This window comes from Microbacterium hanjuni (assembly GCF_043556395.1).
Classification (GTDB): Bacteria; Actinomycetota; Actinomycetes; order Actinomycetales; family Microbacteriaceae; genus Microbacterium.
In genome coordinates, this window is sequence record NZ_JBIGIK010000001.1 from 612,485 (window position 1) to 668,912 (window position 56,428).

Annotated in this window: 56 protein-coding genes and 2 tRNA genes (2 of these 58 cut by a window edge); 21 read left to right on the forward strand and 37 right to left on the reverse strand. The window is 69.6% G+C overall.

The genetic code is table 11. The features are described from left to right. On the forward strand, nt 1-119 hold the end of the coding sequence (locus ACFXP5_RS03135; RefSeq protein ID WP_394526863.1) for a Dps family protein. 367 nt of this gene lie to the left of the window's left edge; only the last 119 of its 486 coding nucleotides appear in the window; the start codon falls outside the window, past its left edge; its stop codon occupies nt 117-119. Between the two features lie 48 nt (nt 120-167). Here the strand turns inward: ACFXP5_RS03135 and ACFXP5_RS03140 are convergent, their stop codons facing one another. From ACFXP5_RS03140 to ACFXP5_RS03160, 5 genes are read right to left on the reverse strand one after another with little or no spacing between them, the layout of a single operon-like run. Further along, entirely contained in the window at nt 168-1,601 is a 1,434-nt protein-coding gene (locus tag ACFXP5_RS03140) for an amidohydrolase (protein ID WP_394544169.1), read from the reverse strand. A gap of 56 nt (nt 1,602-1,657) precedes the next feature. Continuing rightward, nucleotides 1,658-2,293: an FMN-binding negative transcriptional regulator gene (locus ACFXP5_RS03145; protein ID WP_394543476.1), complete on the reverse strand. Its 636-nt coding sequence runs from the start codon at nt 2,291-2,293 to the stop codon at nt 1,658-1,660. A gap of 18 nt (nt 2,294-2,311) precedes the next feature. Continuing rightward, nucleotides 2,312-3,322, reverse strand: coding sequence for an Fpg/Nei family DNA glycosylase (locus ACFXP5_RS03150; RefSeq protein WP_394543477.1), 1,011 nt, complete (start codon nt 3,320-3,322; stop codon nt 2,312-2,314). Beyond that, a complete protein-coding gene (locus ACFXP5_RS03155) occupies nt 3,322-3,864 on the reverse strand; it encodes a ribose-5-phosphate isomerase (RefSeq protein ID WP_394526868.1) in 543 nt (180 codons plus the stop codon). Before ACFXP5_RS03155 ends, ACFXP5_RS03150 begins: the two co-directional genes overlap by 1 nt. 38 nt (nt 3,865-3,902) lie before the next feature. After that, nucleotides 3,903-5,105, reverse strand: coding sequence for a ferrochelatase (locus ACFXP5_RS03160; RefSeq protein ID WP_394526870.1), 1,203 nt, complete (start codon nt 5,103-5,105; stop codon nt 3,903-3,905). 162 nt (nt 5,106-5,267) lie between these two features. Here ACFXP5_RS03160 and pepN point away from each other — a divergent pair, with 162 nt between their 5' ends. The 4 genes from pepN to ACFXP5_RS03180 all read left to right on the forward strand — a co-directional run bounded on the left by pepN (nt 5,268) and on the right by ACFXP5_RS03180 (nt 11,151). Next, on the forward strand, nt 5,268-7,841 hold the full coding sequence (pepN, locus tag ACFXP5_RS03165) for an aminopeptidase N (protein ID WP_394543478.1): 2,574 nt from the start codon (nt 5,268-5,270) through the stop codon (nt 7,839-7,841). Nucleotides 7,842-7,903: 62 nt separating this feature from the next. Further along, entirely contained in the window at nt 7,904-9,046 is a 1,143-nt protein-coding gene (locus ACFXP5_RS03170; protein ID WP_394543479.1) for a mechanosensitive ion channel family protein, read from the forward strand. Continuing rightward, nucleotides 9,043-9,450, forward strand: a complete 408-nt coding sequence (locus ACFXP5_RS03175; protein ID WP_481825235.1) for a globin — start codon at nt 9,043-9,045, stop codon at nt 9,448-9,450. Before ACFXP5_RS03170 ends, ACFXP5_RS03175 begins: the two co-directional genes overlap by 4 nt. 36 nt (nt 9,451-9,486) lie before the next feature. Continuing rightward, the gene (locus ACFXP5_RS03180; RefSeq protein WP_394543480.1) at nt 9,487-11,151 is read left to right on the forward strand and encodes an FAD-binding dehydrogenase; all 1,665 of its coding nucleotides are present in this window, start codon (nt 9,487-9,489) and stop codon (nt 11,149-11,151) included. Here the strand turns inward: ACFXP5_RS03180 and ACFXP5_RS03185 are convergent. After that, complete coding sequence (locus ACFXP5_RS03185) at nt 11,148-11,822, reverse strand: DUF8185 domain-containing protein (RefSeq protein WP_394543481.1); 675 nt, start codon at nt 11,820-11,822, stop codon at nt 11,148-11,150. The two genes, ACFXP5_RS03180 and ACFXP5_RS03185, sit on opposite strands and share 4 nt — an antisense overlap. Nucleotides 11,823-11,869: 47 nt before the next feature. On the opposite strand from ACFXP5_RS03185, the gene ACFXP5_RS03190 reads away from it, so the two are divergent. After that, nucleotides 11,870-12,754 carry an acyl-CoA thioesterase gene (locus ACFXP5_RS03190; protein ID WP_394543482.1) on the forward strand — a complete coding sequence of 295 codons (885 nt, stop codon included), beginning with the start codon at nt 11,870-11,872 and terminating at the stop codon, nt 12,752-12,754. On the opposite strand, the gene ACFXP5_RS03195 is transcribed toward ACFXP5_RS03190, so the two are convergent. From ACFXP5_RS03195 to ACFXP5_RS03215, 5 genes are all read right to left on the reverse strand, one after another. Then, nucleotides 12,733-13,254: an acyl-CoA thioesterase gene (locus ACFXP5_RS03195; protein WP_394543483.1), complete on the reverse strand. Its 522-nt coding sequence runs from the start codon at nt 13,252-13,254 to the stop codon at nt 12,733-12,735. The two genes, ACFXP5_RS03190 and ACFXP5_RS03195, sit on opposite strands and share 22 nt — an antisense overlap. Then, the gene (gene ettA, locus ACFXP5_RS03200) at nt 13,247-14,926 is read right to left on the reverse strand and encodes an energy-dependent translational throttle protein EttA (RefSeq protein ID WP_394526883.1); all 1,680 of its coding nucleotides are present in this window, start codon (nt 14,924-14,926) and stop codon (nt 13,247-13,249) included. The genes ACFXP5_RS03195 and ettA overlap by 8 nt, the downstream gene beginning before the upstream one ends. A gap of 48 nt (nt 14,927-14,974) precedes the next feature. Beyond that, nucleotides 14,975-15,466 (reverse strand): DUF6993 domain-containing protein, encoded by a 492-nt coding sequence (locus ACFXP5_RS03205; protein WP_394526885.1) that lies wholly within the window; start codon nt 15,464-15,466, stop codon nt 14,975-14,977. 85 nt (nt 15,467-15,551) lie between these two features. Beyond that, nucleotides 15,552-16,064, reverse strand: coding sequence for a single-stranded DNA-binding protein (locus tag ACFXP5_RS03210; RefSeq protein ID WP_394526886.1), 513 nt, complete (start codon nt 16,062-16,064; stop codon nt 15,552-15,554). Between the two features lie 149 nt (nt 16,065-16,213). Further along, nucleotides 16,214-16,750: a peptide-methionine (S)-S-oxide reductase gene (locus ACFXP5_RS03215; protein WP_394543484.1), complete on the reverse strand. Its 537-nt coding sequence runs from the start codon at nt 16,748-16,750 to the stop codon at nt 16,214-16,216. A gap of 100 nt (nt 16,751-16,850) precedes the next feature. Between ACFXP5_RS03215 and ACFXP5_RS03220 the strand changes: the two genes are divergently transcribed. After that, nucleotides 16,851-17,111: a hypothetical protein gene (locus tag ACFXP5_RS03220; RefSeq protein WP_394526890.1), complete on the forward strand. Its 261-nt coding sequence runs from the start codon at nt 16,851-16,853 to the stop codon at nt 17,109-17,111. Nucleotides 17,112-17,126: 15 nt separating this feature from the next. On the opposite strand, the gene yczR is transcribed toward ACFXP5_RS03220, so the two are convergent. Continuing rightward, nucleotides 17,127-18,545: a MocR-like transcription factor YczR gene (gene yczR / locus ACFXP5_RS03225; RefSeq protein ID WP_394526892.1), complete on the reverse strand. Its 1,419-nt coding sequence runs from the start codon at nt 18,543-18,545 to the stop codon at nt 17,127-17,129. 61 nt (nt 18,546-18,606) lie between these two features. Here yczR and yczE point away from each other — a divergent pair, with 61 nt between their 5' ends. Continuing rightward, complete coding sequence (gene yczE, locus ACFXP5_RS03230) at nt 18,607-19,248, forward strand: membrane protein YczE (RefSeq protein ID WP_394543485.1); 642 nt, start codon at nt 18,607-18,609, stop codon at nt 19,246-19,248. Here yczE and ACFXP5_RS03235 read toward each other — a convergent pair. After that, complete coding sequence (locus tag ACFXP5_RS03235; RefSeq protein ID WP_394543486.1) at nt 19,208-19,417, reverse strand: methyltransferase; 210 nt, start codon at nt 19,415-19,417, stop codon at nt 19,208-19,210. The two genes, yczE and ACFXP5_RS03235, sit on opposite strands and share 41 nt — an antisense overlap. 94 nt (nt 19,418-19,511) lie before the next feature. Between ACFXP5_RS03235 and ACFXP5_RS03240 the strand changes: the two genes are divergently transcribed. From ACFXP5_RS03240 to ACFXP5_RS03265, 6 genes are all read left to right on the forward strand, one after another. Then, nucleotides 19,512-19,584: transfer RNA gene (locus ACFXP5_RS03240), tRNA-Arg, on the forward strand. A 40-nt stretch (nt 19,585-19,624) separates the two neighbouring features. Further along, nucleotides 19,625-20,251 carry an oligoribonuclease gene (gene orn / locus ACFXP5_RS03245; protein WP_394526896.1) on the forward strand — a complete coding sequence of 209 codons (627 nt, stop codon included), beginning with the start codon at nt 19,625-19,627 and terminating at the stop codon, nt 20,249-20,251. A 38-nt stretch (nt 20,252-20,289) separates the two neighbouring features. Next, a tRNA-His gene (locus ACFXP5_RS03250) sits at nt 20,290-20,365 on the forward strand. Between the two features lie 22 nt (nt 20,366-20,387). Next, nucleotides 20,388-20,759 carry a metallopeptidase family protein gene (locus ACFXP5_RS03255; RefSeq protein ID WP_394543487.1) on the forward strand — a complete coding sequence of 124 codons (372 nt, stop codon included), beginning with the start codon at nt 20,388-20,390 and terminating at the stop codon, nt 20,757-20,759. Further along, nucleotides 20,750-21,055 (forward strand): ATP-dependent Clp protease adapter ClpS, encoded by a 306-nt coding sequence (gene clpS / locus ACFXP5_RS03260; RefSeq protein WP_394526899.1) that lies wholly within the window; start codon nt 20,750-20,752, stop codon nt 21,053-21,055. The genes ACFXP5_RS03255 and clpS overlap by 10 nt, the downstream gene beginning before the upstream one ends. Next, complete coding sequence (locus ACFXP5_RS03265; RefSeq protein WP_394543488.1) at nt 21,052-21,558, forward strand: DUF2017 family protein; 507 nt, start codon at nt 21,052-21,054, stop codon at nt 21,556-21,558. The genes clpS and ACFXP5_RS03265 overlap by 4 nt, the downstream gene beginning before the upstream one ends. A 1-nt stretch (nt 21,559) precedes the next feature. On the opposite strand, the gene ACFXP5_RS03270 is transcribed toward ACFXP5_RS03265, so the two are convergent. From ACFXP5_RS03270 to gatC, 6 genes are read right to left on the reverse strand one after another with little or no spacing between them, the layout of a single operon-like run. Further along, on the reverse strand, nt 21,560-22,153 hold the full coding sequence (locus tag ACFXP5_RS03270) for a nucleoside/nucleotide kinase family protein (RefSeq protein WP_394543489.1): 594 nt from the start codon (nt 22,151-22,153) through the stop codon (nt 21,560-21,562). After that, nucleotides 22,128-22,448, reverse strand: coding sequence for a hypothetical protein (locus ACFXP5_RS03275; protein ID WP_394543490.1), 321 nt, complete (start codon nt 22,446-22,448; stop codon nt 22,128-22,130). The genes ACFXP5_RS03270 and ACFXP5_RS03275 overlap by 26 nt, the downstream gene beginning before the upstream one ends. A gap of 43 nt (nt 22,449-22,491) precedes the next feature. After that, nucleotides 22,492-23,751: a DNA polymerase IV gene (gene dinB, locus ACFXP5_RS03280; protein WP_394526906.1), complete on the reverse strand. Its 1,260-nt coding sequence runs from the start codon at nt 23,749-23,751 to the stop codon at nt 22,492-22,494. Between the two features lie 57 nt (nt 23,752-23,808). Further along, complete coding sequence (gene gatB / locus ACFXP5_RS03285; RefSeq protein WP_394543491.1) at nt 23,809-25,338, reverse strand: Asp-tRNA(Asn)/Glu-tRNA(Gln) amidotransferase subunit GatB; 1,530 nt, start codon at nt 25,336-25,338, stop codon at nt 23,809-23,811. Further along, a complete protein-coding gene (gatA, locus tag ACFXP5_RS03290) occupies nt 25,338-26,873 on the reverse strand; it encodes an Asp-tRNA(Asn)/Glu-tRNA(Gln) amidotransferase subunit GatA (protein WP_394543492.1) in 1,536 nt (511 codons plus the stop codon). Before gatA ends, gatB begins: the two co-directional genes overlap by 1 nt. Continuing rightward, on the reverse strand, nt 26,870-27,169 hold the full coding sequence (gatC, locus tag ACFXP5_RS03295) for an Asp-tRNA(Asn)/Glu-tRNA(Gln) amidotransferase subunit GatC (protein WP_394526911.1): 300 nt from the start codon (nt 27,167-27,169) through the stop codon (nt 26,870-26,872). The genes gatA and gatC overlap by 4 nt, the downstream gene beginning before the upstream one ends. A gap of 87 nt (nt 27,170-27,256) precedes the next feature. Here gatC and ACFXP5_RS03300 point away from each other — a divergent pair, with 87 nt between their 5' ends. Both ACFXP5_RS03300 and ACFXP5_RS03305 read left to right on the forward strand, forming a co-directional pair. Next, complete coding sequence (locus ACFXP5_RS03300; protein WP_394544171.1) at nt 27,257-28,954, forward strand: long-chain-fatty-acid--CoA ligase; 1,698 nt, start codon at nt 27,257-27,259, stop codon at nt 28,952-28,954. A 166-nt stretch (nt 28,955-29,120) separates the two neighbouring features. Further along, entirely contained in the window at nt 29,121-30,548 is a 1,428-nt protein-coding gene (locus ACFXP5_RS03305) for an HNH endonuclease signature motif containing protein (protein WP_394543493.1), read from the forward strand. 25 nt (nt 30,549-30,573) lie between these two features. On the opposite strand, the gene ligA is transcribed toward ACFXP5_RS03305, so the two are convergent. The 3 genes from ligA to ACFXP5_RS03320 are packed head-to-tail and all read right to left on the reverse strand — an operon-like array spanning nt 30,574 to nt 35,299. Further along, nucleotides 30,574-32,946 (reverse strand): NAD-dependent DNA ligase LigA, encoded by a 2,373-nt coding sequence (gene ligA, locus ACFXP5_RS03310; RefSeq protein ID WP_394544172.1) that lies wholly within the window; start codon nt 32,944-32,946, stop codon nt 30,574-30,576. A 43-nt stretch (nt 32,947-32,989) separates the two neighbouring features. After that, nucleotides 32,990-34,087: a tRNA 2-thiouridine(34) synthase MnmA gene (mnmA, locus tag ACFXP5_RS03315; RefSeq protein ID WP_394543494.1), complete on the reverse strand. Its 1,098-nt coding sequence runs from the start codon at nt 34,085-34,087 to the stop codon at nt 32,990-32,992. 48 nt (nt 34,088-34,135) lie between these two features. After that, entirely contained in the window at nt 34,136-35,299 is a 1,164-nt protein-coding gene (locus ACFXP5_RS03320; RefSeq protein ID WP_394543495.1) for a cysteine desulfurase family protein, read from the reverse strand. 54 nt (nt 35,300-35,353) lie between these two features. Here ACFXP5_RS03320 and glgX point away from each other — a divergent pair, with 54 nt between their 5' ends. The 3 genes from glgX to glgB all read left to right on the forward strand — a co-directional run bounded on the left by glgX (nt 35,354) and on the right by glgB (nt 41,753). After that, the gene (gene glgX, locus ACFXP5_RS03325) at nt 35,354-37,441 is read left to right on the forward strand and encodes a glycogen debranching protein GlgX (RefSeq protein ID WP_394543496.1); all 2,088 of its coding nucleotides are present in this window, start codon (nt 35,354-35,356) and stop codon (nt 37,439-37,441) included. Between the two features lie 149 nt (nt 37,442-37,590). Next, entirely contained in the window at nt 37,591-39,594 is a 2,004-nt protein-coding gene (locus tag ACFXP5_RS03330) for an alpha-1,4-glucan--maltose-1-phosphate maltosyltransferase (RefSeq protein WP_394544173.1), read from the forward strand. After that, nucleotides 39,591-41,753, forward strand: coding sequence for a 1,4-alpha-glucan branching protein GlgB (gene glgB / locus ACFXP5_RS03335; RefSeq protein ID WP_394543497.1), 2,163 nt, complete (start codon nt 39,591-39,593; stop codon nt 41,751-41,753). Before ACFXP5_RS03330 ends, glgB begins: the two co-directional genes overlap by 4 nt. Nucleotides 41,754-41,892: 139 nt before the next feature. Here glgB and ACFXP5_RS03340 read toward each other — a convergent pair whose 3' ends face one another. Together ACFXP5_RS03340 and ACFXP5_RS03345 are read right to left on the reverse strand one after the other, a co-directional pair. Beyond that, nucleotides 41,893-42,828, reverse strand: a complete 936-nt coding sequence (locus ACFXP5_RS03340) for a tetratricopeptide repeat protein (protein WP_394543499.1) — start codon at nt 42,826-42,828, stop codon at nt 41,893-41,895. Further along, complete coding sequence (locus ACFXP5_RS03345) at nt 42,825-44,636, reverse strand: DUF8094 domain-containing protein (RefSeq protein WP_394543500.1); 1,812 nt, start codon at nt 44,634-44,636, stop codon at nt 42,825-42,827. The genes ACFXP5_RS03340 and ACFXP5_RS03345 overlap by 4 nt, the downstream gene beginning before the upstream one ends. A gap of 192 nt (nt 44,637-44,828) precedes the next feature. On the opposite strand from ACFXP5_RS03345, the gene ACFXP5_RS03350 reads away from it, so the two are divergent. Continuing rightward, nucleotides 44,829-45,905, forward strand: a complete 1,077-nt coding sequence (locus tag ACFXP5_RS03350) for an AI-2E family transporter (protein WP_394543501.1) — start codon at nt 44,829-44,831, stop codon at nt 45,903-45,905. Between the two features lie 9 nt (nt 45,906-45,914). On the opposite strand, the gene ACFXP5_RS03355 is transcribed toward ACFXP5_RS03350, so the two are convergent. The 9 genes from ACFXP5_RS03355 to rpsB form a co-directional block, all read right to left on the reverse strand. Further along, entirely contained in the window at nt 45,915-46,634 is a 720-nt protein-coding gene (locus ACFXP5_RS03355; RefSeq protein ID WP_394543502.1) for an alpha/beta hydrolase, read from the reverse strand. Between the two features lies 1 nt (nt 46,635). Next, on the reverse strand, nt 46,636-46,920 hold the full coding sequence (locus ACFXP5_RS03360; protein WP_394543503.1) for a hypothetical protein: 285 nt from the start codon (nt 46,918-46,920) through the stop codon (nt 46,636-46,638). 3 nt (nt 46,921-46,923) lie between these two features. Then, entirely contained in the window at nt 46,924-47,652 is a 729-nt protein-coding gene (locus ACFXP5_RS03365; protein WP_394526929.1) for an aggregation-promoting factor C-terminal-like domain-containing protein, read from the reverse strand. A gap of 55 nt (nt 47,653-47,707) precedes the next feature. Further along, nucleotides 47,708-48,301 carry a DivIVA domain-containing protein gene (locus tag ACFXP5_RS03370; protein ID WP_394543504.1) on the reverse strand — a complete coding sequence of 198 codons (594 nt, stop codon included), beginning with the start codon at nt 48,299-48,301 and terminating at the stop codon, nt 47,708-47,710. Beyond that, nucleotides 48,298-49,335, reverse strand: a complete 1,038-nt coding sequence (locus ACFXP5_RS03375; protein WP_394526931.1) for a phosphatidate cytidylyltransferase — start codon at nt 49,333-49,335, stop codon at nt 48,298-48,300. The genes ACFXP5_RS03370 and ACFXP5_RS03375 overlap by 4 nt, the downstream gene beginning before the upstream one ends. 9 nt (nt 49,336-49,344) lie before the next feature. Continuing rightward, nucleotides 49,345-49,899 carry a ribosome recycling factor gene (frr, locus tag ACFXP5_RS03380; protein WP_394526933.1) on the reverse strand — a complete coding sequence of 185 codons (555 nt, stop codon included), beginning with the start codon at nt 49,897-49,899 and terminating at the stop codon, nt 49,345-49,347. Nucleotides 49,900-49,970: 71 nt separating this feature from the next. Next, on the reverse strand, nt 49,971-50,690 hold the full coding sequence (pyrH, locus tag ACFXP5_RS03385) for a UMP kinase (protein ID WP_394526935.1): 720 nt from the start codon (nt 50,688-50,690) through the stop codon (nt 49,971-49,973). A gap of 94 nt (nt 50,691-50,784) precedes the next feature. Then, a complete protein-coding gene (tsf, locus tag ACFXP5_RS03390; RefSeq protein ID WP_394526937.1) occupies nt 50,785-51,612 on the reverse strand; it encodes a translation elongation factor Ts in 828 nt (275 codons plus the stop codon). Between the two features lie 112 nt (nt 51,613-51,724). Next, nucleotides 51,725-52,750: a 30S ribosomal protein S2 gene (rpsB, locus tag ACFXP5_RS03395; RefSeq protein WP_394543505.1), complete on the reverse strand. Its 1,026-nt coding sequence runs from the start codon at nt 52,748-52,750 to the stop codon at nt 51,725-51,727. Nucleotides 52,751-53,078: 328 nt separating this feature from the next. Between rpsB and ACFXP5_RS03400 the strand changes: the two genes are divergently transcribed. After that, on the forward strand, nt 53,079-53,597 hold the full coding sequence (locus ACFXP5_RS03400) for a murein hydrolase activator EnvC family protein (protein WP_394543506.1): 519 nt from the start codon (nt 53,079-53,081) through the stop codon (nt 53,595-53,597). Here ACFXP5_RS03400 and ACFXP5_RS03405 read toward each other — a convergent pair whose 3' ends face one another. The 4 genes in view from ACFXP5_RS03405 to ACFXP5_RS03420 are tightly spaced (at most 57 nt apart) and all read right to left on the reverse strand, a layout consistent with a single transcriptional unit that may run on beyond the window. Continuing rightward, a complete protein-coding gene (locus tag ACFXP5_RS03405) occupies nt 53,598-54,188 on the reverse strand; it encodes a DUF3060 domain-containing protein (protein ID WP_394526942.1) in 591 nt (196 codons plus the stop codon). Between the two features lie 39 nt (nt 54,189-54,227). Beyond that, entirely contained in the window at nt 54,228-55,127 is a 900-nt protein-coding gene (locus ACFXP5_RS03410; protein WP_394526944.1) for a tyrosine recombinase XerC, read from the reverse strand. Between the two features lie 57 nt (nt 55,128-55,184). Next, on the reverse strand, nt 55,185-56,372 hold the full coding sequence (gene dprA, locus ACFXP5_RS03415; RefSeq protein WP_394543507.1) for a DNA-processing protein DprA: 1,188 nt from the start codon (nt 56,370-56,372) through the stop codon (nt 55,185-55,187). Next, nucleotides 56,369-56,428, reverse strand: the 3' portion of a protein-coding gene (locus ACFXP5_RS03420; protein WP_394543508.1) for a YifB family Mg chelatase-like AAA ATPase. Its footprint extends 1,470 nt past the window's final position; 60 of the gene's 1,530 nt are visible here — the last part of the coding sequence; its start codon lies beyond the right edge, outside the window; it ends in the stop codon at nt 56,369-56,371. Before ACFXP5_RS03420 ends, dprA begins: the two co-directional genes overlap by 4 nt.

Sequence of the window (56,428 nt, forward strand, 5' to 3'; positions counted from 1 at the left end):
TGCAGACGGCCGTGGACGGACTTGACGAGACCGACCTCACCAGCCAGGACGTCGCGATCGAGATCAAGCGCGGTCTCGACAAGGACCGCTGGTTCCTCTACGCGCACATCGCCGCGTAACGCGGAAACACCGAACGCCCCGGGACTCGTCCCGGGGCGTTCGTCGTGTCAAGCGCGGTGCGTGATGCGTCCGGCGAGAAGAGTGGCCCCGACGGCCATACCGCGCAGTTCGAGCTCGGAGGCGGCGAGCGGGTCGCGCTCCACCAGCGCCAGATCGGCCGGTGCTCCGGGCTCGATCCGGGCGCCGTGGCGGGATCCGCCCCGCGTGGACGCTGCCAGGGCGGTGGACGCATCCAGGGCCTGGTCGGCACGCCAGGGCTCGCGGCCATCCCGCGTCCGGTAGACCGCGGCAGCGATTCCCGCCCACGGGTCCAGCGGCGAAACGGGCGCATCCGAGCCGAACAGCAGGTTGGTTCCCGCCTCCGCCAGCGCGCGCAGCGGATAGGGCTGCGCCGTTTGCGCGGCCCACGTCGTATCGGTCATGTCGCGATCGTCGATCGCATGCTCGGGCTGCACGCTCGCTCCCACCCCGAGTCGGGCGAACCGCGGGATGTCGGCGGCGGAGACCAGTTGCGCATGCTCGATCGTGCCGACGGCACCGGTGGCAGCGAAAGCATCCAGCGCGGAGGAATTGGCGACGTCTCCGATCGCGTGGATCGCGCTGTGGATGCCGGCACCGGTGGCCCGCGTCATGAGTTCGACGAGGGCGCCGTGATCGACGGTGAGGACTCCCCGGTTGGCGGGATCGTCGGGGTAGGCGTGCGAACAGGCGGCGGTGCGCGTGCCGAGGGAGCCGTCGGTGATGACCTTCAGCGGCCCGGTGCGGACGAGTCCGTTCAACGAGCCCTCGACGACATCGCCGGTGCGGAGCCCGAGGTCGATGGCGTGCTGCAGATGCTGCGGGTAGATGCCGTACGACACGTGCGTCGCGTCGAAGCCGGCAGCCGCCCGGCGTGCCCACGCGTCGTGATTCCAGGTCATGTCGAGGTCGACGATGCCGACCACGCCTCGGGCCGCGGCCCGGCGGGCCGCGAGATCGACCAGGCGGTCGCCCTCGGTGGGTTCGACCGCGTTCAAGCGGCGGGAGATCTCGAACGCGTCCTCCTCGCGCAGCATCCCGGACGCATCACTTCGGACACCCTCCCGGAAGAGCGCGGCACTGTTGAGCCAGACCGTGTGCACGTCGGCGCTGATGAGGTAGGTCGGGATGCTGCCGGTGGCGGCGTCGAGCACCTCGAGGCTCGGCCGGTCGGGCCAGAGCCCGTCGCGGAAGCCGACGCCCACGAGCCGTCCGTCTCGCGGCACGGCCGCTCCCATCAGGGCGGCCGCCTCCTGCGCCGACCCGGCGGGGCGCAGGTCGATGCGGTCCTCCAGCAACGCCCACTGGATCGCGTGGACGTGATGGTCCCAGAGCCCCGGGATGAGCCACGCGCCGTCGGCGTCGAGCACCTCGCCGCGGGCGGGGAGGACACCGGTGGGCGCGATGTCGAGGATGCGGCCGCCGCCGAGGAAGACGTCGACGGGCCCGGTGTCGGCCAGCATCTCGCGGCCGGCACCGGCGACGCGGACCCGGCGGATGGTGCCGATCGCGGCGCCGCTCACGGGCGGGGCCGGGCGTCCGCGGCCCGGCGCATCTCGGCCGCGAGTTCGGGCTGCGCGAACGGACCCTCGCCGTCGAGTTCGCCGATGATCGTGTCGACGACCTCGGCGGTGCGGTTCTGGCTGAGCTTGCGCTTCGCGACCACCGTGGTCGGGGTCAAGCGGAAACCGACCGTCCCCTTTTCGAGTCGCTCGACGAACGTGGCGTCGTTCGGGCGTTCCCACAGCATCCGCGGTTCTTCGACCTGCCGTTCGAAGCGCTCGACCAGTCGATCGAGGACTCGCAGGTTCTCGCTCGGAGACAGGATCTCGGGCACGCCGCTCAGATGAACGGTGACGAAGTTCCAGGTGGGGACGGCCGCGACGTCCCCGTACCAGGATGGCGAGATGTAGCCGTGCGGTCCCTGCACGATGAGCATCAGCTCGCGCTCGCCGAGACCGTGGATCATGTCGTCGGGCTTGCCGACGTGGCCGACCACGGTGAGGTCGTCGCGGTCCTCGTCGAGCAGCACGGCGTAGTGCGACGCCACCAATCCACCGTCGGTCTGGCTCACGAGGGTCATCCACGGGTGGAGGTCGATGAGCCGGCGCAACTCGCCGACATCGGTCATCGCGAAACTGGGGTTCTGGCGCACCGACTCAGCCTAGATCGCTCACGCCTGGCACGTCGGGCACCAGTAGAGCTTGCGCCCCGCCGCTTCTTCGACGATCACCGATGTGCCGCACACCCGGCACGGGAGCCCCGCCCGGTGGTACACCCAGTGCCGATCATCACGGTGCGCCATCGCGAGCCGGTAGGCCGCGGGATCGAGGTCGTCCATCGTCATCATCTGGCCGGTCTCCACCCCGATCGCCAGCAGCCGCACCCAGTCCCGCCAGAGTTCACGCACGATCTCCTCGGGCACGTCGCGCCCCGGCGTGTGCGGGTTCTGGCGGGCCCGGTAAAGCAGTTCGGCGCGGTAGACGTTTCCGATGCCGCTGACGACGTTCTGATCCATGAGCAGCAGCCCGATGGGGGTGGGCTTGCGGCGGACGACCGAGACGAAGCGCTCCTCCCCCTCGGCCACGTCGTCGACCAGGGGGTCGGGACCCAGCTTCGCGATCGTCGCGGCCACCTCGTCGGCCGTCTGGATCTGGCAGGCGGTCGGCCCGCGCAGGTCGGCGGCGGTCAGTTCGGTGAGCAGGCGCAGGCGCACCTGTCCGACCACGGGAGGGGGCCACTCGGTTTCTTCGGCGAGTCCGCGTGTCTGCTCCGACATCCGCACCCGTCCGCGCGCCCGGCGAGGCGCGCCAATCGAGGAGAGGGAGTTCTCGCCGGCAGCATCCAGGATCTCCCCCGCCTCGGTGGCGTCGGAGAGCACCGTGCCGCGCTGGTTCGTCTGTCCCATCCGACCGTTGGACGCCGCGATCGTGGGATCGAGCACGATCTCGCCCGCGAAATCCCACGCCCCGTACATGCCGAGGTGCACGCGCAGCCAGAGCCCGGTGTCGAACTCGAGGAACATCTGTTTGCCGACGGCGCGCACCAGCACCGGGGTGGTGGCGTCGAGCAGTGCAGCCCCCTCGACGAAACGCCCCTGGGGGCTGGATGCTGCGACCCGGCGCCCCACGAAGTTGCGGTCGAATTGACGGGCGATGCGGTGGACGGAATGCCCTTCGGGCATCAGCCTGCCTCGGGGTCGAAGGTCTCGCTCGCGTCGAGCACGTCGGGCTGCACGCCGGCGGCGCGCGGGTCGGGGGCGAGGGTGCCGTCGTTCTCGTACGCCGCGATCTGGGCGATGCGGCGGACGTGACGCTCCTCGTTCGAGAACGGCGTCTCGATGAAGCGGTCGATGAACGAGCTCGCCTCTTCGAAGGTGTGCTGGCGCGCACCGATCGCGATCACGTTCGCATCGTTGTGCTCGCGGGCGAGCTCCGCGGTCGCGATGCTCCAGACGAGGGCAGCGCGCGTGCCCCGCACCTTGTTGGCCGCGATCTGCTCGCCGTTGCCCGAGCCGCCGAACACGACGCCGAGGGTCTCGATGCCCGCGGCCTGGTCACGCACGACGGCCTGCGCCGCGCGGATGCAGAACGCCGGGTAATCGTCCACCGGGTCGTACTCGAGGGGACCATGGTCGACGACCTCGTGCCCCTGGGCTGCGAGGTGGTGCTGCAGTTGCGTGGAGAAGTCGAGACCCGCGTGGTCGGTCGCGATGTGGATGCGCATGGCTCTCATCCTAGGGAGCGCGACACCGGGTCGGCCGATCAGGGGAGAACGCCGGAGACGGCGGGCTTGAAGCCCGCGCGCACGTTCTCGCAGCACGCCGGTCGACAGACGTCGAACCAGGGTCCGAGGTCGGTGCGGTGCGGTCTCTCGGCCGTGGGGGTGCCGTTCAGTCGCTCCTCGATCAGGTCCACGAGCCCCGAGACGTAGACCGGGTCGACACCGGGGGTCGGCGTGCGCACGGCACGGATGCCGGCGGCCTCGGCGGCCTCCATCGCCTCGGTGTCGAGGTCCCAGAGCACCTCCATGTGGTCGCTCACGAAACCCAGGGGAACGATGACGACCGCTTCCACTCCCCGCGAGGGCAGTTCGGCGATCACGTCGTTCACGTCGGGCTCGAGCCAGGGCTGCGTAGGCGGACCGGAGCGCGATTGGAACACGAGCTCCCACTCGACGACCGCGCCCGCCTCGGCGAGTTCGGCCATCACGACCTCGGCCACGGCGCGGTGCTGCGCGGCATAGGCCCCGCCCTCGCCGAAGTCGACGTCGCGCGGGCCGGAGCGCTGCGCGTCGGCGGTGGGGATCGAGTGGGTGGAGAAGAGCACGCGCATCGCGGACGGCTCGATGCCGTCGGCGAGGTAGGCGGCCACCGCTTCGCGGACGCCCTCCACGAACGGCTCGACGAAGCCCGGGTGATCGAAGAACTGCCGCACCTTGTCGATGGTGACGGTGTCGCCGAGTCCGGTCCCCTCCAGCACGCGGGCGAAGTCCTCGCGGTACTGGCGGCAGCTGGAGAACGAGCTGTACGCGCTCGTGGCGACGGCGAGCAGCGTGGAGTGCCCGGCGTCGGCCGCTTCGGTGACGGCCTCCTCGAGGTAGGGCGCCCAGTTTCGGTTGCCCCAGTAGATCGGCAGACCGAGGCCGCGACGCTGCACCTCGGCCTCGAGGGCGGCCTTCAGTGCGCGGTTCTGCGCATTGATCGGACTGATGCCGTCGAAGTGTCGGTAGTGGTGCGCCACTTCCTCGAGGCGCTCGTCCGGGATGCCACGCCCACGCGTCACGTTGCGCAAGAAGGGGATGACGTCGTCCTGGCCCTCCGGGCCGCCGAATCCCGCCAACAGAATGGCGTCGTACGGCACGGGGGTCTCGATGTGGGGGGCGCCGGTGGAGGCCGCCTCGGAGGCATACAGCACGACCGGGGCATCCCCGAGCGGTGCCGGCTGGGTCAGGTCAGGTTCGCTCACGTGACGATCCTGTCACCCGCGCTCGCATGCGTCTCGGGGGTAGCTCGATGGTGTAGCGAGGCCGAGAGAGTGTTCCCTCCCCGGCGATAGGGTGGAAAGGTTGTCGTCGGCGCCAGCCGCGTCGTCCGCAGCATCCTGCCCCTCACCCCTGGGAGATCGCACGTGCCTGGAGAGAACCTCACCCGCAGCGAAGCGCAGCAGCGTCGCGCCGTCATCGACCCCACTGCCGGCGGCGGGATCCAATACGAGGTCGATCTCGATCTCACCCGCGGCGCCGAGGTGTTCGGTTCCCGCACGATCGTGCGTTTCGCGGCGACCGAGGGCGCCGACACCTTCATCGATCTGATCGCGGGCGACGTGCGTTCGATCACCCTGAACGGGCGCCACGTTCCGGTGTCGGAGTTCAGCGACTCCCGGATCGCGTTGCGCAACCTGGACCGCACGAACGAACTCATCATCGATGCGGACGGCCTGTACACGAACACCGGCGAGGGCCTGCACCGCTTCGTCGACCCCGTCGACGGCGAGGTCTACCTCTACTCCCAGTTCGAGGTCCCCGATTCGCGCCGGATGTTCGCCGTGTTCGAGCAGCCCGACCTGAAGGGCACCTTCCGCTTCACCGTCACGGCGCCCGAAGCCTGGTCGGTCATCTCCAACTCCCCCACCCCCGAGCCCGAACCGCGCGGTGACGGCACGGCGACCTGGGCCTTCGAGCCCACGCCCACGATCTCGTCCTACATCACCGCACTCATCGCGGGACCGTACCGCTCGACGTTCTCCGAGCTCACGAGCGCCTCCGGCCGCGTGATCCCGCTCGGCGTCTACGCCCGCAAGAGCCTGTGGCAGTACCTCGACGCCGATTACATCTTCGACAAGACGCGGGAGGGCTTCGCGTACTACGAGGAGAAGTTCGACTACCCGTACCCCTTCGCCAAGTACGACCAGCTCTTCGTCCCCGAGTTCAACGCCGGGGCGATGGAGAACGCGGGAGCGGTCACGTTCACCGAGACCTACGTGTTCCGCAGCAAGGTGACGGATGCGGTGAAGGAACGCCGAGTCGTGACGATCCTCCACGAGCTCGCGCACATGTGGTTCGGCGACCTGGTGACCATGAAGTGGTGGAACGACCTCTGGCTGAACGAGTCCTTCGCCGAGTGGGCCTCCACGATCGCCACCGCTGAGGCGACCGAGTGGAAGGCGGCGTGGACGACGTTCAACGCCATGGAGAAGACCTGGGCGTACCGCCAGGACCAGCTGCCCTCCACGCACCCCGTCGTCGCGGAGATCAACGACCTCGAAGACGTCCAGGTCAACTTCGACGGCATCACCTACGCGAAGGGCGGCTCGGTTCTCAAGCAGCTCGCCGCGTGGGTCGGGATCGAGCAGTTCTTCGCCGGTGTCGCCGCGTACTTCGCCAAGCACGAGTGGTCGAACACCGAGCTCGGCGACCTGCTCGAAGAGCTCGAGACCACGAGCGGGCGCGAGCTCGGCGAGTGGTCGCGGAAGTGGCTCGAGACCGCCGGTGTCAACACGCTGTCGCCCCTCATCGAGGAGCGGTCCGACGCCTCGGGGTCGGGCGACGTGATCTCGCGCTTCGCGATCGTGCAGACCGCCCCCGCCGACTACCCGACCATCCGTCCGCACCGTCTGGGCGTCGGCTTCTACTCGCTTCAGGGCGGCGCTCTCGAGCGCGTGCACTACCTCGAACTCGACGTCGACGGTGACCGCACGGAGGTGCCCGACCTCACCGGCCTGGCTCGCCCCGACCTCGTGCTGCTCAACGACGAAGACCTCGCGTACGCGAAGATCCGTCTCGACGATCGCTCGCTCGCGACGGCGATCGCGCACCTCAAGGACATCAGCGATCCGCTCGCGCGCTCGCTGGTGTGGGGCGCGGCCTGGGACCAGACCCGCGATGCCGAGGCCTCGGCCACCGACTACGTCGACCTCGTGCTGCGCAACATCGGCTCCGAGACCGAGTCGACCACGGTGCGCACGACGCTCGCGCAGCTGCAGCTCGCCGCCAACGCGTACGTGACCCCCGAGACGCGCGACGAGACGCGCGAGCGCGTCGCCGACGGCCTGTGGGAGCTGGCCGCTGCGGCCGAGCCCGGCAGCGACAGCCAGCTGCAGTTCGTGACGGCATTCGCCAGCGCCGCCTCGACGCCCGCCCAGTGGGAGCGGGTCCGCTCGCTCCGCGACGGCGACACGGTTCTCGACGGCCTCACGATCGACACCGACCTGTCGTGGTCGCTGCTGGTCTCCCTCGCCGCCGGTGGCGTCGTCTCGGCCAAGACGATCGAGGACGCGCTCGCGGCCGACAACACCGCGAAGGGCGGCGAGTTCGCCGCCCAGGCCAAGGCCGCCCTCCCGAACGCCGAGGCGAAGCTCGCGGCGTGGGATTCGCTCATCGTCCGCGACGACGCTCCGAACACCATCGTCCGGTCGGCGGCCGCCGGCTTCACCCACCCCGCTGGTGTCGAGTCGCTGCGCGAGTTCGTGGCGCCGTACTTCGACATGCTGCTGCGGGTCTGGGAATCGCGCACCTATCAGATCGCCCAGTACCTGATCGTCGGGCTCTACCCCGCGGCCCTGGCCGACCTGTCCCTGCGGGACGCCACGCGCGCATGGCTCGCGGCGAACCCCGATGCCCCCGCAGCCCTCCGTCGCCTCGTGCAGGAGAACCTTGCGGGCGTCGAGCGTGCCCTCTCGGTGCAGGAGCGCGACGCGCGCTGACCGTCGGTCGGATGCCTCGGTGCCCAGGCGGCTCCGAGGCATCCGTCGTTAACATGGGAGGGATGCTCGACTTCCTCGCCTCCGCCCCCGAAGAGACCGCGCCGCCCGACCCCGGAGACGTCTTGACCGGTGAATTCTGGCAGCCGGTGCTCGCCTGGCTGACCGACGCGGGCTGGCGCCTCCTCGGGGCGATGGCCATCATCGTGGGAGCCATCCTGCTCTCGTGGGTGCTGCGCGTGGTGATTCGGCACGTCGTCGCGCGCATCGTGTCGGGGGCGAAGAACAAGGCGAACGTCGACGACACCCAGGCGCTGGAGCGCTCACCGCTCGCCGCCGTCCGTCTGGTGCAACGCACCCGCACGCTCGGCACGATCCTGCAGAACATCGTCAACGTCGTCATCGTCGTCGTCGCCCTCGTGATGGTGGTCGGACTTCTCATCCCCGACCTGCTCTCCTCTCTCACGCTGCTCACGGCGGCGATCGGCGCGGGCCTCGGCTTCGGCGCCCAGAACATCGTCAAGGACGTGCTGAACGGCATCTTCATCGTCGCGGAGGACCAGATCGGCATCGGGGATGTCGTGGATCTCGGCTTGGCGACCGGGGTCGTGGAGTACGTGAGCGTGCGGGTGACCCACGTGCGCGACGTGAACGGCACGCTCTGGTACGTGCGCAACGGCGAGATCCTGCGGATCGGCAACATGTCGCAGGGATGGTCGCGCGTGATCATCGATCTCGCGGTGCCCGCCGACGCCGACATCACCGAGGTCGAGGGCACCATGCTCGACGCCGCCAAGACGCTCGCAGCCGATCCGAAATGGCGCACCCGGGTTATCGAGCAGCCCGAGGTGTGGGGTCTCGAGTCGGTCTCGGGCGACGCTCTCGTCATCCGCCTCGTCATGAAGACGCGGGCGAACGCGAAGGACGACGTTGCACGCGAACTGCGGATGCGGCTCAAGCATGCGATCGACGACCTCGGGGTCAAACTCCCCCAGCTCAACTCGATCACCCTCAGCGGGCTCGACGGCGCCCAACGTGTGCGGGGCGCGAACCCCCCGCACACGAAACCGACTCCTGTCCCGGTGGAGCGGCCGGTCTGGAAGCCGCGCAAGCGCGGGAAGGCGGATGCTGCGTCCTCCGGCCACGTGCCCGTGACTCCCCCGGCCGACGAAGCACCCGACGACGACGCATCGAGGGACGACAAGTGACCGAGCAGACCACGTTCTTCGAGCAGGTCGGGGGGATGGAGACGTTCCGCCGTCTCGTCGCGACGTTCTATCGCGGTGTCGCGGCGGATCCGGTGCTCAAACCCATGTACCCGGAGGACGACCTCGGGCCGGCGGCCGAGCGACTCACCCTCTTCCTGGCGCAGTACTGGGGCGGTCCGACGACTTACAGCGAGCAGCGCGGTCATCCCCGCCTGCGGCTGCGGCACCAGCCGTTCCACGTCAACCCCGACGCCCGCGACCGATGGCTGACCCACATGCGTGCCGCCGTCGACGAACTGGAGCTTCCTCCCCTGCTGGAGGAGACGCTGTGGGATTATCTGCAGCGAGCAGCGCTCGCCATGGTCAACACGTTCGAGCCGACCTCCCCGCGCACCTCGCTCTGATCGCATCCCGCACCCGCTGACGACGAAGGAGTCGCCATGACCGTCCGTACCTACGACACCGATGTGCTGATCATCGGATGGGGTCTCGCCGGCCTCGTTGCCGCGCACGAGAGCCTGGCCGCCGGGCGGCGGGTGGTGATCGTGGACCAGGAGCCGCGCACCAACGTCGGCGGTCAGGCGTGGTGGTCGTTCGGCGGGCTGTTCCTCGTCGACTCACCGGAGCAACGGCGCCTCGGGGTGCGCGACTCGTTCAACCTCGCACACCAGGACTGGTTCGGCAACGCCGGTTTCGATCGTCCGGAGGATGCCTGGCCGCGTCGGTGGGCCGAGGAGTACCTCCACTTCGCAGCGGGCGAGAAGCGGTCGTGGCTGCGCCGGCTCGGGCTCGGGTTCTTCCCGGTCGTCGGGTGGGCGGAGCGCGGCGGGTACGGCGCCATCGGACCGGGCAACTCGGTGCCGCGGTTCCACATCACCTGGGGCACCGGCCCCGGAGTCGTCGCGCCGTTCCTGCGCGTCGCCGAGGAGGCTGAGACGGACGGGCGACTCGTCATCCTCCCGCGCCATCGCGTCAGCGCCCTCACCCGCACCGACGGCGCGATCACCGGAGCGACCGGCGAGGTCCTCGCCCCCAGTGGCGCCGTGCGAGGCGCGCCCACCTCCCGCGAGACGGTCGCCGACTTCACGGTGCATGCCGGGGCGACCGTGATCGCGTCGGGCGGCATCGGGGGCAACCACGACCTTGTCCGCGAGCTCTGGCCGGCCGGCCTCGGAACGGCCCCCGCGCACCTGCTGTCGGGCGTTCCCGCCTACGTCGACGGCTCGATGCGGGCCGTCACCACGGCCGCCGGAGGACACCTCGTCAACAGCGACCGCATGTGGCACTACGTCGAAGGCATCCAGAACACCGATCCGGTGTGGCCGGATCACGGCATCCGCATCCTCCCCGGCCCCTCGTCTGTCTGGTTGGACGCCACCGGGCAGCGGCTGCCCACGCCGCTCTTCCCCGGATTCGACACCCTCGGCACCCTCGCGCATCTGCGAACCACCGGCCACGACCACTCCTGGTTCGTCCTGTCGTCCCGGATCATCGAGAAGGAGTTCACGCTCTCCGGAAGCGAGCAGAACCCCGACCTCACCGGCAAGGACGTGCCTCTGCTGTTGCGCTCGCGACTGGGAAAGGGAGCCTCGGCGCCCGTGCAGGCGTTCCTCGATCGCGGCGCCGACTTCGTGGTGCGCGACACTCTCTCCGCCCTGATCGAGGGCATGCGGGCCCTGCCCGGCGGGGACGTCCTCGACGCCGACCGCGTGCGGGACGAGATCGAGGCCCGCGATCGCGCGATGGACAACGACTTCACCAAGGACGCCCAGATCGCGATGCTCCGCTCCGCGCGGGCGTTCCGCGGCGATCGGATCATCCGCACCGCCTCCCCGCACCGCATCCTCGACCCCGCAGCGGGACCGCTGATCGCCGTCAAGCTGCACGTCGTCACACGGAAGTCCCTCGGTGGCGTTCTGACCGATCTCGACGCCCGCGTGCTCGACGCGGCAGGCGAGCCCGTCCCCGGCCTCTACGCGGCGGGGGAAGCCAGCGGTTTCGGCGGCGGCGGGATGCACGGCTATCGCGCGCTGGAGGGAACGTTCCTGGGCGGCTGTCTGTTCTCGGGGCGCGTCGCCGGACGGGCGGCGTCCGCGGCGCTCTAGGCCGACGAGCCGGTCGCGCGCACGGCGGTGAGCCCCGTACGGGCGGGGCCCCGCACGACCACGTGCCCCCGCGACAAAGACAGTCGGCGCCACGACCCCGAGGCGCGGATCTCCGCCGTCTCCTCGCCCGCGATGAATCCGAGGGCGAAGGCGGCGAACGCCGCTCCCAGCGGCAGCGCGTCGAGCGCATCGTCGGGCGGCCCCCAGACCTCGGCCCGTACGGCACGCACCGCATCCTCGCCGGCGTCTCGAGGGACCGCCTCGGCGACCGCCGCGATCCCCCACTGCGCGCGCGCGGCCAACACGGAGGCGGCGACCTGACCGGTCACGCTCCAGCCGCCCCTCGGCGGCGACACTCCCGCCCAGGGAGCCGAGAGAGCGGCCTCGGGAAGGACGACGGCCGACGGGTCCGCCGGATCGGCGGCGAGCACCGCAGCATCCACCACCAGGTCGCAGACCAGCTCCGGATCGATCGGCAAGGCCCGCATGCCCAGGACCGTCGGTGTCGTGTCGAACAGTCCACGGGGGGCGAGCGGCGCCGCCGTCATCACCACCGTGCCGTTGGACGCCTGCAACCGCACGGCGCCGTCGCCGAGGCGGGTGGCGCGCGAGGCGAACGTCAGCAGGTCGGCGGCGGCCTGCGCATCGGGGAACACGAGACGGGCGGGCACCCGTCCTAAACTACCCATCGAGCGAACACCGTCGGAACGGAGACAACGTGTCGGACGCCAGCGATCCTGTCGGAACCCTCCTGAAGGTCCTCGATCTGCGCGATGCGGGGGCGCGGACGACGGAGGACATCTTCACGGGGATCTCCCAAGCCATGCCGGGTGGGCGCATCTACGGCGGCCAGGTGCTGGCACAATCGATCGTCGCGGCCTCCCGCACCCTGGACGCCGATCGGGTGCCGCACTCGATGCACGGGTACTTCCTCCGCCCGGGGGACGCGAGTCAAGGTCTCACCTTCTCCGTGGACCGCATCCACGATGGCCGGTCGTTCTCCACCCGCCGCACCCAGGCCTATCAGGAAGGGGTGCCCATCTTCTCGATGATCGCCTCGTTCCAGGACGACGAGCCGGGCCTCGAGCACCAGGACGCGATGCCGGAGGGCTACGGCGACCCCGACGAGTTGCCCGACCTCGAAGCGGACATCGTCAAGGAGCACCCCTCCTCCGGACGGGTGTTCGCGGAACGACCCGTCGAGCTGCGCCACGTTCCCTCGCCCATCTACGTCGCCGTGGACGAACCGGTTCCGCGTCAGGCGGTGTGGCTGCGCGTGCGTCGTCCGCTGCCCGATGACCCTGCCGTGCACCGCGCCGCGTTGGCGTACCTGAGCGACATGACGATCCAGGAGTCGATCATGCGCGCACACGGCGTGACATGGAGCACACCGGGACTGAAAGTGGCGAGCCTCGACCACGCGATGTGGTGGCACCGGTACGCGCGGGTCGACGAGTGGCTGTTGTACGTGCAGGAGTCACCGAGCGCGCGGGGCGGCCGAGGGCTCGCCACCGGACGCATCTATGCGCGGGGCGGCGACCTCGTCGCCAGTGTGGCGCAGGAGGTCATGGTGCGGGTGCGTCAGGAGCCAGAGCGGCGATAATCGATCGGCGTACCGACGAACGGCGCCCACGCCTCCCGCTCGATCGCGTTCCAGCGCGTCGGACGGCCCGTCGCCGTATCGACGATCACGACGACGACGGTCGCACGCGCATAGAGGACCGGGGCTTCCGTGCCCAGCGGGCTGTAGACCTCGAAGCAGATGTCGGCGCTGGAACCACCGATGCGGCCGATCCACATCTGCACGTCCAGGGGACGCTGGCCGTACGGCACCGGACGGTAGTACTCGATCTCCTGACGTGCGATCAGCGTCGCGCGCGATCCCCCGCTCTCCAGCACGTCCATCTCGAAGACGGCGGTCGCCGGCGCAGGTTCCGTACCGTCGCCCTTCCAGAAGGCGCGGAGACGAGCTTCCTCGAGCAGCTTGAGCATCGAGGTGTTGTTGACGTGCCCGAGGGCGTCGAGGTCTCCCCAACGCAAGGGGATCGGCACGTGGACGCGCCGATCCCCCTGCGTCGAGTCGGTCTGAGCCTCGTCAGTCACGTGTGAGCTTGCGATACGTCGAGCGACTCGGGTTGGCGGCGTCGGGGCCGAGACGTTCGACCTTGTTGGCCTCGTACGCCTCGAAGTTGCCCTCGAACCAGTACCAGCGGTCGGGGTGCTCGTCGGTTCCCTCGTACGCCAGGATGTGCGTCGCGATGCGGTCGAGGAACCACCGGTCGTGTGTGATGACCACGGCGCAACCGGGGAACTCGAGCAGAGCGTTCTCGAGCGAGCCGAGCGTTTCGACGTCGAGGTCGTTGGTCGGTTCGTCGAGGAGGAGCAGGTTGCCGCCCTCCTTGAGGGTCAACGCGAGGTTCAGACGGTTGCGCTCACCGCCGGAGAGCACACCGGCCTTCTTCTGCTGGTCGGGGCCCTTGAACCCGAACTTCGAGACGTAGGCGCGGGACGGGATCTCCACCTTGCCGATGGTGATGATGTCGAGACCGTCCGAGACGACCTCCCACAGCGTCTTGGTCGGGTCGATGTTCGATCGGGTCTGATCGACGTAGCTGATCTTGACGGTCTCGCCGATCTTCACCTCGCCGCCGTCGACCTCTTCGAGACCGACGATGGTCTTGAACAGCGTCGTCTTGCCGACGCCGTTCGGACCGATCACGCCGACGATGCCGTTGGGCGGCAGCGTGAAGCTGAGGTTGGAGATGAGCGAACGACCGTCGAAGCCCTTCTGCAGCTTCTTCGCCTCGATCACGATGCTGCCCAGCCGCGGCCCGGGCGGAATCTGGATCTCGTCGAAGTCGAGCTTGCGCGTGCGATCGGCCTCGGCCGCCATCTCCTCGTAGCGTGCGAGACGGGCCTTGGACTTGACCTGGCGACCCTTGGCGTTGGAGCGCACCCATTCCAACTCTTCGGTGAGGCGCTTGGCCAGCTTCGCGTCCTTCTTGCCCTGCACCTCGAGGCGCTGGCCCTTCTTCTCGAGGTACGTCGAGTAGTTGCCCTCGTAGCCGATGAGGTGGCCGCGGTCGACCTCGGCGATCCATTCCGCGACGTTGTCGAGGAAGTACCGATCGTGGGTGATAGCGATGACGGCGCCGGGGTACTTCTGCAGGTGCTGCTCGAGCCACTGCACGCTCTCGGCGTCGAGGTGGTTCGTGGGCTCGTCGAGGAGCAGCAGGTCGGGCTTCTGCAGGAGCAGTTTGGTCAGCGCCACACGGCGCTTCTCTCCACCCGACAGGTTCGAGACCGTCGAGTCGCCCGGGGGCGTGCGCAGCGCGCTCATGGCCTGCTCGAGCTGGGAGTCGAGGTCCCACGCGTCGGCGGCGTCGATCTCCTCCTGCAGCGTGCCCATCTCGGCGAGGAGCGCGTCGAAGTCGGCGTCGGGGTCGGACATGAGGGCGGAGATCTCGTTGAAGCGGTCGACCTTCGCCTTGATGGCGATGCCGTCCTGGATGTTCTCCAGCACGGTCTTGGTCTCGTCGAGCTCGGGCTCCTGCATGAGGATGCCCACCGAGTAACCGGGGCTCAGCTTGGCCTCACCGTTGGAGGGAGTGTCCAAGCCCGCCATGATCTTGATGATCGTCGACTTTCCGGCACCGTTCGGGCCGACCATGCCGATCTTGGCGCCGGGGAGGAACGACATCGTGACGTCGTCCAGGATCAACTTGTCGCCCACGGCTTTGCGCGCGCGGACCATCGAATAGATGTATTCAGCCATATCGCTCCCAGTCTAAGGGGCGAGCACCCCGGCGCCCCGGGCGGCGGGTCACCAGTCGATGGGACGAGTGGACCCGATCAGACATCCACCCGTGTCGAGACCGTCCATCACCACCGCGACCGGTGCTCCGGTGGCGGGGCCGACCTGACCGACCAGACACTGCTCGCCCCAGCGCACCGAGAACTGGATGCTCTCGGCGGGGTTCCCCACGGTCGAGACGTCTTCGGTCACCTGCATCGCGCTCTTATCGAACCCGCCGGCCACCAGGGCGTCGATGTAGGCCTTTCCCGCCACGCTCTCGGGTCCGCCGGCCACGGTCTGCACGATGGAGGTGAAGAACGGCAGGTTGTCTTCGGCCGTGCCCTCGGGCACGAGGGCCGGGGCCGCGGGAGCCGCCGCCTCCGTGGGAGCCGTGGTGACCGGCGCCTCGGTGGGCGTCGGCTCGGGCGCTGCGGCGCCGAAGCATCCGGAGAGCATCAACACCAGAGCAGCGCCGATACCGAGGGGGGCGAGACGACGAAGGGCAGGCGATCGGGTCACGTCGGCAGTCTACGTCGACCGCCCGCTGCTCCTCGGAACGGCGTCTGCAGAACGCGTTCCTCGGAGCGCGGTGCGGCGGTGGTCCTCAGAACGGCACGTCGACGAGGCGGGCGGCTTCGTCGGCGGGGACGGCAGGCAGGGCGGGGATCACCCAGCCGTCCGCATCGGTCGCGGCGGCCGTCGCGGGGCGCTCATCGCGCTCGACCGGCTCTGGCGACGACTGTTCTTCGGGCGCGGCGGGCTGGCCGGCTTTGCGGAACGACGTGGTGCCCCAGAGCAGGTCGTGCCCGACCGCATCCGCTTCGATGTCCACCGCCAACCCCCGCTTCGTGCCGTTGTCCCACTCGCGGACGCGCAGACGGCCGGTGACGATGACACGGTCACCCTTGTGCAGGGAGGCGAAGGCGTGTTCGCCGAGGGTGCGGCGCGCTGTGACGGCGTACCAACTCGTGTAGTCGTCGACCCAGCGCTCGGTGGACTTGTCGAACCGGCGGTGCGTCGAACCGACGCGGAAGTTGGTCACGGTCACGCCCGGCGCGATCGTCTTCTGTTCGGGCTCGTAGGCGAGGTTGCCGGTGATGGTGATGAGGTCGGTCATGGCGGATCCTTTCGGTCGGGTACTCCGGCGTCCGAGTGCCCGTCGGACGCCGGAGCCGAGGCCAGGTTCCCCCGCGGCGGCCCGCCGTGGCCGCGCTCATGCGCGACTGGGGAGGAGAACCGCTGATCCCTCCCCTGTGCAGGAGACGATCAGGCGCTGACCGAGTAGTCCGCGAACCGCGAACGCACCCGCGCGACCCGCGGGGCGACCGCCGCCTGCACGACCTCGGACTCCGGGTGGCGGGCGGCCGTGTCCTGATCGACGGCCGCGGCGGGGAAGAAGACCTCGAGGGGTTCGACGGTCGTCACCACCTGCCCGTCCCACCACTCGATGGCGCGGTCTCGGGATGCCTCGAAAGCCGCCCGTTGCGCGTCGTCGGTGAAAAACATCGCACTCCGGTGCGTCGGGTTCGCGTCGGACGCACCGTCACCGTCTCCGTCGAGCCGGCCGGGATCGTGCGCGGTGAAGAACGCATCCAGCACGACGTCACCCCGTACCAGTTCGGGGTCGAACGTCACCGAGACGGCTTCCACGTGGCCGGTCGTGCCGGTCGCCACCTGTGCCGGCGTCGGGTCATCGGTGTCACCACCGGTGTAGCCGGAGACGACGGCGCTCACCCCGCGCAGAGTGCGGAACGCCGCATCGAGGGTGATGAAGGGGCCACCGGCCAGAACGTAGGTCTCCACGACACTCCTCAGATCGAGCTGACACGTCACCGTCCACGTTACGCCGACGCACGATGCTCCGGCGGGGATGTCGGAGGTCGTAGGTATCTTCGAATCCATCATGAACACCACGGCCCTCCTGTCCCCCGCGCTCCCCCGCATCGACCCGCCGAGCGGGGTGAGGATCACGCGGGCCGGCGCGAACCTGTGGCGCATCGAAGACGACGGTGGTCGCCCACTCGGGCACCTGCGCGCGATCTCCCTCGAGCACGGGTGGCGCTATCACGTGGAGCGGTTCGATCCCGCCTCCCGGGCCTTCCGCGCGGTCGGCGAGTTCTGGACTCCGGCGGAAGCCTTCGAGTGTGCCCGTTACCAGCGCTGAACGAACGATCGCGCCTCAGACGACCGCGTCGAAACGGTCCAGACGTGGCGAAGAGGCGCGATCGCTCACCGCCGGCCACACCGACGCCAGAATGTCGACCGCGGAGACGAGCACCTCGGGGCTCGCCGTGAAGGGGACGCGCAGGTTGCGGTCGTAACCGCCCTCCACCGCGAAGCGCGAACCCGCGGAGAGGTAAAGACCTCGTTCACGGGCTGCCATGACCAATCCGGCGCTCAAGGGCGCGTCCAGTTCCACCCACAACGAAACCCCGCCGTCGACGTCGGGTACCCGCCACTGGGGCAACCGTGAGCGCAGCGCCGCGGTCACCGCATCCCGCCCGGCCCGCAAGACCTCGGCACGCTGCCGAGCGATCTCGTCCAGGCGCGGCAGCACGGCTTCGGCCACGGCCTGCTCGAACTCCGGGGTGCCGAGATCGTGTACGGCCCGCGCTGAGACCAGGCGACGGATGGTGTCGGTGTCGGCCCGGATCCACCCGATGCGCAGGCCTCCCCACACCGTCTTGCCCAGCGAGCCCAGCCGGATGAGGGGCGCGTCCTCGCCGAAGGCGAGAGGAGCCACGCGACGATCGATGTCGAGATCGGCGGTGGTCTCATCGATGATCACGACGGTTCCCGAGCGATCGGCGGCAGCGGCGATCACGGTGCGCTCGTCTTCGGACATCGTGCGTCCGGTCGGATTGTGGAAGTCGGGCATCAGATAGGCGAGCACGGGGAGCGTGCGGGCGAACGCCTGCTGCGCCCGGTCGAGGTCCCAGCCCTCGTCGACCGTCACCGGCACCCCGACCATGCGCGCGCCCGCACGGCGGAAGGCGTCTGCGGCGTGCGGGTAGGTGGGCGTCTCGATCAGCACGCGATCGGCGCGACCCAGCAGCACGGTCGCGATCAGGTGGATCGCGCTCTGCGCTCCGGTGGTGACCATGATGTTGTCGGCGGTCGTGGGGATGCCTCGGGCCGCGTAGCGCTCAGCGATGAGTTCGCGCAGCCGTGCACGTCCCACGATGTCGTACCCCACGCGCGAGACGAGACTCGTGGCGTCGGCTGCGACCTGGGTCATGACTCCGGCCAGCCCCGGCCACGCCGGCGGACTGGCCTGCTGCAGATCGATCGTCTCCGGCCCGCTCGCCCGGTGACCCGGGTCCGCTCGGCGCAAGGGCAGCGTCACGCTTCCGGAGCCACGGACGCTCGTGATGTGTCCGGTGTCACGCAAGCTCCGGTACGCCGCCGCGACCGTCGTGCGGCTGATCGCGAGCACCGCCGCCAGCTCCCGCTCGGCCGGCAGCGCGGTGCGCGGGGCCAGCCGATTATCGAGGCAGAGAAGGCGGATGCTGTCGGCCAGCGCCTCGTAGACGGGCTCGCGCGTGCGCCAGCTCCCGAGGGTGGCGGCGAGGGCGCGAGCGGATACGCGGGAATCCATGAGGCCACCTTAGGGCTATTGGCATGCCGTCCACAGTCCAATCATGCGATTGGATCGGGATATGTCTCGAAGGATCGTGCAGCTGCTCGTCGGACTCCTCCTCTACGGCGCGGGGTGCGCCCTGTCCGTGCGCGCCGGCTGGGGAGTCGATCCGTGGACCGTGCTCGCCGAGGGGGTCGCCCTCCAGACCGGCATCGGTCTCGGGTGGGTGACCAACCTGCTGGGGGCGCTCGTGCTGCTCGCGTGGATCCCGCTGCGCCAGCGCCCGGGCATCGGCACGCTCGCGAACGTCCTCCTCGTGGGCACCGCCATCCAGGCCACGCTCGCGGTCGTCCCGCCCGCGACGGACCCGTGGACCGGTGCAGCGATGCTCGGCGGCGGAATCCTGCTCGTGGCGCTCGCATCCGGTCTGTACCTCGGAGCCGGTTTCGGCGCCGGCCCGCGCGACGGACTGATGACGGGCCTGCACACCCGCCTCGGCTGGCCGATCTGGCTCTGCCGCCTCCTCGTCGAGACGGTGGTGCTCGTCCTCGGCTGGCTGCTCGGGGGCACGGTCGGGATCGGGACGGTGATCTTCGCGTTCGCGATCGGGCCGTTGGTGCATCGCGCGCTGCCGCTGTTCGCGCTCGACCGGGCCGAGCGCGCCCAGGGCCGCGCGGGTCTCAGTGCTCCCGGAACTCCGGCCGATCGGCTCCCGGCTTGAGGTGGGCTTGGAGCGCGCTCTTCGCGATCTCCAACGTCGGATACGTGCCGAGGGGCTCGTCCGCTCCCGCCATCTGCACCATATAGCCGTCTTCGTCGGTCTGGATCTTTCCGACCGCCCCGACCGGCCCGTAGGCCACCCACAGCCGTCTCGTCTTCGCCTCGGTCATCATCGACTCCTTTCGGAAGGCGCTTGCGACGCTACGCCCCCGCCCGGGAACACGCCAGTGTCGGGGGCGTCGGTCGAGGTAGCCTGGAGGGCGACCCCCAGTAGCTCAGTGGATAGAGCAACGGCCTTCTAATCCGTTTGTCGCACGTTCGAATCGTGCCTGGGGGACGACGCTGCCGGGTCGGAGCCCCGCCGTAGGATGGGGGCCATGGTAGGAGCCTCCGAGAACGACCGCCTCGTCTGGATCGATTGCGAAATGACAGGACTCGATCTCGCCGTCGACGAGCTGGTGGAGATCGCCGTCGTCGTCACGGACTTCGAGCTGCGCCTGCTCGACCCCGGCTTCTCGATCGTGATCAAGCCTGACGATTCCGCCCTGGCCAACATGGGTGAGTTCGTCACCGAGATGCACCGTTCTTCGGGTCTCCTCGACGAGATTCCCTCGGGTGTCAGCCTGGCCGACGCCGAGTTCCAGGCGCTCGAGTACATCCAGCGCTTCGCCCCCGTCGAGGGCAAGGCTCCTCTCGCGGGCAACACCATCGGTACCGACCGCATGTTCCTCGCCAAGTACATGCCGCGCGTCGACCACTGGCTGCACTATCGCAACGTCGATGTGTCGAGCGTGAAAGAACTCGCCCGCCGGTGGTTCCCCCGCGCCTACATCCACGCACCGGCGAAGAACGGCGGCCACCGCGCTCTCGCCGACATCCACGAGTCGATCCGCGAGATGGCCTACTACCGCCAGGCGGTCTTCGTTCCCTCCCCCGGGCCGACCAGCGACGAGGCTCGCGCCGCGGCCGCTGCGGCGGTGTCGTCGTACAGCGATGTGATGTGAGAGAATCGTTGGGTTGTCCCGCTCAGGCGGGGCACATGGTGGGTATAGCTCAGTTGGTAGAGCGCGGCCTTGTGGTGGCCGATGTCGCGGGTTCGAGCCCCGTTACTCACCCCAATCACTCCCCCGGAGTCAGCGCATGACCGAGGCCGTCGAGCCGAAGCTCGAGATGGATGCCGAACACTTCGAGCGTCTGGTCGTCTCCGAGCTCGATCAGTTGCCCGACGACATGGTCGACGGGCTGGACAACATCATCTTCGTGGTCGAGGACCGCCCCGAAGACGGCAGCCTCGACCTGCTCGGTCTCTACGACGGATGGGCGCTGACCGAGCGCGACCGGTACGGCGTGGGTGAACTCCCCGACCGCATCATCGTCTACCGCGAACCCCATCTGGCGGTGTGCTCGGACGAAGCCGAGCTGCGCGATGAGATCCACACCACCCTCGTGCACGAGATCGCCCACTTCTACGGAATCGACGACGCTCGGCTGCACGAACTGGGATGGGCCTGATGTCGACCTCCGGCGGAACCGAACTGATCGAGCGCACCGTGCCGGTCGAGTCCTCGAACACTCCCTGGCAGACGGTGGTGTGGAACGACCCGGTGAATCTCATGAGCTACGTCGCGCGGGTGTTCCGCGAATACTTCGGCTTCGACGCCGATCTGGCCCACCGCCTCATGATGTCGGTGCACCGGGACGGTTTCGCCGTCGTCGCGGAAGGGGTGCGTGAACAGATGGAGATGCACGCCCAGGCGATGCACGACTACGGCCTGTGGGCCACCGTCCGGCCCGGAGGCGCCTCATGACCGAACGCCTCGTCGTCCTCCATGTGACCCTCATCGAGGCGGCGCACCTCACCGCTCTGGTGCAGCAGTTCATCGAGTTGCTGGAGAACTCCTCATCGGATGACGCCCCGGCCGATCCTGCCGTCGCTCGTCTGGTTCCCGACGCCTACCGTGACGATCCGGAGGCGGCGGCCGAATTCCGCCGTCTGACAAGCGCAGATCTTCTGGGCAGGCGGCGCACCGACGCCGGACTCGTCCTCGCGACCCTCACCGTCGACGGAGCAGAACTCGACCCCGCCGAGCTCGAGGAATCGACCGCGGCGAACACGACGATCGTCACTCTCGATGATGGCGAAACGGCCGCCTGGATGCGCACCCTGACGGCGCTGCGCCTCGTGCTCGCCTCCCGCCTCGGCATCGAATCCGAGGAGGACACCGATGCGGATGACCCCCGCTTCGGTATCTACGACTGGCTCGGCTACCGCCTGGAGGGCCTCATCGACGCCGCCGAGCGGGACGTCTGAATCACGGCACGGCTACCACGAGGGTCGCGTGCTGGGCCGGTTCGTCCCGAAGGATGTGCGCTTCCTCCTGGGCCGCCCACTGGTCCCAGTGCGGCTGGTAGGTCTCGCCGTCACGGCGCAATCCGCGTTCCCGCCGGGATGCCGCCGGGGACTCCACCCACACCCGGACATCGCCGAGGCGCGCGGTCGCCGGGGTCAGCATCCCCGCCCCCTCGACGATCAGCGGCAGGGAGGGATCGACGGCGTGGGCTTCGGCGCGATGGCCCGCGTCCCAATCCCACCGCTCCCAGATCCCGAGGAGTCCGCGGGCGTGCGGTACCAGGATCGTCGAACGGGCGTACTCGACGCCCTCGACCAGGCCGTCCCACCCCGGGTACACGGAGTCGAGCGCGACGAGCTGCACGCGCCCGCGCTGCGGCCAGGCAGCGACGAGGCGACGTGCGAGGGAGGTCTTCCCCGCACCGCTGCGCCCGTCGATCAGCACCACGGGGTTCGCCGCGCCCACGTTCTTCACGCCCTCGACGACCGCGGAGACCGCCGCGTCGAGGGCGTGGGAAACCGGGTCTGCGCTACTTCTTGAGTGCGCGGATGACACGGCTGAGCGCACGACCGGCGACCCAGACGAAGGGGATCCCGATCGCGAGGAGCGAAACGATGTTCGGTTCGAACCGCAGGTCGTCGCCCTTGCGGATGTAGGCGCCGACGGGCACGGAGTATCCGCCCCCGCCACCGCCGCCATTGCCCGAATCATCCGAGCCTCCGCCGTACCCCACCCAGGTGAGGGCGACGGGAATGATGCGGACACCGTCGATGTCGAGGGGCTCCCCGTAGGAGGACTTCACGCCGAGGGCGGCCGACTGCTCACCGAGTTCTAATGCAATATTGGGCATGTTTCCCACCGTACTCGCCTGTCGCCGGGGAACCCAGGCCTTGTCAGGGCTCTGTTGAGGGCGGACGCGGATGCGAGGGGAGCGTGCCGCCGCCGCGCGGCGACCCCAGGAGAGCCGCTCGGGTGATCGCGCCGTGGCCGAAGCGGGCCGCCGCATCATCGAGTGCACTCTCGACCCGACGCCACTCCTCATCGTCGTCCCAGAGGGCGAGCCCCGCGGTGGCTGCGCGCAGCTTCTCGGCGCGCACGCCGACGAGGCGAACCGGGAGCGGACGATCGATCGCATCGAAGAGGTCGATCGCGGCGTCGCCGATCCGCTGGCCGACCGCCGATGGGTCGGGGAGGGTGCGTGAACGGGTCAGCGTCGAAAAATCGGAGAAGCGCACCTTGATCGAGATGGTCGCAGCTTCCACGCCGTGTTTGCGGAGGCGTGCACCGACGCGATCGGCGAGCCGGCGCAGTTCGACGTGCAGCACACCCGTGTCGGCGATGTCGGTGTGGAAGGTCTCCTCGTGGCCGATGCTCTTCTCGACCCGGGTGGTGTCCACCTCCCGGGCGTCGATTCCCCGGGAGAGGTGCCACACCCGCTCGCCCATCGCGGGACCGAGCGCGCGGTCGAGCACCGAGCGGGACGAGGCGAGGACATCGGCGACCGTGAAGATGCCGCGCGACTCGAGCGCGGCCGACGCCTTCGGTCCCACCCCCCACAGGGCCCGCACCGATCGGGGGGCCAAGAAGGCGGCGGTGTCGGGCTCGGCGACGATCAGGAGCCCGTCGGGTTTACTGATCGTCGACGCCATCTTGGCGACGTGCTTGGTGGCGGCGACGCCGATGCTGCAGACCAATCCGGTCTGGCCGCGCACCCGTTCCCGCAGCGTGTGGGCGATGACGCCCGGACTCCCCCACAACCGCCGTGCTCCTCGGACGTCGAGGAAGGCCTCGTCGATCGACAGCGGCTCGACCAGCGGGGTGACATCACGGAAGATGCCCATCACCTCGCGGGAGAGCTCGACGTACCGATCGAATCGCGGCGACACGACGATCGCCGTCGGGCACAGGCGCAGTGCCTGACCCACCGGCATCGCCGACCGCACCCCGAACCGGCGGGCCTCGTACGATGCGCTCGACACCACGCCGCGCCCTTCGGAGGCGCCGATGATGATGGGCTTGCCCCGCAGGGTCGGATCATCCAGCACCGCCACCGAGGCGTAGAACGCGTCCATGTCGACGTGCAGGATGCCGGTGCCGGTGTCGTCGGCACCGGGTGGGGACACGATGCGTCCCGTTCCGTCACCGCGTCCCATGGACCCATCCTCCCGCGGGCCACCGACATGCGTCGCCGGCTCGCAGCATCCGCTCGTCTACTGCGCGGCGCGTTCGATCACGAGCTCTCGAACGCGAGCGGCGTCGGCCTGACCCTTCATCGCCTTCATGACCGCGCCGATGATCGCACCGGCGGCCTGCACCTTGCCGTCGCGGATCTTCTCCAGCACGTCGGGCTGAGAGGCCAGCGCCTCGTCGATGGCGGCGATCAGAGCACCGTCGTCAGAAACGACGGCGAGACCGCGGGCGTCGATGATCTCCTGCGGTGTTCCTTCGCCGGCGATCATCCCTTCGAGCACCTGGCGGGCCAGCTTGTCGGTGAGGGTGCCGTCGTCGACGAGCAGCTGCAACGCGGCCACCTCGGCCGGCGACACGAGATCGGATGCTTCGCGGTTCTGCGCGTTCGCGATGCGGCTGATCTCGCCCGTCCACCACTTGCGGGCGGCGGTGGGCGTGGTTCCGGCAGCGACCGTGGCGCCGACCTCCGCGAGCAGTCCGCTGTTGACCACGCCCTGGAAGTCCTGGTCGGTGAAACCCCACTCGGCCTTCAGGCGGCGCCGGCGAGCGGCGGGCGGCTCGGGGAGAGCGGCGCGCAGCTCCTCGATGAGGCTCTCCGTCGGCGCGACGGGCAGCAGGTCGGGCTCGGGAAAGTACCGGTAGTCGTCAGCATCCGACTTCGGCCGCCCCGGCGAGGTGGTACCGGTGTCCTCGTGCCAGTGCCGGGTCTCTTGGGTGATCGAGCCGCCGGCGGCCAGGATCGCGGCTTGCCGCTGGATCTCGTACCGCACGGCACGTTCGACCGAGCGCATCGAGTTGACGTTCTTCGTCTCGGTGCGGGTGCCCAGCGGTGCGGGCTCCTCACCCGCCGCGACCCGCGGACGGAGCGAGACGTTCGCGTCGCAGCGGAGGTTTCCGCGCTCCATGCGGGCCTCGGAGATGCCGAGCGAGATCACGATGTCGCGGATCGTCTGCACGTACGCCTTGGCGATCTCCGGCGCACGGTGCTCCGCCCCGTAGATCGGCTTCGTCACGATCTCGACGAGCGGAACGCCCGCGCGGTTGTAGTCCACGAGCGAGTACTCGGCGCCCTGGATGCGGCCGGTCGCGCCGCCCACGTGGGTGAGCTTGCCCGCATCCTCTTCCATGTGGGCGCGCTCGATCGGCACCGTCACGACGGTGCCGTCGGCGAGTTCGACCTCCACCTCGCCCTCGAAGGCGATGGGTTCGTCGTACTGCGAGATCTGATAGTTCTTCCCGAGGTCGGGGTAGAAGTAGTTCTTCCGCGCGAAGCGGCTGGACGGCGCGATCGAGCAGCCCAGGGCGAGCCCCAGGCTGATCGAGTAGCGGACGGCCTCGCCGTTCACAGTGGGGAGAGCTCCCGGCAGACCCATGTCGACCGGGGCCACCACCGTGTTCGGTCCGACGTGGTGGTTCGCCGAGTTGGCCGGGTTCGGCGCCGGCGAGAACATCTTCGTGGCCGTGTTCAATTCGACGTGGACTTCGAACCCCATGACGGGTTCGAAGTTCTCGAGGGCCTCGTCGAAGTCCATCAGTGCACTCTTCGCCATCAGACGTTTCCTCTTTCGGGTGTCGAGGCTTCCCGGAGGGCCGGGAGACGGTCCAGCAGCGGGCCGCCCCACGAATCGACGAGGGCTGCCTCGAGAGCTGCGCCCACAAGGTACAGACGGGCGTCTTCTCGAGCGGGGGCCAGGAATTGGATGCCGACGGGGAGCCCGTCCTCCGGTGCGAGCCCGGACGGGATCGAGATCCCGGGAACCCCCGCGAGGTTCGCGGGGATCGTGGTGACGTCGTTCAGGTACATCTGCAGCGGGTCGTCGATCTTCTCCCCGATGCGGAACGCCGTCGTCGGCGCGGAGGGCGTCGCGATGACGTCGACCGCTCCGAAGGCGTTCGCGAAGTCCTGCTGGATCAGCGTCCGCACCTTCTGCGCGCTGCCGTAGTACGCGTCGTAATAGCCCGCGGACAGCGCATAGGTGCCCAGGATGATGCGGCGCTTGACCTCGTCGCCGAAGCCCGCCTCGCGGGTCGCGGCCATGACCTCCTCGACCGTGGCGCCGGCATGGGGGGTGACGCGCATGCCGAAGCGCACGGAGTCGAACTTCGCGAGGTTGCTCGATGCCTCCGCGGGGAGGATCAGGTAGTAAGCGGCGACGCCGTACTCGAAGTGAGGAGCGCTGATCTCGACGATCTCCGCGCCGTGCGCCTCCATGACGGCCAGCGCGGCGTGGAACGACGACGAGACCCCTGCCTGGAAGCCACTGTCGGGCAGCTCGCGGATGACTCCGACCTTGAGGCCCCGCAGCACGTCGCCCCGAGCACCCTCACGGGCGGCGTCGGCGAACGAGGGCCACACGTCGGTCAGCGACGTCGAGTCGTGCGGGTCGTGCCCGCCGATGACGTCGTGCAGCAGCCCGGCGTCGAGCACCGTGCGCGTGACGGGGCCGACCTGGTCGAGGCTCGATGCCAGCGCGATCGCGCCGTAGCGGCTCACGCCACCGTAGGTGGGCTTGAGTCCGACGGTTCCGGTGACGTGCGCGGGCTGGCGGATCGAGCCGCCCGTGTCGGAGCCGAGGGCGAGGGGCGCCTCGAACGCGGCGACCGCGGCCGCGGAGCCGCCGCCGGATCCCCCGGGGATCCGATCGAGGTCCCACGGGTTGTGGGTCGGCCCGTAGGCGGAGTGCTCGGTGGAGGAACCCATCGCGAACTCGTCCATGTTCGTCTTGCCGAGAGCGACGAGACCCGCCGCGCGGGCACGGGCGACCACGGTCGCGTCGTAGGGCGACATGTAGCCCTCGAGGATCCGCGACCCGCTCGTGGAGGGCATGTCGGTCGTGACGAGGACGTCCTTGATGGCCAGGGGGACGCCTGCGAGAGGGCCGAGGTGCTCACCGGCCGCGCGGCGACGGTCGATCGACTCGGCGACGGCCAGCGCTTGCTCGTTGACGTGCAGGAAGGCGTGCACGTCGGGGTCGACGGCCGCGATGCGGTCGAGGTGGGCGCGCGTCGCCTCGACGCTGGAGGTTTCGCCGCTGGCGATCGCCGCGGCCAGGTCGGCCGCGGTCAGGCGGGTGAGGTCGCTCACTGCTCCTCCCCCAGGATCGCGGTGACGCGGAATCGATCCTCCGTCGCCTCGGGAGCGTTCTGCAGCACTTGATCACGACTCAGCACCACGCCGGGAACGTCGGGACGGAAGACGTTCTGCAGCGCGATCGGATGACTCGTCGCCGCCACCTCGGGGGTGGCTACCTGCGAGACCTTGGCGATGTTGTCGACGATGACGTCGAGCTGTCCGGTCAGACGCTCGACCTCCTCTTCGCTGAGCTGGATTCGGGCGAGCACACCGAGATGGCGCACGAGATCAGGGGTGATTTCAGACACTCCCCCAGTCTAGTTCGGCCCACCGCCCGCGACCGGAGGGTGGGGGCGGTCTCGACGGCCATGAGGCGTAGCTAGGCTGTGCGCGTGATGACGCACGAGCCACCGCGCCCCTGGATCGCCAGCTATGCGGCGGGTGTTCCCGACGATCTCGAGCCGGTCACGGGGTCGCTGGTCGATCTTGTCGATGCCTCGGTGCGCGACTACCCCGAGGCGCCCGCCCTGCAGTTCTTCGGGCGCGAAACCACGTACCGCGCCCTGCAGGGGCAGATCGCCCGGGCGGCGGAAGGGCTTCGCGCGCTCGGCGTGCGCGCGGGCGACCCGGTCGCGATCGTGCTGCCGAACTGTCCGCAGCACATCGTGGCGTTCTACGCGGTGCTGCGCCTGGGCGCCGTGGTGGTCGAGCACAACCCGCTCTACACCCCGCGCGAGCTGCGCAAGCAGTTCGAGGACCACGGAGCGAAGCACGCGATCGTGTGGAGCAAGGTCGTGAAGACCATCCAGGAGTTCCCCGCCGATCTGCAGGTGACGACGTTGGTCTCGATCGATGTGACGCACGCCATGCCGCTGACCACCCGGCTCGCCCTGCGCCTGCCCATCGCCAAGGCTCGCGAGTCCCGGGCCGCCCTGCACGAACGCGTCTCCGGGACCGTCACGTGGGAACGCCTTCTCGAGTCCTCGCCGCTGGCGGCGTCGCATCCGCGGCCCGAAACCGACGATCTCGCGATCATCCAGTACACGAGCGGCACGACCGGCGCGCCCAAGGGTGCGGCCCTCACCCACCGCAACCTGCTCTCCAACGCCGCCCAGTCGCGGGCGTGGGTTCCCCAGATCATCCGCGGCAACGGCTGCGTCGTGTACGCCGTCCTGCCGATGTTCCACGCGTACGGCCTCACGCTCTGCCTCACCTTCGCGATGTCGATGGGCGCGCGGCTCGTGCTCTTCCCCCGTTTCGACCCCGACATGGTGCTCGCGGTGACGAAGAAGCATCCGGCGACCTTCCTGCCGCTCGTTCCCCCCATCGCCGAGCGACTCTTGAAGGCCTCGATCGAGAAGGGCATCCCGCTCACCGGAACCGAGGTCGCCATCTCGGGAGCCATGGCCCTTCCCCACGATCTCGTCGTGCCGTTCGAGAGCGACTCGGGCGGATATCTCGTCGAGGGCTACGGCCTGAGCGAATGCTCGCCCGTGCTCATGGCCAATCCCGTCGCCGACAACCGCGTTCCCGGAACCGTCGGATTGCCGCTGCCCGGCACCGAATGCCGCGTCGTCGATCCCTACGAACCGACGAAGGACGTGCCCGCGGGAGAACGCGGCGAGCTGCTGGTCCGAGGACCGCAAGTCTTCGGGGGCTACTACGGCAAGCCCGAGGAGACGGAGGAGGCCTTCATCGACGGCTGGTTCCGCACCGGCGACATCGTCACGATCGATCAAGCGGGTTTCGTGCGGATCGTCGATCGGATCAAGGAGCTCATCATCACGGGCGGCTTCAACGTGGCCCCCACGGAGGTCGAGAACGTTCTGCGTCAGCATCCGCAGATCGAGGATGTGGCGGTCGTCGGACTGCCGAGCGGACATTCCGGTGAAGACGTCGTCGCGGCCGTGGTCGCGGCGCCCGGCGCCGAGGTGGACGTCGAGGCCGTACGCGCGTTCGCGCGCGGAATCCTCACCCCGTACAAGGTGCCGCGGCGCATCGTCGTGGTGGACGAACTGCCGAAGTCGCTGATCGGAAAGGTGCTGCGCCGCCAAGTGCGCGAGTCGATTCTGGCGAGCACGACCGAGCCCTGAGGTCCCGCCGCTGAGGTGTGATCGGGTCGCGCTCAGGGTCTGGCGGAGGGGGATTCGCTCCTCCCCAGATCACGTTCTCGGCCTCTTGTCCACAGGGTCAGTTCTCCCCGCTGATCTGGGCCGTTCTCGGCCAGGCAATGTCGGAGGCCCTCGGCAGAATAGAGGTATGGAACACCTCCTCGACACCCTCCGCGAGCTGCGCGAGCAGGTGACGGACGCGGTCGCTGCGGCGTTCACGGACGGAGTGATGAGGGACGCGTCCGAGGCGCAGATCGTGGCGGTGATGGATGCTGCCGCCGCCCTGCTGAGTCCCCTCGAGGCGGTTCTGGTCGAGGCTGCCGGGGAGGTGTCGGAGCGGTCGGATTCCCCGCGCCCCGGTGAGCGGATGACGACCCGGTTCGGGTGTCGCACCGTGCGGGAGTTGCTGGAGAGGGTGACGCGGATGTCGGGGCGGCGAGCCGGGGAGTTCGTCACTGCGGGGCAGGCCGTGTCTCGGTCGCGGGCGGTGACGAGCGGGGAGACGCTGCCGGCACGATTCCCGGCGATGCGCGACGCCCTGGGTGAGGGGATGGTCGGGGTCGACGGTGTCGCCGCGGTCGCGAGTGTCATCGACGCGACCCTTTCCGTCTACGCGCAACGCGAAGCGGCCGACGCAGAGCTTGCCGCGTCGGCACGCGGCGACGGGGTGCAGGGCGCACCGCCGGCGTCGGCGGACGAGCTGCGGATGCAGGCCCAGGTATGGGCGATGGTGCTCGACGCCGACGGTGCCGAGCCGCGGGATCGTCGCGCGGCTCGCCGGCGCGGGCTCACGTTCGGGGTATGCCGGGAGGGCCTCGTCTCCGTGCGAGGAATGCTGCTGCCCGAAGTCGCCGCGCAATGGCAGTTACTCAACGACGCGATCCTGAACCACAAGCTGTCGGGCCCGAACTTCGTCGAGGACGGTGCCGATTCCAGCGATCCCCACGATCCGGATGCCGGGGTGGAGTGCACAGCCGATAAGCGATCGCCGTCGCAGAAGAACCACGATGCGCTCGGCACGATCCTGACGGTGGCTGCCCGGAGCGGTGAGGTTCCCACCCTGGGTGGGGGCGCACCGACGCTCGTGGTGTCCGCGACGCAGGAGGACCTCGCCTCCGGAACAGGTTTTGCGCACATCGATGGGATCGATGAACCTCTCCCCTTGCGGGTCGCACGCCACGTGGGGTGCACGGGCACGATCCAACGGGTGGTTCAGGACGAGCGGGGGCGCATCCTGTCGATCGAGGTGAAAGACCGAATCTTCGCGGCCCACCAACGCAAGGCTGCGGCCCTCCGGGATGGGAACTGCATCATCCCGGGCTGTCGGGTGAGAGCGTCGTGGTGCGAGATGCACCACGTCATCGAAGCCGCGCGCGGCGGGCCCACTCATACCGACAACGGGGTGATGCTCTGCTGGCACCATCACCGCACCTTGGATTCGAACGGGTGGGAAGTGCGGATGAACCACGGCGTCCCGGAAGTGAGAGCCCCCGGCTGGTGCGAGCCCTACCTCCGCTGGCGACCCGCGACCACGTCCCCCATCATGCAGAGGCGCCGCCACGACGACACCGGGTGACCGACGACGTGCCCCGCCGCAGCGTTCAGTCGGCTGAGTTCTGCTCACCCGTTTCCGAGCCGGAGCCTGCGGCATTGGCCTCGACATCCGCATCGGCACCGGCATCCGTGTCAGCATCGGCATCCGCCTCGCCGTCGCCCAGGGCGAGCAGCAACGCCGCGGGCCCCTCGGTGACGAGCAGATGGAACTGCGCGGCATCGATGATGCGCACGCCGAGTTCCTCGGCCTTGCCGAGCTTCGACCCCGCTCCCGGCCCTGCGGCCACGAAGTCGGTCTTCTTCGACACGCTCGACCCGGCCTTCCCGCCGGCGCGCAGAATCGCCTCCTGGGCGCCCTCGCGGGAGTACCCCTCGAGCGACCCGGTCGCCACGACCGTGATGCCCTCGAGCACCCCGCCGCTCACCTCGGCCGCACCCGGGCCGGGGTGATCCGGGGTCGAGAGCTGAGCCCCCGAAGCCGCCCACCGCTCGACGATGTCGCGGTGCCAGTCGACGGCGAACCACGCGACCAGCGAATCGGCGATGATGCCACCGACGCCCTCGACCGCGGCGAGCTCATCCCGGGTTGCGGCTCGAATGGCATCCACCGACCCGAACCACTGGGCCAGCGCACGGGCCGCGACCGGCCCCACATGACGGATGCTCAGCGCGACGAGGAAGCGCCAGAGCTCTTTCGTCTTGGCTCTGTCGATGTTCTCGAGCAGATCGAACGCCGCTCGCGACAGCACGAACGCCGCGTCGCCGTCGAAGGGCCCGGCGGGATCGTAGGCAGCATCCGTCTTCTTGCGTTGCCGGCGGAACGGCGAACGCGTGTCGGGTGTCCCGTCGTCGAGCAGCCGCGGCAACCCGGTCTCGGCGTCGCGCACGACCACGTCGATCGGGAAGAGGTCTTCGGCTCGCAGGTCGAACAGACCCGCCTCCGTCGCCAACGGCGGTGTCTCCGGCCGCACCGGCTGGGTGAGAGCGGCTGCCGAGACCTCGCCGAGACCCTCGATGTCGAGGGCTCCCCGCGATCCGACGTGCTCGACCCGCCCACGCACCTGCGCCGGACAGGCGCGGGTGTTCGGACACCGCAGGTCGATGTCGCCCTCTTTCGCCGGCGCGAGGGGAAAGCCGCACTCCGGGCACTCGGTCGGCATTACGAACGCCCGCTCGGTGCCGTCGCGCAGCTCCACCACCGGGCCCAGCACCTCGGGAATGACGTCACCGGCCTTGCGCAGCACGACCGTGTCGCCGATCAGCACGCCCTTGGCCTTGACCACGTCCTGGTTGTGCAGGGTCGCCTGCCGGACGACGCTCCCGGCGACCAAGGCGGGCTCCATCACCGCGAAGGGCGTCGCCCTCCCCGTGCGACCGACCGACACGACGATGTCGAGCAGTTTCGTGTTCACCTGCTCGGGCGGGTATTTGTAGGCGATCGCCCACCGCGGAGCCCGGCTCGTCGCACCCAGTTCGTCGTGCAGGGCCAGATCGTCCACCTTGACGACCACCCCGTCGATCTCGTGCTCGACGTCGTGCCGGTGAGCACCGTAATGGCGGATGTACTCGTCCGCCCCGGCCGCCGTGGGGGTGACCCGGAAGTAGGCGCTGGTGGGCAGTCCCCACGAGGCGAGCAGCTCGTACATCTCGCTCTGCGTGCGCACCGGCGGATCGGGCCAGGCGCCGATGCCGTGGACCGTCATCCGCAACCGCGAGAGCCGCTCGTGCATCGCCCGCAGCTGCTTGTCGTTCTTGCCCTCGGTCTTCTGGCGCAGAGATCCCGAAGCCGCATTCCGCGGATTGGCGAACAGTCGATCTCCGACCGATGCCTGGAAGGCGTTCAGCGACTCGAAGTCGGCGACATCGAAGAAGACCTCACCACGCACTTCGACGAGCTCAGGATGCCCCTCCCCGACGAGGCGCTCGGGGATGCCGCGGATCTGCCGGACGTTCTCGGTCACGTCCTCGCCCACGCGTCCGTCGCCCCGGGTCGCGGCCGTCACGAGGCGACCGCGCTCGTATCGCAGTGACAGCGCGAGCCCGTCGATCTTCAACTCGCAGAGGTAGTTCACCGGGCGCCCTGCATCGCGCTCGACCTTCGCCGCCCACGCGAGGAACTCCTCGTCGCTGAAGACGTTGTCGAGACTCAGCATCCGCTCGGCGTGTTCGACGGGAGAGAAAAGCGTTCCGGATGCGGCTCCCACCGTCAGCGTCGGACTGTCCTGCCCCTGCAACTGGGGGTAGAGCCGCTCCAGCGCCTCGAGCCTGCGGATCCACCCGTCGTAGGTGGCGTCGTCCACGACTTCCGCGTCGTCACCGTAGTAGGCATCCCGCGCTCCGGTGATGCGCTCGCTGAGCTGCACGACTTCATCACGCGCCTCGGCGAGGGTCACGTCGGGAAGGTCGTCAGCGCCGTCAATCACCCCGTCAGTTTACGAAGGGCGGCCGACACCCGGTGGGGGGCTAGACCGAAACGGGAACCGCGGAGACCGTGCGGGCGATCGTGAACTGTCCGAGAACCCGCGTGCCGTCGTAGAGCACCGCGGTCTGCCCGGGGGCCACCCCGTCGAAGGGTTCGTCGGGCACGACGGTGACGACACCGTCTGCCACGCGGGCGTGAGCGGGCACCGGATCGGCGTGAGCGCGGATCTGCACGTGGCACGCGAAGTCCTGCGCCTCGGGCGCACGACCCGCCCACGAGAAGCGTTCTCCCGCGATCTCGGCCGTAGCCAGCGCCTCTTTCGGGCCGACCACCACCGTGTTCGAGACCGGTCGGATCTCGAGCACAAAGCGCGGCTTGCCGTCGTCGGCGGGAACGCCGAGCTGCAGTCCCCGTCGCTGGCCGATGGTGAACGCCAGGGCGCCATCGTGGCGCCCGACGACAGCGCCCTCGCGGTCGAGGATCTGCCCCTGCTCCGCGCCCACCCGTTCGGCGAGCCACCCGCGCGTGTCGCCGTCGGGGATGAAGCAGATGTCGTGACTGTCGGGCTTCTGCGCCACGGTCAGGCCGCGCTCCGCAGCCTCGGCGCGTACGAGTGCCTTCGAGGGCGTCTCGCCGAGCGGGAAATAGGTGTGCGCGAGCTGTCCGGCCGTCAGCACGCCGAGCACGTAGGACTGGTCCTTGGCCTGATCCGACGCGCGGTGCAACTCCCGTCCCTGCGGACCGTCGACGAGCGTCGCGTAGTGCCCGGTGCACACGGCGTCGAAGCCGAGTTCGACGGCACGCTCGAGAAGAGCGGCGAACTTGATCTTCTCGTTGCAGCGCATGCACGGGTTGGGTGTGCGCCCGGCGCGGTACTCCGAGATGAAGTCGTCGATCACGTCATCGCGGAACCGCTCGGAGAAGTCCCAGACGTAGAACGGGATACCCAGCCGGTCTGCCGCGCGCCGCGCATCCATCGCATCCTCGATCGTGCAGCACCCGCGACTGCCCGCACGCAGCGTGCCACCGGCGCGAGAAAGCGCAAGGTGCACACCCACGACGTCGTGCCCGGCGTCGACGGCTCGTGCCGCGGCCACCGCGGAGTCCACCCCGCCACTCATGGCCGCCAGTATTCGCATGTCTTCGAGTCTACGAGGCCACGGATGAGTGGTCCCCGAACGTCGTTCTCAGCGCGCTGCGACCGCGCGCTCGTAGGCCGCGGGAAGGGCCGCCGCGACGGCGGCGATGTCGGCCTCGCTCGAGGTGCGACCGAGGGAGAAGCGCAGCACCGAGCGCGCCTCGCGCTCATCTCGACCGAGGGCGAGCACCACGTGGGACGGTTCGGCGACGCCCGCCTGGCAGGCCGAACCCGTCGACACCGAGATTCCCGCCTGATCGAGCAGGAACAGCAACGTCTCACCCGACGCCTGCGGGAAGAGCACGTGCAAATTGCCGGGCAGACGCTCGAGCGGATCCCCGAGCACGGCGGCGGCGGGGAGGGTCGAACGGATGCTGTCGGCCAGCGCATCGCGCAGGGCGCTCAGGCGACGCGCCTCCGCCTCGCGCTCCGACTCGGCCAGCTCGGCCGAGACGGCGAAGGCCGCGGCCCCCGCGATGTCCTGGGTCCCGGCTCGCAGGCCTCGCTGCTGGCCGCCGCCGTGGAACAACGGAGTCGGCGAGACCTGACGGGCGACGACCAGCGCTCCCACACCGACCGGGGCTCCCACCTTGTGCGCAGACACGCTCACGGCCATGAGGCCGCCGGGGCCCGCAGCATCCCCCCGCCACCGACGAAACGACACCGGGAGGTGCCCCAGAACGGCCACCGCATCGAGGTGCAGGGGCACGCCAGCGCGAGCGGCGGCAGCGGCGAGCGCCACGGGGTCCTGCACCGTGCCGACCTCGTTGTTCGCGACGAGCGCCGTCGCGACCGCTGCTCCCGGCAGGGCTTCGGCGAACGCGTCGAGGCGGATCCGCCCGAGGGGATCCAGCGGCACCGCCCGCACGACGGCGCCCTGCGACGCGGCCAACCACGCCACGGCATCGGTCGTCGCATGGTGCTCACCGTCGGGCAGCACGATCGCGTCCACGCCGGCGGGCCGCGCCCACCACAGCCCCTTGACGGCGAGGTTGACCGCTTCCGTACCACCGGAGGTGAACACGACCTCGACGGGGTCGCAGTCGAGCACGGCGGCCAGACGCTCGCGAGAGCCCTCGAGCACGCGTCGAGCCGCCTGCCCACCGCCGTGGATCGACGAAGCGTTGCCGACGATCTCCTGGGCGGCCAGCCACGCATCCCGCGCCTCGGGTCGTAACGGCGTGGTCGCAGCGTGATCCAGATAGATCGACATGCCGCCTCCTCGCTCGAAACGTCGCCGACGCGCAGCATTACTACTGTAGGTCGCATGGTCCGCCCCGAGCCGCCCGCCGTCACGTCCACTGCCGGGCTGCTGTCCCCCTCACTCGACGGACTCGGCGTCACCCGGGCCGGCGACGGCGCCATGACGCTGCGCATCTGGTCCGCTCACGCCGATGCCGTGGAGCTCGTGCTCTTCGACGACACCGACCTCGACTGGGCGATCGCCGTCCTCCCGCTCGAGCCGGTCGGCGGCGGCGTCTGGAGCGTCACGACGGAGCACCTGCGACCAGGATCGCGCTACGCCGTGCGCGTCGGCGGGCCGCAGGGCGTCGGCAACACCTTCAACCCCCGCACCCTGCTGATCGAGCCCTACTCCCGGGGCCTCGTCTCGGGCGAATTCGAGGATTGGCGCTCGGTCGTCGTGGACGGCGGGTTCGATTGGGGCGGGGTCGAGAAGCCGCGAACGCCGCTCGATCGCACCGTCATCTACGAGGGTCACGTCAAGGGCATGAGCAAGCGGCACCCCGGTGTGCCGCCCGCCTTGCACGGCACCTACGCGGGACTCGCCCATCCCGCGATGATCGAGCACTTCCTGGGCCTCGGCGTCACGAGCATCGAACTGCTGCCCGTGCACGCGTTCGCCACCGAGCCTCGACTGCTCCAGCTCGGCCTGACGAACTACTGGGGATACAACTCCCTCAACTTCTTCACCCCCCACGGCGCCTACGCCACGCAGCAGAGCCGCCGTGAGGGGCCCGAGGCGATCCTGCGCGAGTTCAAGGGGATGGTGAAGCTCCTGCACGAGGCCGGCCTCGAGGTGCTTCTCGACGTCGTCTACAACCACACCGCTGAGGAGGGGATCGGCGGACCCCGCTCGAGCCTGCGGGGCATCGACAATCGCTCGTACTACCGGCAGACCGAGGAGGGCGACTACATCGACGTCACCGGCTGCGGCAACTCCGTCAACACGGCGACGGATGCTGCGTCCCGCCTCGTGCTGGACTCCCTGCGCTACTGGGCCGACGAAGTGCAGATCGACGGCTTCCGCTTCGACCTCGCGGTGACCTTGGGGCGCGATGAGAACCACGCCTTCACCCCGGAGCATCCTCTGCTCCAGCAGATCCTGCACGACGAGAAGCTGGCCGGAGTGAAGATGATCGCCGAACCCTGGGATGTCGGGCTGGGCGGCTGGCAGACCGGCAACTTCGGCGACGGGTGGTCGGAGTGGAACGACCGCTACCGCGATCGGGTGCGCAACTTCTGGTTGAGCGACATCGACTACGCCCGCCGCGCCGACACCTCCCCCACCGGTATCGGGGGGTTCGCGACGCGGCTGGCGGGGTCGTCGAACACCTTCAGCGCCGAGCGGGGTCCGCTCGCGAGTGTCAACTTCGTGACGGCGCACGACGGCTTCACCCTGCGCGACCTCGTCTCCTACGACGTGAAGCACAACCTCGGAAACGGCGAGCAGAACCGCGACGGTGCCGACACCAACCGGTCCTTCAACCACGGCGCGGAAGGTGCGACCAACGATGAGCGCGTCCTGGCAGCCCGCCGCACCGCGATGCGCAACCTCCTGGGCACACTGCTGCTGTCGGCCGGAGTTCCCATGCTCACCGCGGGCGACGAGTTCGGTCGCACGCAGCGCGGCAACAACAATGCCTACTGCCACGACTCGCCGCTCACGTGGCTCGCGTGGGAGCACGCGCAGTGGCAGCAGGACCTCACCGAACACGTCCGCACCCTGATCCGCCTCCGCCGGGAGAATCCCGCCCTGCGTCCGGTGCACTACGCCCGGCCCGACGCCACGACGCCGTCCGCCTCCGTCCTGAGCTGGTTCGACGAGTTCGGAGCGACGATGGCGCCGGAACGGTGGGCCGACCCCGCGCACCGCACGCTGCAGTACGTGGCCACCTCGACCCCCGAGACCGAGGAGCTCAACCGCATCCTGCTGATCGTGCACGGTGCGGAGCATCCGGTCGACGTCATCCTGCCCCGCCTCGACGGCGTGGAGAGCTTCGTGTCGTTGTGGTCAAGCGTGGACGAACGGCCCGCAGACACCACCCGAACGTTCGCGCCGGGCGACACCGTCGCGCTCCCCGGCGCCGCGATGCAGCTCTTCCGCGCTGACTGATCCGAGCCCGCGTGTCAACCGGCGCGTGATAGCCCGCGGCCATCGAGCGAGCGCGGTAGGTTCGCTCTGTGGCTCTCACGACGCAGAATCAGACTCCCCCGGCCTGGCGAAGCGCCTCGTCGATTCCCCCTCGTCCGGCAACCCCCACGGTGTCGCCCGGCGCGACGACGACACCGCGCATCCCCCTCGCTCTCCCCTCACCCAGCGTTCCCGGCGGGCGGTTCCGACCCAGCGCCTACGCCGGCGAAGCAGTGCCGTTCGTCGTCACCGCTTTCCGTGAAGGGCATGACCGCATCGGCACCCACGTGCGGCTGTTCTCGCCGTCCGGGGAGGAGTCGCTGCACCGCCTCACCCCGTTGAACGACGGATTCGACCGGTGGTCGACCGTGGTCGTGCTGCTCGAGCAGGGCATATGGTCCTTCCGCTTCGAAGCCTTCGCCGACGAGTTCGCCACGTGGCAGCACGCCGCCGAGGTGAAGATCGCGGCCGGCGTCGACGCGGCCCTGATGCGGGAGATGGGCGCCCGCCTGTTCGAGACGGCCCTCGCCGAGAAGGACCGCCCGCTCGCGGAGCGCACCGCCCTGCGTGCTGCGGCTGCAGCACTGCGCGATGAGGATCTCAGCGACGACGCCTCCCTCGACATCGTCGGCGACCCCGAGATCGCCGCCTTCTTCGCCGACCGCCCGTTGGCCCCGCTGGTGTCCTTCGACGACAAGCGCGATCTGCTCGTCGAGCGTGAACGCGCGGGCGTGGGCGCCTGGTACGAGTTCTTCCCCCGCTCCGAGGGCGCGGTGCGCGCTGAGGACGGCACGATCACCAGCGGCACGTTCATCACCGCCCAGAGCCGCCTTCCCGGCGTCGCCGGCATGGGGTTCGATGTGCTGTACCTCCCGCCCATCCACCCGATCGGCGAGCGCAACCGCAAGGGCCGCAACAACACCCTCGACCCCCAGCCGGGCGACCCGGGCTCGCCCTGGGCGATCGGTTCGGCCGCGGGCGGACATGACGCCGTGCACCCCGACCTGGGCACCCTCGAGGATTTCCGCGCTTTCGTGGTCGCCGCCAGGGCCCAGGGTGTCGAAGTCGCTCTCGACCTGGCGCTGCAGGCCTCGCCCGACCACCCCTGGGTCACCGAGCACCCCGAGTGGTTCACCACGCTCCCCGACGGCTCGATCGCCTACGCCGAGAACCCCCCGAAGAAGTACCAGGACATCTACCCGGTCAACTTCGACAACGATCCCGCGGGCATCCGCGCCGAGGTGCTGCGCGTCGTGCGGCACTGGATCGCCCAGGGCGTCGAGATCTTCCGCGTCGACAACCCTCACACCAAGCCCCTCCAGTTCTGGGAATGGCTGATCGCCACCGTCAGCGCGGAATCGCCGAACGTCGTCTTCCTCGCGGAGGCGTTCACACGCCCCGCTCCCCTGCAGGGTCTCGCGATGGCCGGCTTCCAGCAGAGCTACACGTACTTCACGTGGCGCAACACGAAGGAGGAGCTGGAGGAGTTCTTCACCGCGCTCTCCCACGACACCGCCGACTTCCTCCGGCCCAACCTCTTCGTCAACACCCCCGACATCCTCACCGAGTACCTGCAGTTCGGCGGTCGGGCGGCCTACAAGGTGCGTGCCGCGCTCGCGGCGACCGCCGCGCCCACGTACGGGGTGTACGCCGGCTACGAGCTCTTCGAGAACGTCGCCCGCCCGGGGTCCGAAGAGAACATCGACAACGAGAAGTTCGAGTACAAGGTGCGCGACTGGGAGGCGGCCGAAACGAACGGCGACTCGCTCGCGCCCTACCTCCGCCGCCTGAACGAGATCCGTCGCGCTCATCCCGCTCTCGCGCAGCTGCGCAACCTCTCGGTGCACTGGAGCGACGACGAGGCGGTGCTGGTGTACTCCAAGCACCTCCCCGCGGCGCTCAGCCCCACCGGTGCGGACGACACGCTGCTGGTGGTGGCGAACCTCGACCCGCACTCGGTGCGCGAGACCACCGTGCACCTGGACGTGAGCGTCTGGGGCCTCGGCCCCGACGACACCTTCGAGGTGGAAGACCTGATCACCGGCGCACAGTGGACCTGGGGTCAGCACAATTTCGTGCGCCTCGACGCGTTCGTCGAACCCGTGCACATCCTGCGCGTCAAGGAGACCCGATGACCGCCCACGCCCCCGACGACACCGTGCTCGACACGATCGCGACCGGCAGCCACCACGACCCGCACGGCGTACTCGGCGTGCACCCGGGCGAGGACGGCACCTGGTTGCTGCGCACGCGCCGTCCGCTCGCGACCAGCGTCGCCGCGCACCTCGACGACGGGTCGGTCGCCGACTTCGCCCACCTGCGCGCCGGCATCTGGGAAGCGGTCGTGCCGCAGCATCCCGATTCCTACACCGTCTCCTCGACGTACGAGGACGACTCGGAGTACACCGCCGACGACCCCTACCGTCACGGCCCCACGATCGGTGAGATCGACCTGCACCTCATCGGCGAAGGCCGGCACGAGGAGCTCTGGCGCGTGCTCGGCGCCCACGTGCGCGAGCACGGCGGCACCACCGGTGTGGCGTTCACCGTGTGGGCACCCGATGCCCGGGCCGTGCGCGTCGTCGGCGACTTCAACGGCTGGAACGGCCAGGCGCACGCGATGCGCTCGATGGGTTCGAGCGGCGTCTGGGAACTGTTCGTGCCGGGCCTCGCTGCGGGAACGGTCTACAAGTTCGAGATCCTCACCCGCGCCAGCGAATGGATCATGAAGGCCGATCCGATGGCACGACTCGCCGAGGTGCCCCCGGCGACGGCGTCGATCGTGACCGAATCCGCGTATGCCTGGAACGACGAGGCGTGGATGACCGAGCGCCCGCAGCGCCCGCTCGTCGACGAGCCGGTGTCGATCTACGAGCTGCACCTCGGCTCTTGGCGCCCGGGGCTGAGCTATCGCGAGGCCGCCGACCCGATCATCGACTACGTGACCGCCCAGGGGTTCACGCACGTCGAGTTCCTCCCGCTCGCCGAGCACCCCTTCGGCGGATCGTGGGGGTATCAGGTCACCGGCTATTACGCGCCCACCAGTCGCTTCGGCGACCCCGACGACCTGCGCTACCTGATCGATCGGATGCACCAGGCCGGCATCGGCGTGATCATGGACTGGGTTCCCGGTCATTTCCCCAAGGACGCCTTCGCTCTGGCCAGCTTCGACGGCGAACCCCTCTACGAGCACCCCGATCCCCGCCGCGGCGAGCACAAGGACTGGGGCACCCTGATCTTCGACTACGGTCGCGCCGAGGTGCGGAACTTCCTCGTCGCGAACGCCCTGTACTGGCTCGAGGAATTCCACGTCGACGGACTGCGGGTGGACGCCGTCGCCTCGATGCTCTACCTCGATTACTCGCGCGACGAGGGCGAGTGGGCACCGAACCAGTACGGCGGCCGGGAGAACCTCGAGGCCATGCGCTTCCTTCAGGAGGTCAACGCCACGGCGTACAAGCGCTACCCCGGTATCGCGATGATCGCCGAGGAGTCGACCAGCTTCCCCGGGGTGACCGCGCCGACGAGCGAGGGCGGACTCGGCTTCGGCTTCAAGTGGAACATGGGCTGGATGAACGACTCGCTCCAGTACATCGGGCGGGACCCGCTGTACCGCGGGCACCACGAGGGCGAGCTGTCGTTCTCGTTCGTCTACGCGTTCAGCGAGAACTTCGTGCTGCCGATCAGTCACGACGAGGTCGTGCACGGCAAGGGCAGCCTCTTCGGACGCATGCCGGGCGATCACTGGCAGAAGCTCGCGAACATGCGCGCCTACCTGTCGTACATGTGGGGTCACCCCGGCAAGCAGCTGCTGTTCATGGGCCAGGAGTTCGCTCAGATGTCGGAGTGGTCGGAGGGCCGCGGTCTCGACTGGTGGATGCTGGAGCAGCCCTCCCACGCGCAGTTGCACGACTTCGTCGCCGCCCTGAACCGGGTGTACCGCGAGGAATCAGCCCTGTGGCAACGCGACCATGACGGCGCTGCCTTCCACCGCCTCGGCGGGCCGACGTGGAACCCCAGCGTGCTGGCGTTCGCTCGTCGCGATTTCGACGGCAACACCGTCGTCGTCATCTGCAACTTCTCGGGCGCGCCCCTGCTCGACTACGCGCTCGACCTCCCCGAGAGCGGCGCGTGGACCGAGATCCTCAACAGCGACGCGGAAGCCTTCGGCGGATCGGGCGTGGGCAACTTCGGCGTCGTCCGCGCGGACGATGCCGGTCACGCGACGCTCGCACTGCCGCCCCTCGGGGCGCTCTGGCTCAAGCACGAGGGCCAGCCCACCGCGATCGCCTGAGCCGGTCTCCTGCTCCCCTGTCACGAAGTGCGGGTCACACCCGGAGTTCGTGACAGGGGAAGCATCCGATCATCTGCTCTCCTGTCACGAAGTGCGGGTCACACCCACGGTTCGTGACAGGGGAAGAGTCGGATGCTGCTCAGAACAGCAGCGACGACAGCCGACCGCGGGCACGCAGCACGCGCGGGTCGGTGTCGCCGACGAGGCCGAACAGCTCGAGCAGACGCTCGCGCACGGGAGCGCGCTCTTCGGACGGCAGGGCCGCGAAGAGCTCGAGGAGGCGGTCGAACGCATCCTCGACGTGGCCGCCGGCGAGATCCAGGTCGGCGACGAGGAACTGGGCCTCGAGGTCGAGCGGTGCGGCGGCAGCCGCAGCCCGTGCCTCCTGCAGGTCGGCGCCCTGCACCCGGTCGAGGAGGCGCACCTGGCCGAGTCCCGCCCGCGCGTCGTCGTCGCGCGGGTTCTCGACGAGAGCCTGCTCGTAGGCGGCGATCGCCCGCGGGTAATCTCCCGCCTCGATGGCGTCGAACGCCTCGACGTGCAGCGGCGGCAGCGGCGCCTCGACGGGCTCTGCCGCCTCGGGCTGGTCGCCGACGACCACGGATCCGGTCACGCCGTTCTGGGCCGCCACCTGCAGCAGCTGTGTGAAGACGTCGCGCACCTGCTGCTCGGGCACCGCTCCCGTGAACATGGGCACGGGCTGCCCTCCCAGCAGGGCGACCACGAGCGGAATGGACTGCGCGCGGAACCCCTGCGCCAGCTGGGGATTCGCGTCGACGTCGACCTTGGCGAGCACGACCCGCCCGTCGAGCTCGCGCACGACCTTCTCCAGGATCGGCGAGAGCTGCTTGCACGGCCCGCACCACTCCGCCCAGAGGTCCACGACGACGGGAACGGTGCGCGACAGCTCGAGGATCGCGCCGAAGGTCTCGTCGGTGATGTCCATCACCAGCGACGGCACACTGGGCGCAGCCGTGTCGGTGGGGGCGCCGGGAGCGGGCGGCTGAGGACGGTTGCGGAGGGCGGACAGATCGACCGCGCCGCGCATGACGGCGCCGGGTGCAGGAGTGCTCACGGGATGACCTTTGCTTCGAGAATGCTGGTTCGGTAGCCGAGCAGACGGATCTGCTCGGTCGACCCTGGATCGGGAACGTAGAAGAACATCTGATCGGCGAACGTCGTGGTGAACCCGGTGGCCGATTGCTCGACCCCGGTCAACGCTCGCACGGTCGGGTTGTTGTCGAGTTTGATGACCGCGTCGGGGTTGCTCGGCTTCACCGTATCGTTCTCGTTGACGTTGACGGCCACGATCGCGCCGCCCTCGAGGGTCGCGAGCGCGAACGGCTCCTGCGTGCCCGGCACGGAGTCGAACTCCAGTGTCGCGGTGCCGGTGCCGGTCTCGTTCAGCGCGTCGATGCGCTGCTGCCGGTTCGCCTGGATCCCCGCGAGCAGCTGGTCGCCCTGAGTGTCGAACTGAGCCCAGTAGGCGCTCTTGTCCCCGTTGTCGATGATGTCGGCGTAGGCGGATGCGAGGTCCTCCGGCGCAAGCTCAAGGAACCCGGAGTCCGGCGGAACGCGAGACGCCCCGACATAGGGAGCGGCGACATCGGGAAGCTCGGCGGACGCCTCGAGATTGGCGATGTAGGTCGCCCGGTACGTCGACCACGGATCATCCTGCGTCAGCAGCATGATCGTGGGGGCAACCGTCGCGTCGGTGCTGTCCTCCACGACGGTCAGCACCGAGCGAGGCCACTCGTCGAACGCCTGCGGCAGCACGATCTCGACGGGCGACGCCGGGATCGCGGGAGGCGCGGCGCGATCCGGGATCGCCGCGCGCAGCGTGTAGTTCGTGCGACGCTCGGCCAGCGCAGCCCCGCTCAAGCGGGTGGCGGCGAGGTCGGCATCGAGGGAGGTGTCGGCCGTCGCGATCGTCTCGGCGACGCGGGCGACGATCCGTCCCGCCTGCTCCTGCGTGACGGCGGGCGCCTGCTGACCCTCGGGCACGATCACCGTCTCGGTCGGGGTGGGCGTCGGCGACTGCTCCAGCTGCGGCCAGGATCCGGCCGAGCAGCCGGCGAACAGCGCAGCGGAGACGGCGATCGCCGGAAGGGCCACGAAGGCCCGACGGCGCGAGGAGGCCGAGCGGCGAGTGGGGGCGGCTCCCGCCGTGATGACGCCCTTCTCCTCGCTCTCCACCGCGAGGTCGATGGGCTCGGTCACCGGCATGGGCAGCCCCTTGCGGCGCGGCCCGCGCGATCGACGCGAGTGCCGGATCGCCAGGATGTACAGGAAGATCCCGACGAGCAGCACGAGGGAGCCGAGCACGATCAGCGGGCCCGCCCACGGGGTGGTGACCTCGATCGGCCACGACAGCGTCATCTCGGAGGGCGCGGGCGCCACACCGTCGGACGCGAGGAGCACGCTCATCGTGTCGGGAAGCTGGAGGGAGGTCGTCAACTGCCGGTCCTCTTGGAACTCCTCCAGCCACAGGTCGCTCCCCGCCGGCGCGCGGGGGGCGGCAGCCGCGTCCTCGGCCGGAGCCTGCTCGCCCGCCGCGGGAGTCGGGGCCTCCGTGGGAGTCGGCTCGACGGCGGACGTGGTGATCGCGCCATCGTCGCCCACCGTGACGCGGTTGTAGTCGGTGTCGGAGAGCCAGGCCTGCACGTCGCTCGTGCGTCCGTAAGCGAGGAACACCGCGCCGTCGCCCTGGGCGGTGAGCGTCTGCGCACCGGCGAACTTCGTCAGGACAGCGCCGTCGATGACGGTGTAGGCCGTGTCACCGTCGGTCTGGATCGTCTCCGTCGCCGCGGAGGGGCCCTCGAAGACCGTGCGTTGCGCGATACCCGCACCGATCATCACGGCGGCCAGCAGAAAGGCCGCCACGGCCCACACGAAACGCACGAAAGACACCACCCCAACACCGGTCTCCCGGGTGGAGACCCTTCATCGACATTCCAGACTATCCAACGACGGCTGAAAGTTGTCCCGATGGGCGATCCGCACGGGATGAGCCCGCGCCCGCCGTAGTCTGACCTCACCGACCGGTGTCCGCCGGCGGGAGGAGGAGGTACGCGCGTGAAACTGCACAACCCGTTCCGCGTCGCCCTGGTCGCCACCCTCGGCGTCGGAGTCGGACTGCTGCTGATCGGCAGCGTGCAGACCCTGTCGACGATCCTCCTCTACGTCGGCACCGCCCTCTTCCTCTCGCTCGGTCTCGAGCCCATCGTCGGATGGCTGGAGCGGCGCGGTCTTCGGCGCTGGGCAGCCGTGCTCGTCACGATCCTGGGGGTGCTGGCGGTCTTCGCGGGCATCATCCTGATGGTCGTGCCCATCATCGTCGGCCAGATCGGCCAGCTCGTCTCGCAGATCGACGAGATCGTGCAGCAGGGCAACCTCGACGACATCATCTCGGGGGTGCGCTCCTGGTTGGAGGCGAACTTCCCCGCTCTCGATGTCGATCAGGCGTGGTCGTACGTCGAGGGCTGGTGGTCGACGCTCGACCTCGGCTCGAGCGTCGGGTCGATCGGCAACAGCATCATCGTGATCCTCGGCGCGGTCATCGCCGGCTTCGGCGGCGCGTTCATCGTGCTGATCCTGACGATCTACTTCACGGCCTCCACGCCCTCGCTGAAGGCTGCGGTCTACCAGTTGGTCCCCGCCTCCAAGCGCCCCCGCTTCATCGACCTGGCCGAGCAGATCGTCGACTCCGTCGGCTTCTACGTGATCGGCCAGATCAGCCTCGGTGTCATCAACGGCGTGTTGAGCGCGATCTTCCTGACGATCATCGGCGCCCCCTTCCCCGCCGTGCTCGCTGTCATCGCCTTCTTCTTCTCCCTCATCCCCCTCGTCGGCACGCTCACCGGATCGACGATCATCGTGCTGACCTGCCTCATCCCGGGGATCGACTCCACGCCGACCACCGCGCTCATCGCGGCGGTCTACTACCTCGTGTACATGCAGATCGAGGCGTACGTCATCTCGCCGCGCATCATGAACCGGGCGGTCTCGATCCCTGGCGCCGTCGTCGTGATCGCCGCCCTGGCAGGAGGCGCACTCCTCGGCCTGCTGGGCGCGCTCATCGCGATCCCGGTGGCCGCCAGCATCCTGATCATCTACCGCCAGGTCATCATCCCCCGCCAGAACGAGCGCTGAGCGGCGGTCTCAGCTCCCGGGCGTCGGCCACTCGGTCGGGAGCGGGAGAGCGGCCGGGTTGACGACGCCGACGATCTCGGTCAGCACCCGCCGCGTCTGAGACTCGCCGACCCAGAGGTGCTTGCCGCCCTCCACGGGGATCAGGACGGCCTCGGGGATGCTGGCGAAGCGCTCGGCCGCCTCCGCAGGACGGAGGTAATCGTCGAGCTCGGGAATCACGACGACGACCCGTCGGGGGTCTCCGCCCCACGCGGCGACCTCGTCGGCGGAGGTGCGGTGAAGCGGCGGCGACAACAGGATCGCCCCCGTCACGTCATGGCGGCGGCCGTATTTCAACGCCAGTTCCGTCCCGAACGACCACCCGAGCAGCCACGGGTTCGGGAGGTTCCGCGCCACGACGAAGTCCATCGCGGCGGCGACGTCGTACTGCTCGGCCCCGCCGCCGTCGAAGGCGCCCTCGCTCGTACCCCGCGGCGAGGTCGTGCCCCGGGTGTTGAAGCGGAGCACGGCGATGTCGGCGAGGGCCGGCAGACGGCCGGCAGCCTTCCGCAGGATGTGGGAGTCCATGAAGCCGCCCGCCGTGGGCAGCGGGTGCAGGGTGACGAGGGTGGCCACGGGCGCGCGACCCTCGGGGAGGCTGAGCTCGCCCACGAGGGCGAGGCCGTCCGCGGTGTGCAGGGTGACGTCCTCCCGCTCCGCCGGAAGGAGGACCGGTCCGCGAATCTCCATGTCAGCCCACTCTCCAACAGTGCGAATGCCAGTGCCGCCGCGCGGCGAGGTCGGCCGCATCACCGAGCACGCCGTCTGCGCGCCAGGCGACGAGGTGAGCGGTACCGGCGGGGATCAACCGGCCGCACCCGGGGCACGTGTAGGGCTTGAGTGCCTGCCCCTGCGAGATGGGCTGCACCGTCCACTCACCGCCCCGGCGCGTCTCGGTGCGTTTGAACCCCGCGACGAAACGGTCGAAGGAGTCGTCCGAGGACGACGAAGGGCGACGGCGAGGGGCACGAGGCATCCCTCACCACCAGTGGTTGGAGGTCCAGAAGTCGTACGCGGCACCCCAGCTGCCGTAGCGACCGACGGCGTATCCCGTCGCCCAACGCAGGTTGTCGACGGGGTCGTAGCCGTTTCCGGGCACCTTGCTGCACGGCAGCGCCTGCACGAGCCCGCACGCGCCGGAGGACTTGTTCGTGGCGTTGGGGTTCCAGCCGCTCTCCCGCTTGACGATGTAGTCGACGTACCCCTGGTCGCTCTCCGCGATGCCCGCAGCCGTCATCCACTCGGCGGCGGACCCGCCGCCGGTGTACTGCGGACGGGCGGTGACCGCCCCGGTGCCACCGGTGGCCTTCTTGGACCCCGATGCCGACGGGGTGGGAGTCGGCGTCGGCGTCGGCTTCGGTGTCACGTAGACCGTGTACCCGCTTCGATCCAGTGCTGCGGGTGCTGCGTCTTCGTCGCCCGCGGCGATGAACGACTGACTGTCGACGGCAGCGGCGGAGTACAGCGACACCGCGCCCGACTGGGTCTCGGCCGCCTGCGCGTCGAGAACCGCCCCGCCGAGCGGACCGACCCAGGCCGCGGTGAACGCGACCGCGGCGACGCCGGCGAAGACGGACAGTACACCGCGGCGGCGGGACCAGCGTGGTGCGGCGGCGCGGGATGCTGCGGGTGAGACCACGTCCATCGCGGGAAGCGAACGTCGTGCGAGTCGCCGCGAAGCGCGCGTCATCTCAGGGCCGGAAGTCACAATGCCCCCCACTCTAGCGGCGGGTATGGGCCGACGCCATCGTCACGCGCCGCGCTCAGCGGACGGCCAGCATCACTTCGACGACCGCGTCCAGCACAGCATCCACCTGCGTCTCGTGGTAGCCACGACGCCGCATCCGGAAGGCCACGGAGCGCACCTGCTCGGCGGTCACGGGCTCACCCGAGGCGAGGTAGCGGGCGAGCTTGTCGGCGACCAGATCGACCTCCTCGATCCGATACCCGTATCGGAGCACGCTCACCCGGGCGAAACGGCGCCCCTTCGGCCGCATGAGCCGGTCGAGCACGGTCTGGGCCGTCGCACGGGACTCCGCCACCCAGGCACGCGCCCCGCGGCGCGACATCGCGTGATCGCGCTCTCGCGCGGCGAAGGCGTCTTCGATCCGTCCCAGTGCGGCGTCGACGGGCGCGATCGCGTAGCCGTGGCGCACGAGCGGGAACGCCACCGAACGCACTTCGGTGGATCGCAGGGTGCCGGGATCGTCGGCCTCGAAAGCCGCGCGGGCCTGGGCGAGGAAAGCGTCGACGGCGCGCTTCTCGTAGCCCTTCTGCCTGCCGGATGCCTGCGGGAACGGATCCGTCACCGTGGCGGGGGCGTCGTCGTCGGTCTCGGATGCGGGAACGATCGTCATGACACCACCAGAGGAGCGAGGAGATAGGAGAGGGCGAGAGCAGCCGTCGCCGACGGCAGGATCGAGTCGAGCCGATCGAGCACACCGCCGTGTCCCGGCAGCCACGAGCTCATGTCCTTGATACCGAGGTCGCGCTTGATCATCGACTCGCCGAGGTCGCCGATCGTCGCCGTGGCCGTGATCGCCGCGCCGAAGATGAGCCCTGCCCACCACGGCAGCCCGAGCATGTAGATGGCGAGCAGCACGCCGGCGATCAGCGCGGCGACGAGAGACCCGGCGAAACCCTCCCAGGTCTTCTTGGGGCTGATGCGCGGCGCCATCGGGTGGCGACCGAAGGACAGCCCGGCGCCGTAGGCGCCCGTGTCGGCGGCGACGGTGACGATGATGAATGCCAGCACCCACCATTCACCACCCGGGCGCGCGAGCAGGATGAGCGCCAGACTGCCGAGGAACGGCACGTACAGCTGCACGAAGCCGGTGGTCAGGACGTCGGAGACGACAGCTGCGTACGTACGACCGTCGTGCGCGATCATCTGGGCGAGCAGACGCCAGACGATGAGGAACACCACCACGACGATCGTGACGATCCAGTGCAGCCAGAGCGGGAGGAAATAACCGCTCAGCAGCAACGCCACACCGCAGGTGAGTTGCGGGATGACATCGACGCGGCGCCCGGCGGCCAGGAGCGCGCGAGTGAATTCGAACACCCCGAGCGACATCGCCGCGATCGCGAAGATGACGAAGATCCATTTGTAGAAGATCAGCGAGGCGATGACCACGGCGCCGATCGCGAGCCCGATCGCGATCGCGACGATCAGGTCGCGACCGGTGCGCTGCTTGATGCGCTCGTTCGCCTCTTCGAACTCCGCACGCGCGTGGGCGACGTGCGTCTCGAACTCGGCCCGGGCAGCTCGCATGTGCGAGGGAGAGCCCGCCTCGCCCGCGGCTTGGGCGCGACGAACGTCGGCTGCGCTGCGGCGCGAAGGCGGCGGCTCGGGCGGGACGGACCCGCCCGGCCCGGGGGCGTCGGTCATAGCGGGTCTTCAGACCTCGAGAAGCTCGGTCTCTTTGCGCTTGAGCGCATCGTCGATCGCGTCGACGTGAGCCTTCGTCAAGGCGTCGAGTTCCTTCTCGGCGCGGACGAGTTCGTCCTCGCCGATATCGCTCTTGAGCGCGTCGAGGTCGTCCTTGGACTTGCGGCGGATACCGCGCACGTGCACCTTGGCGTCCTCACCCTTCGTGCGGACGATCTTCACGTACTCCTTGCGGCGGTCCTGCGTGAGCTCGGGCATGGTGACCCGCACGATGTTCCCGTCGTTGGTGGGGTTGACCCCCAGGTTCGGAATGTCGCGGATCGCTTGCTCGATGGCCTTCAGCGCCGACTTGTCGTACGGCGTCACGATGAGCGAGCGCGCCTCGGGGTTTGCGAGCGAGGCCAACTGCGACAGCGGGGTCGGTGAACCGTAGTAGTCCACGAGCACCTTCTGGAACATCTGCGGGTTGGCCCGGCCGGTGCGGACGGTGGCGAAGTCGTCTTTCGCCGCTTCGACCGCGCGATCCATGCGGGCTTGGGCATCAGCCAAGACATCGGCGATCACGGTGACTCCATTCGTAAGACGTGCTTCCACTCTAGCCGCGGGCTGTCGTTCTCCCCCGGCGCGACGGGCTCTCAGGCGGAGACGAGGGTGCCGATCGATTCGCCGAGCAGCGCGCGCGTGACGTTGCCCGCCGGCTCCATCCCGAAGACGCGCATATCCATACGGTTGTCCATGCACAGGCTGAACGCGGTCGAATCGACGACCTTCAGCCCCTTCTGGAGCGCGTCCATGTAAGTGATGTGATCGAGGCGCGTCGCGGAGGGATCCTTCTTCGGGTCCGCCGTGTAGACGCCGTCGACACCGTTCTTGGCGACCAGAACCTCCGTCGCGCCGATCTCGAGCGCACGCTGGGCTGCGACGGTGTCGGTGGAGAAGTAGGGCAGACCCGCGCCGGCGCCGAAGATGACGACGCGACCCTTCTCCATGTGCCGCTCGGCGCGGCGTGGGATGTAGGGCTCCGCGACCTGGGTCATCGAGATGGCCGACTGCACGCGGGTGGCGGCTCCCGCCTGCTCGAGGAAGTCCTGCAGGGCGAGGGCGTTCATCACCGTGCCCAGCATCCCCATGTAGTCGGCGCGGCCTCGGTCCATGCCGCGCTGGCTCAATTCGGCGCCGCGGAAGAAGTTGCCCCCGCCGACGACGACGGCGATCTCCACCTGGTCGACGGCGGCGGCGATCTCGCGGGCGATCTGGCTGACGATGTCGGGGTTCACGCCCAACTGTCCCCCGCCGAAGGCTTCGCCCGAAAGCTTGAGCAGAACCCTGCGGCGCGCGGTGGTCTCATCGATCACGGGTGTGGTCCTCTCGTTCGCTCAACGGTACCGCGGCTGTCGGCACGCAGGAAAAGAGCCCGGGGTGCTCAGCACCCCGGGCTCTCGTCGAGACTTACGCGCCGACCTTGAAGCGGGCGAAGTCGGTGATGGTGATACCGGCGGCCTTGGCCACCTGCGCGACGGACATCTTGTTGTCGCGGGCGTAATCCTGATCGAGCAACGAGACCTGCTTGAAGAACGCGTTCACGCGGCCCTCGACGATCTTGGGCAGTGCCGCGTCGGGCTTGCCCTCGTTGCGGGAGATCTCGGTGACGATCTCGCGCTCCTTATCGACGTCCGCCTCGGGCACGTCGTCGCGGGAGAGGTACGTGGGGTTCGCGAACGAGATGTGCTGCGCGATGCTGCGGGCAGCATCGGCGTCGTCACCCGAGTAGGCGAGGATGACACCCACCTGGGGCGGGAGGTCCTTGCTCGTCTTGTGCAGGTAGATCTCGAAGTGGTCTCCGGACAGGGTGCGAACGCGACGCAGTTCGACCTTCTCGCCGATGATCGCGGCTTCGTCGGAGATGAGCTCGTCGACGCTCTTGCCGTCGATGTGAGCGGCGAGAGCGGCGTGCACGGAGTCGGCACCGGCCTCGGCGGCAGCATCCACCACCTTGTCGGCGAGGGAGATGAAGCGCTCGTTCTTGGCGACGAAGTCGGTCTCGCAGGCGAGCTCGAGGAGCGTCGCCTTGCCGCCGACCTCGCGCGCGGTCACGAGACCTTCGCTGGTCGAACGGTCGGCACGCTTCGCGTTGCCCTTCGCGCCCTTGAGGCGCAGGATCTCGACGGCCTTCTCGACGTCGCCGTCAGCCTCTTCGAGTGCCTTCTTGGTGTCGACCATTCCCGTGCCGAGCTGCTCGCGCAGCGCCTTGATGTCGGCGATCGTGAAGTTTGCCATGGGTAGTGGCTCCTTGGTTCGTGTGTGATGTGACGGATGCCTCGGCCCGCCCGCCCGTCCGACGATTCGGGGGCGAGCGGGCCGATCGTAGCGTCTGAGGAGGAAGCGCCGGTTACTTGGCGTCGACGCTGGGGGCAGCCTCGGCGTCGGTGGCCTCGTCGGCCGCGACCTCGTCGGCGGACTCGCCGGAAGCGGCGGCGATGGCCTCGTCGTGCGCTTCGGCGCCGGCGACGTCAGCCGCGGACTCCGTGGCGCGCTCGATCTCGTCGGCCTGACCCTCGAGCACGGCGTCGCCGGCCTCGACCTCAGCCTCGACCACGTCGGCGACCGTCTCGGTCTCAGCCGCGGTCTGCGCCCCGGCGGATGCTTCCGCCGGGGCGCCCTGCTCGAGCAGCTCGCGCTCCCACTCGGCCAGCGGCTCAGCAGCCTCGGCCTCGCCGGCGGGCTGGTGGCGCTGGATGAGTCCCTCGGCGGCGGCGTCGGCGATGATGCGCGTCAGCAGAGCGACGGAGCGGATCGCGTCGTCGTTGCCGGGGATCGGGTACTGGAACTCGTCGGGGTCGGCGTTGGTGTCCAGGATGCCGATGACGGGGATGTTGAGCTTCTTGGCCTCGTCGACCGCGAGGTGCTCGCGCTTGGCGTCGACGACCCAGATCGCGGACGGCGTCTTCTGCAGGTTGCGGATACCACCGAGGGACTTGTGCAGCTTGTCGAGCTCGCGCTTCTTGAGCAGCATCTCCTTCTTGGTGAAGCCGCTCTCAGCGGTGTTCTCGTAGTCGAGCTCCTCGAGCTCCTTCATCCGCGCGAGGCGCTTGGACACCGTCTGGAAGTTGGTGAGGAGGCCACCGAGCCAGCGCTGGTTCACGTAGGGCTGGCCGACACGCGTCGCCTGCTCCGCGAGGACTTCCTGAGCCTGCTTCTTGGTACCGACGAAGAGGATGGTGCCGCCGTGGGCGACCGTCTCCTTGACGAACTCGTACGCCTTGTCGATGTAGGTCAGCGACTGCTGCAGGTCGATGATGTGGATGCCGCTGCGCTCGGTGAGGATGAAGCGCTTCACTTTCGGGTTCCACCGACGGGTCTGGTGTCCGAAGTGAACGCCGCTGTCGAGCAGCTGGCGAATGGTGACGACGGCCATGGCCGTTCTCCTGTTCTCGACGCGCGGACGCGTCGCTTGCGGTTTATCGACGCCGGACCGGAAGGGACGGCGGCCTGGTGCCCGGCCCGCACCCGCCCTGTGAAACTCAGGGACCGGTGGGTGCGGATGCCACGCGATGCGGTTCGAGGAACCACGGTGCGTTCTGGGCACGCGGAGTCACCCCGATGAACGAGGTGCGAGCACCACTCTACCAGGACCGTCCCCGTCGAGGCACGACCGCTCCTCCCCAGCCGACATGCCACGGCGGGTTGTCCACCGTGCCCCCTCCGGCGCTGCGGGCGGAGAGCCCCGTCAGCACGATGGGGTGATGCGCTCACCCGTCCGATGGTTCCTCGTGATGGCGGTGCTGCTGGCGGCGGGCACGGCGCCGGCACGGGCGGCGACCAGCATCCTCGAGCCCGGGGAGGACACCGATCTCGCCGCGCTCGGCTGGGAGTGGCCGGTCCAGCAGTTCCGCCTCGTCCGGGGGTTCGAGGCCCCCGCCCACGCCTACGGACCCGGTCACCGCGGAATCGATCTCTCCCCGGCCAGCGCGCGAGTTCTCGCGCCCGCCAACGGGATCGTCGCCTTCGCGGGCTCCGTCGCCGGCCGCGGCATCGTGACGATCGACCACGGCTCGGGGCTCGTCACGACACTCGAACCCGTCACCCCTGTCGCGACCGCGGGAACCCTCGTCCGCCGGGGCGACGAGGTCGCGGCCCTGGCCGCCGGCGGTCACGCCGAAGCGGGCGCAGTGCATTTCGGGGTGCGCCGTCACGGCGACTACATCAACCCGCAACTGCTCCTGGGAGGCGTACCGCGGGCGGTGCTGCTGCCGTGCTGCTGATCAGCGGATGCCGTTGCGCTGGCCCTCGTCGGTGATCGTGCCGGTGGGAGCCGCCGTGATGGCGTTGTCGTTGCCCGCGACCAGCACCTCGCCACTGCCGGTGGCCGTGACGACGTTGCGGTCGCCCCGCACGACGATGCTCTGCACCTGGTCGGCCGTGACGGTGATGTCGTTCCCCTCCACCGTCAGCTCGGTGAGGGCGCCGATGGTCACGGTGATGCGGTTGCCGGAGACCGTCACGACGCCGACCTCGGCGGTCGCCGCGTCGACGGAGATCGCGTTGCCTTCGATCCGCAGGTCGGGGCACGACCCGGTGATCGTGAGTGCCTGCGAACTTCCGCCCACGGTGGCCGCGACTCCCCCGCAGTCGCTCGCCCCCTCCGGAGCGAGCGGAGACGGGGTCGTGGTCGGTCGGACCGTCGCGGTGACGGTCGGCGACGCGGTGGGCGTGGGCGTAGGCGAGGCGGATACGGTCGGCCCGTCGGTGGGGAGGCGCGTCACGACCGGTTGCGGAGAAGCCACGCACCCCGCCAGCGCGAGGGCGACGAGTGCGGCCATCGCCACGCTGAGGGCACGAACGCGGGTTCTCATACGTTCACCGTAGCCGGGCTCGACGGGGCCTCCCGCCCGTCACGCGCGCGGGTGGGCGAGACGGTACGTGGCCGCGAGGCGCTCGCTCGAGACGTGGGTGTAGATCTGCGTCGTCCCCAGACTCGCGTGACCGAGGATCTCCTGGACGGCGCGCAGATCGGCGCCACCGTCAAGCAGGTGGGTCGCTGCGGAGTGGCGGAGGGCGTGCGGGCCGACCGTGCCACCCACCACCGGGCCGAGCACGCGGGCCACCAGGTCGTACACACTGCGCACCCCGAGCCGCCCACCGCGCGCACCCAGGAGCAGCGCGGCCGTCGGCGCCTCTGCGCGCGCAGCCAGCGCGGGCCGACCGCGGACGAGATACGCCTCCACCGCGGCCGCAGCCGGAGCTCCGTAGGGAACGACGCGCTCCTTCGCGCCCTTGCCGAGCACCCGAGCAGTGCGCCGATCGCGATCGAGGTCGTGCACGTCGAGTCCACAGAGCTCGGAGACGCGCACGCCGGCACCATAAAGGAGCTCGAGCACCGCGTGGTCGCGAAGCGCCAGGGGATCACCGTCGCGGGCGAGCGCCTCGGCGCTCTCCAGGACCCCGGTCAGCGCCTCGGCCGTCGCCACACGGGGCAGGGTGCGCCCGCGCTTCGGGGTGACGAGGCGCACCGTGGGGTCGACGGCGACGATCCCCTCTTCCACGGCCCAGTCGAAGAGTCCGCGCACGGCGGCGGTACGCCGCGCGAGGGTCGCGCGCGCGAGGCCCGCCCCGGTCGCGGCCCAGAGCCACGCGCGCAGCTCTTCCAGGTCCACCGCATCGAGGTCGACGTCGCCGACGGTGACCTGTAGGTCGCTCAAGTCGGAGCGGTACGCGCGCACCGTCGTGGGCGCGAGGCGTCGAACACTCGAGAGGTGCTCGAGGTAGGCCTCCACCGCCGTGACGAAACGCATGCCCCCAGCATGCCCGGCGATCCCCCGACCCGGCCGCGGTGGCGCGGCGCGTCCGCCTCAGCGGGCAGTGAGCCGGCGACGCCACCCGTCGGAACGCTCTTCCGCGTCGCCGGCGAGCTGGGCGAGCGCGATGTAGGCCTCCACGTCCGTCTCCGCCAGCCCACTCACGCGGGAGAGGTCGGCGATCGAGCGGGATACCCGGGTACTGAGCGCGTCCAGGACACGGCTGAGGTCGTCGGTGCGATCCTCGTCCCGCGCCGCCGCGCGCGGAGGTGACCAGCCCATCAGCTCTTTCACCTCGTCCGCGCTCGTCACGCACACGCCGTCGAACTCCCGGATGATCCGGTGACACCCGGCGGACGCCGCGCTGGTGATCGCACCGGGTACCGCTCCGAGCGCCCGCCCGAGGGCTGCGGCGTGTGCCGCCGTGTTCAGCGAACCGCTCCGCGCTCCGGCCTCGACGACGACGGTCGCGTCGGACAGTGCGGCAATGAGCCGGTTGCGCGCGAGGAAGCGCCATTTGGTCGGTGCGCTGCCGCACGGGGTCTCCGCCAGGAGCGCCCCCGAGGCGGCGATCGCGTCGATGAGAGCCGCGTGCCCGGAGGGGTAGGGGCGATCGACGCCGCCGGCCAGCAGCGCGACCGTACGCCCCCCGGCCGAAAGGGCGGCCCGGTGGGCCGACCCGTCGATGCCGTACGCCGCCCCCGACACGATGGTGATCCCTGCGGCGGCGAGTTGCGCGCCGAACTCCGCGGCGACGAGTTCCCCGTAGCCGGTGGCAGCCCTGGCCCCGACGATCGCGACCGCGGGTCGGTCCTCAGCCAGGCAGCCGAGGTCTCCGCGCGCCCACAGCACGACCGGGGCGTGTACCCCGAGATCGTCGAGCCGACCGGGCCAATCCCGGTCGCCGGGCACCACGAGCCGTGCGCCGGTGGCGCGGGCCGCGTTCACCGCCGCGGCGACCCCCTCCGCCTCGCACCGGGGACGCCATCGTGCCATCGCGGTGACGAGATCCGCCTCGGTGAGATCGGCGAGAGCGGAGGTATCCCCCACGATCGCCCGCCCCAGCGCATCGATCGGGCCGACGGCGGCGATCAGGCGTCCCGCGGTGCTGTCGCCCGGCTCGATCAGCACGCTCCACGCGGCGCGCGCGAAGGCCTCCAGCATCCGCTCGTCGTCGCTCGCTCCGTGCAGGCCGCGCACGGCAATTCGCGCCGCCGACATCGACACCTCGATCCGCGTCATGAGGGGATCCCCTTCTTCAGGTAAAGGGCGCGCCCCACATCGCTGACATCGATCGC

Coding starts and splice junctions, on each gene's coding strand:
- ACFXP5_RS03140 (WP_394544169.1), bottom strand. CDS start 1,601: ATGCTGGCCGACACCGGGCCCGTCGACGTCTTCCTCGGCGGCGGCCGC.
- ACFXP5_RS03150 (WP_394543477.1), bottom strand. CDS start 3,322: ATGCCCGAAGGGCATTCCGTCCACCGCATCGCCCGTCAATTCGACCGC.
- ACFXP5_RS03155 (WP_394526868.1), bottom strand. CDS start 3,864: ATGCGCATCCACATCGCGACCGACCACGCGGGTCTCGACTTCTCCACG.
- ACFXP5_RS03170 (WP_394543479.1), top strand. CDS start 7,904: ATGCTCGACTTCCTCGCCTCCGCCCCCGAAGAGACCGCGCCGCCCGAC.
- ACFXP5_RS03180 (WP_394543480.1), top strand. CDS start 9,487: ATGACCGTCCGTACCTACGACACCGATGTGCTGATCATCGGATGGGGT.
- ettA (WP_394526883.1), bottom strand. CDS start 14,926: ATGGCTGAATACATCTATTCGATGGTCCGCGCGCGCAAAGCCGTGGGC.
- ACFXP5_RS03210 (WP_394526886.1), bottom strand. CDS start 16,064: ATGACCGACCTCATCACCATCACCGGCAACCTCGCCTACGAGCCCGAA.
- ACFXP5_RS03220 (WP_394526890.1), top strand. CDS start 16,851: ATGAACACCACGGCCCTCCTGTCCCCCGCGCTCCCCCGCATCGACCCG.
- yczR (WP_394526892.1), bottom strand. CDS start 18,545: ATGGATTCCCGCGTATCCGCTCGCGCCCTCGCCGCCACCCTCGGGAGC.
- yczE (WP_394543485.1), top strand. CDS start 18,607: ATGTCTCGAAGGATCGTGCAGCTGCTCGTCGGACTCCTCCTCTACGGC.
- ACFXP5_RS03235 (WP_394543486.1), bottom strand. CDS start 19,417: ATGACCGAGGCGAAGACGAGACGGCTGTGGGTGGCCTACGGGCCGGTC.
- orn (WP_394526896.1), top strand. CDS start 19,625: ATGGTAGGAGCCTCCGAGAACGACCGCCTCGTCTGGATCGATTGCGAA.
- ACFXP5_RS03255 (WP_394543487.1), top strand. CDS start 20,388: ATGACCGAGGCCGTCGAGCCGAAGCTCGAGATGGATGCCGAACACTTC.
- clpS (WP_394526899.1), top strand. CDS start 20,750: ATGGGCCTGATGTCGACCTCCGGCGGAACCGAACTGATCGAGCGCACC.
- ACFXP5_RS03265 (WP_394543488.1), top strand. CDS start 21,052: ATGACCGAACGCCTCGTCGTCCTCCATGTGACCCTCATCGAGGCGGCG.
- ACFXP5_RS03275 (WP_394543490.1), bottom strand. CDS start 22,448: ATGCCCAATATTGCATTAGAACTCGGTGAGCAGTCGGCCGCCCTCGGC.
- dinB (WP_394526906.1), bottom strand. CDS start 23,751: ATGGGACGCGGTGACGGAACGGGACGCATCGTGTCCCCACCCGGTGCC.
- gatB (WP_394543491.1), bottom strand. CDS start 25,338: ATGGCGAAGAGTGCACTGATGGACTTCGACGAGGCCCTCGAGAACTTC.
- ACFXP5_RS03300 (WP_394544171.1), top strand. CDS start 27,257: ATGACGCACGAGCCACCGCGCCCCTGGATCGCCAGCTATGCGGCGGGT.
- ACFXP5_RS03305 (WP_394543493.1), top strand. CDS start 29,121: ATGGAACACCTCCTCGACACCCTCCGCGAGCTGCGCGAGCAGGTGACG.
- mnmA (WP_394543494.1), bottom strand. CDS start 34,087: ATGCGAATACTGGCGGCCATGAGTGGCGGGGTGGACTCCGCGGTGGCC.
- ACFXP5_RS03320 (WP_394543495.1), bottom strand. CDS start 35,299: ATGTCGATCTATCTGGATCACGCTGCGACCACGCCGTTACGACCCGAG.
- glgX (WP_394543496.1), top strand. CDS start 35,354: ATGGTCCGCCCCGAGCCGCCCGCCGTCACGTCCACTGCCGGGCTGCTG.
- glgB (WP_394543497.1), top strand. CDS start 39,591: ATGACCGCCCACGCCCCCGACGACACCGTGCTCGACACGATCGCGACC.
- ACFXP5_RS03355 (WP_394543502.1), bottom strand. CDS start 46,634: ATGGAGATTCGCGGACCGGTCCTCCTTCCGGCGGAGCGGGAGGACGTC.
- ACFXP5_RS03360 (WP_394543503.1), bottom strand. CDS start 46,920: ATGCCTCGTGCCCCTCGCCGTCGCCCTTCGTCGTCCTCGGACGACTCC.
- ACFXP5_RS03370 (WP_394543504.1), bottom strand. CDS start 48,301: ATGACGATCGTTCCCGCATCCGAGACCGACGACGACGCCCCCGCCACG.
- ACFXP5_RS03375 (WP_394526931.1), bottom strand. CDS start 49,335: ATGACCGACGCCCCCGGGCCGGGCGGGTCCGTCCCGCCCGAGCCGCCG.
- tsf (WP_394526937.1), bottom strand. CDS start 51,612: ATGGCAAACTTCACGATCGCCGACATCAAGGCGCTGCGCGAGCAGCTC.
- rpsB (WP_394543505.1), bottom strand. CDS start 52,750: ATGGCCGTCGTCACCATTCGCCAGCTGCTCGACAGCGGCGTTCACTTC.
- ACFXP5_RS03400 (WP_394543506.1), top strand. CDS start 53,079: ATGCGCTCACCCGTCCGATGGTTCCTCGTGATGGCGGTGCTGCTGGCG.
- ACFXP5_RS03405 (WP_394526942.1), bottom strand. CDS start 54,188: ATGAGAACCCGCGTTCGTGCCCTCAGCGTGGCGATGGCCGCACTCGTC.
- ACFXP5_RS03410 (WP_394526944.1), bottom strand. CDS start 55,127: ATGCGTTTCGTCACGGCGGTGGAGGCCTACCTCGAGCACCTCTCGAGT.
- dprA (WP_394543507.1), bottom strand. CDS start 56,372: ATGACGCGGATCGAGGTGTCGATGTCGGCGGCGCGAATTGCCGTGCGC.